The following is a 44,652-nucleotide window of genomic DNA, read 5'->3' on the forward strand; positions in this document are numbered from 1 at the left end:
AAACAAGAGAATCGTAAGAAGGTTCATTTAGTTAAAATCTACTTCGAGAACGCACTATTTTGTAGAAAAATTCCCAATTTTTCCAAGAACGATTAATTTATTCAAGAAACCAGCTTAAATTATAGAGCTATGAATTATTCAGGTTAATTATATAAATATATTACACTCTCAACAAAAAATATAGCCTATATAATATTATACCTTATGGAGGAACTGAAATGTACACTGTCATTTTTTGTATATATTTTTTAGAAAGTTAGTAGTCCCCTTCCTTGCAAATTGATATCAACTTGGTTGTACTCTTCTACTTTCTAAATAGTATTTTCTAGTGTAATTTTTCACACTCTCTTCCGGGACATAATGTTCGACGTCTATAACTAACTTATTTAAATTAGCCACTGTTTTGTTTATGGCTAAAGCATTATGTTTATCTAGTGAGGCATTCCCTTCATCGATTAAGAGTATTGGTTTATCAAACAGAATTGCTCTTGCAATTTCTACTCTTTTCAATTGTCCTCCTGATAATCTTTCTCCATCTTCTCCGATTAGATAATTTAAACCTACTTGCTGTATTAATTCTTCTAACCCTGCTTTTTTAATTGCTTCACTTAACTTTTCTTCGCTTACTTCTTTTCCTAATGTAATATTGTTTCTCAGTGTGTCATTAAATATAGCAACCGTTTGGGGAATTAAGCTCACATAATTGTATAATTCATTTTTGCTAATGCTTTTCATATCTTCGCCATTAATGAAAATTTCACCATTAGTTGGGGTTAATTTTTTTGTCAGTAATTTTAAAAATGTCGATTTACCACTACCTGAAGCTCCTTCTAAAAGTACATTATCGTTTGAATTTAATGTTAAATCTAAATGCTCAAAAATTTTCTTGTCCTCATAATTGAATGAAACATTTTGAAAAACAACCGAATCAATCTTCTGGTTCCTTAATACATTGGTATCATCTGGCTGTTTGAATTCCAGTGTATTAATTATCGTCTTCTTGATTTCTCCTATACTGTTTAACTTGTTTATACACTGCAATAATCCTAAAAAATTATTTATGATCCAACTACTGGAGTATTGAACGGCTACAAAAGACGCTAACGAAATTCGCCCTTGAATAGTAAAGTAGATACCAATGCCAATCGGAAGATACAGAAATAAATATGATAAAGCGATGACCAATGCATTCGATAATGAGATGGCATTATTCATGTCTTTAGTACTCTCTTCTAAACCTTTTACTTTCAGATAAAAATTTTTAATGAAATAATTTTCGGATTTATATGAAGCTATTGTTTCAGCCCCACTTAAGATATCCTTTAGTATAGAAGAAAAAGATTTATTCTCTTTTGTCCAATGACTATTACTTTCTTCTATTTTTTCTTTATAAATGTTTGTAAACAGTGGTGTTACTGATGTAAATACTAAAAAGATAACGGTCAATAAAAAACTGTTGCTCATAGAAAAAGTCAAAATAACAACTAGAGTAACTAAATAGCTGACGACATTGAATAGTTGCTTTACGTAATTTTCTTCAAGTAACTTGAGATCGTTCATAAAAAATGATGTATTACTTGATACTCCTTCGGTTTTACTTAAAGAAGTCTCTTTTTCTAAAATTTTCCTTATTAATTCAGTCTTTAAAGACGTGTTAAAAAAAGCAATATTCTTATTTGTCCAAAAATCTTTTAAATAAGTAATAATAGAAAACAATATGTAACCCAAGACAACAAGAATAATGTACTTTAATAATAGAGAGGTGTCTTTTTCCTCAATAACCTTAAAAATATACGCATAAGTAGCGGCATTAAAAGTAGTCTCTACTGCTGCAAGTCCAATGAAAATAAAAGCTGCAACTAGGTACTGTTTATTATAAAATTTAATCATTTGTATCCCTCCGTATCCGTTTGTACTGTTATTTTATCATTTTTCGAGCACTCTTTATGTTATGATATGGGTCATAAACTACCCAAAAAATACGGAGGTACATCAGTTGATAGGATTAACGTTTAGAAAAATACGTATGCAGAAAAACATTTCACAAAAAGAAGTTTACACAGGCATTGTTTCTAGATCTTTCTTTCAAAAATTTGAGAAAGGACTACACTCTATTTCTGTAGAAAAATTTCAAGAATTGTTAAATAGGATAAATGTATCTTACGATGAATTTATGTATAAACATCATGGGAAACTCTTTACCACAGATGATTTTTTAGTGACTATTTTTAACGCTTACTGGAATCAAGATCCACATTCTTTAACCAACCTCCATAACAAATTACGCTTTTCGTCCAATCAAACAGAAGTCTTTTTGAGCAGAGTTGCACTATTATTCAAACTTATTTTATCAAAAGAGTCAGATGGTGATTTAAGTTTCGACTTTATCTTTAACTATCTAGACAGAATAAGCAGCTGGACCTTTTTTGAAACAAAATTATTTAATAATATTATGTCTATAGTCCCTTCTAAGAAAAGAAACCAATATTTCAAAAAAGCACAATTTTTTTTCGACAACAGCAAAGGACTAGCAGCCGTTAATAGTGAATTTGCAAACTGGCATTCTCATCTTTATGTCAATTTTATCCATTTAACTTTGGAAGAAAAAGAACTCAATAGAGCAAAAATAGCTATTGAAGACATGCGGATAAGTCGACAAAATTTATATACCAGTGAGCGGAATGAACTGGCTTATTTATTTTTAAAAAACTTAATCCGTCTTTATGACAAGGAAGAAAGAGACCAAGCAATAGAAGCACTAAAAAAAATAACCGATTTGTCACAAATAGTAAATAAGTTGAATAATGAAACCTATTCAAAATTGGTCACTACTCACCAAGAAAAGACTGAACCATTGCATGCTAAAAGCGAAAACTAATTAACCCTATTAAAAAACTACATAATCTCTGGCTTGTTACGCTCTTAATCAAATCTATGCCTTATGCGAGAAGGCAAACTTATAGATAATTGGATATTTTCCTGCTGGAGCGATTGATTTTGAAAAAAGTTTATAGAGAGATAACATCACTAGAGGAATGTCTGCCTTATCGTATTAAATCAAAAAGAAATAACTAAGAAAAAAATAGAACCTCTTCTGGGTCGTAAAATCAGAAGAGGTTCTATTTTTCTATTTATTATTCTTGTATCAAAAACAATCGTTTTTGAGAGAAAGCAAGAGAGATATAAGGAGAAATACATAGTTACAATCAAGTAAACACTACTCGCAGGCATTGAAGCCTTAAATGGATTCAATGAATGAAAAAACAGTATCTTATTTATTACGGTTTTTAAAACTATTGATTATACTATTTAAGTCTTTTATGTCAAAAGAACCTTCTTCAGCTTTACTAATAACAGAATTTAAATTTTTCTGTCATTTGAAGTGGAAAGATATTGATGAAGTAAACCAAACATTAACTGTGCGAAGAGTCCTTGCTCAAGGGGAACATGGTACTATCTTTCAATCACCCAAAACTAAAGCAAGTCATCGCACAATATCTATCGACAATATAACCATGGATTTATTAGTTAACTGGCGTAATATTCAAAGAAAAGATTTATTATCCTTTGGGATTAATGCTAATGGTCCTGAACAATTAGTTTTTACAAACCAAAAAAATAATCCTTTAAATCTATACTATATTGGAACTGCTCTTCAACGAATAACAAAATTGCATAAACTAAAACATATTAATGTTCATGGTTTTAGGCATACTCATTGTGCATTACTCTTTGAAGCAAAATTAGAAATGAAGGAAGTTCAAGAGAGACTCGGTCATGCCAATATTGAAACTACAATGAATATATATGACCATGTAACTCAGAACAGAAGAGATGAAGCAGCAGAAAAGTTTGCTCAATTTATGTCTTTTTAACAAACCGTACAACATCTCGTACAAGATTCTTATTTTCAAGCAATAAACAAATAATCATTTGAATTTTAAAAAGAGAAAAAATATATTTATTTAGATAGATTATTCAATAAATATGAACACAAAAATACATCGTTACCTAAGTAGGGATGTCTTGTAAATAGTGCCGGCTAAAGGAGTTGAACCCTCGACCCTCTGATTACAAATCAGATGCTCTACCAACTGAGCTAAGCCGGCTTGTTAATTATTAACTAATCACTATTATGATGAGATTAGTATGACCCGCGCAGGAATCGAACCTGCGACCCACTGATTAAAAGTCCGTTAATTAGCATTTCTATGTATTTTCAATCGTTAATAACGCCGATAAATAAGGATTTTAAAATTAGTTTAGCTACTAATCGATTCAGTTTAATTTTAAAAAAAGGACAAGAAATAGGACAAGAAATCGTGCCAGTGTGAGTAACTTCGTAAAATAATATTGAATTATAAAAAATATAATTTATTCTCACCCATCTATTATAACAGGTAATGGGTGAGATCGTTTAATTTAATAGATAAGTAAACGTTCATTTAAAGATTCTATTAATCACTCTTAAGATATTGTTTTCGTATCTATAAGAAACAATATTCGTATTACCGTTAAATCCATTAAAACTAATCGGATATTCCCCTTTTAAACCTTTGCCCATATTCCACTCTATTTTAATAAAAGGTATAGTATCAGGTACTATTGTATTTATTACCACTCCTCTATTATTTGTAATATCTTTGTAAGTTTTTAATACTTTTTTGTTGACTAACCTTCTTCCATTATATTCAACTTCAATAATTCTTAATTCTTTTATATCTGCATTAACAGGGTATATAACAAAATATTGTCCTTCCATACAAGGATTAACTTTAAAGACTTCAAAAAAGTGTAAATCTAAGTTCACAGCTTCATCAATGCTTTGTATTTCTTTAATTACGATATTATCAATATACTCATTATTTGGAAAAAAACTTTTTATAATATGCCAGCATATTGAAATAGCACCTGTTACTCGCAATGTCCAATCAAGCAAAAATCCTATAGTTTCCCACATATTTTTCTCCCTTTAATTATTCACTAGAAAAGAAAATTATTTCCCTTTAAATTGAACTAAATTTTTAGTCCTTTAGCTTTTACACTTTCTTCTAGCACTACAATAGTTTTAGCCATGATTACACTCCTATTTTTATCTTTTAATTCAATATTATAATAATTGTAATTATTATAATTATCAACCCCAAAAAAGGCTCTTACTATCTTTCAACCATAACTTTTTTTCATTTGAACTTATATATTCATACTCATCATTTGGAACTTATGAGTTGTTTAATAGCTTAGCTCTATCAAAATGATAAGCTAAAATATCAGTTATTTGCAGACCACTATAACATTATTTCTTTATAACACTTCCAAAAACACTCTAAACCAATAAACCTCACAACAATCCTACGCAACGGATGGCTTGTTTTCGTCTGGCTAGAGCCCGAGTAGGGAGAAAGTAGACACGAAAACGAGACGGTTAGTGTAGTTGGATTGTTATAAGGTTTAACCTTCTATAATAGCTTCTTAATTTATTTTATTGTCGCTCTAGTCGTTACTTTCGACGATTGCGACGTTTAATATCCTCATTGAATAACGAGGTCTTTCGACTTCGTTATTTATAAGACATACGCGCTCTTTGCGTGTGTCGTTGACCTATTATATTTAATACAGCACTTCAAAATTGATTGTTCGTAGAACATTCAATTGGTACATAAGCCTCCTTGACTAACCGAACATTCGTTCTTATACTAATTAAAGGAGTTCTTAGGGAGGAGGTATATGATGTTAGATTTAAAAAAATTACATCCAAGTAGTGTTCAGTTTGATTATTTCAGTGAAAAATTCAGCCGATTTGAAGCTGATTACTATCGTTATTCAAATATGAATATCCCCTTATCATTTTTGACCGACGACATCCTATTTGCTATGAGCGAATCTCAAGTTAATTATTTTTATCTCCCATCCTTCAAAGCGAAAGATAATCGTGACCATTTTTATATATTTAAAGTACGTATGCAGCCAGATAATCATCAAGTTAGAACGTATGAGTATATCCGTCATGTGTTTGCTTTAAAGTAATGGATACACTGTTACTCTATATTATAGATTATTATTAATGCCTAAAAAAAAGACAATCCTAACTAATGGATTGTCTTTTTTTATAATAGTTGAATTAGTATGTCCATCTTTTAATAACGTACATGATATATTAATTATGTTTGTTCATGAATTCTTCTACTACAGATAGCGCTGAATTTTGGGCTTCAAGTTCATTACCACTTTCATCATGTATAATAAGCTTTGAATCCTGGTTCCAGTAGTTGTAGTGCGCTCTCATCTTCAATCCATCCCAGTCAAAATTAATACCATTATTGAAATCACCTGTATACTGAGATACGTAAACATCAGACGGAGCATCAGATGTAAAGATTGATATTGTACTATCATCTTCATCAATTAAATAATATATTTCATAGTCATTGAAAGATACTGTAAAAGAATTCTCATACTTACTATCTTCAGAATCTGTTTTAATCAATCCTACCTGTTCATCATTATCCACTTCAAACCCCATTGATGCTAGCAGATCAGAATACTCCTCTGAATAATCTTCAGATGAATTAACTGGTAGCATATAAGATACTATCATAACACCTTCTGTAGTATCAAAGTGCATTAAATTACCAGAATAATCTTGAGAATTGACTTCATATTCCAATTCATACAAATACGCATCATTATAACTTGCATTATTAGTTAAAATCTTCTCATTATCTAGTTTGCCACCACTTTGATTTAGTCCAACTTCGAAGTCTTTTCTACTCTCTTCAGTCTCAAGTGATATATCGTCTATATACTGAAACATAAACACTCCTTCTTCAGGATAAAAATATACAGTCTTTCTATCATCCGTTTCAACAACACGCCAATTCGAAGGAATATCAAAATTAACTTCAAAAAAATTATAGTTAGTAGTTTCATAATTTTCAAAAGTTGATTCTGGATTCGAACTAGCATATGCCGTGGTGCTTAAAGAAAAATAAAGCATTGGTAACAATAATATTAACAAATATTTTTTCATTTGAGTAAAAGTACCTATTAAAGTCTCTAAATATTTTATATTTCGCATACCTTCTTTGGATTTTGCAAAGCATCTTGAAATACGAATGCCCATACAAACCCACATAAATAGAGTGTATCCCACTCTTCAGCCACAAGCCGCTTTTCCTATCTCCTATCAATTATGGTATCTCCAATCTTACATCCAAGGAAATATCAAAAGAACATCCTCATTAAAACCCTCAAGGTGAAATGGTCAAGTGGTACCCCCAGCGGAACCTTCTACTCCCAATAAAATGATGATTCCTAAATTAACTTGTTGTTCTAAGCTGCGATTTAACTTTCGAAGAGGCTGAATCACACGAAGCGATTGAAGAAATCGTCCAAAATGTGCATGCAGAAACCGTCGACTACTATGAAGACTATGAACGAATGGAGTGACATGAAGAAGATGCGGATGCCGCTTATTTTCTCTATGAATCATTCATCTTAAAAAATAAAAAACCCGTTGGCCTCTTATCATCTTAAGAGGACTAACGAATTTTTTATTCTATCCTTTATCTTTGTCGCCCCGGGAATTGCCAGATGCCTGATGTACGTAAGGCATCTCTATGCGTGGACATATCTTCTTCGGTCGTAATGTCATACGCTTCTTCTTCACTGTCATAATCCATATAGACGATGTTGGTAAATTCTCTTTCAGTTTCCTCATCTGCCATTTCAAGCAACAGTCGATTGGCTTCGTTAAATGTCACTAACGCTCTTCGCATATGGCTGGCGCTTGTAATCAACGTGATATCTTCAAACCCTTCATTTTGAACAATATCCATAGAAAACAATGCGTTCTCTACTGTATCAGTAGCTAGTGGATCTTGAGAAATTCTCTCTTCATCAATGCCATTTTCCACTAACCAATCGGCCATTAATTCGGCCTCTGTGTTCCCAGCTTTGGGTACGCCACCCGTTACAATTAAATGTGAATTTGGATAAGCTTCTGCCGCTTCCAGGGTCACATTCAGTCGCTCAATTAAAGTCTCTTCCATTTCACCTTCGTCCGATAAGGCATAGCCAAGCGTGATGAACGTATGGTTTTCCTCTGGCAATGTTTCCGGAGCTTCGGTATTAAAGTCCGTGTCTTTAATCTCTTCAATCGAACCAATTAATGCCTGATAGTCCTCTGCTCGTTCCTCGTCTATTTCAGCTAATCGATCGAAGCCTTCATCAAAAGTTTCATCGTCTCCAGAAACTTTCGAGTAAACGGCATGAAGTAAAGTGGCTTCAAAATTTTCTTCATCGGTATTTTGAATTTCTTCTAAGGTATTTAAAGCCTCGGGTAAATCATTTTGTAAGACTTGCGCAGCCGCTAAAGACCTTCTCAAGTCCGTATCTAGTGGATCAATAATCGTCGCTTGTCTAAAGGATTCTTCCACCACGTCATAATCCCCATGCAACGTAATGCCTTGGAAAAACTCTTCTTCCGCAACATTGAGGTCACCACCATACCAGTAGTAATGCATGGCAATGTCGACTAAAGCATCCAGTCGCTCTTGTGTAGGCGCATTATTTTGGACTTGTTCAAACAATTCTTCAGGCGTTTCTTCTTCAACTGTGTTCTCATCCATCTGTTCCATAGGAGGGGCTTCCACTGCTTCTTCTGCTGGTGCATTCTCCACCTGTGCACAACCCGCAAGCCCCATACTGACTGTTGAAAATAAGAGTAAATATTTTTTTATCATATCTTTGCCTCCTTATGAATTCTGATAAGATTTTTGCCATCTTCTGCATCATTTTAACAGGTCTATCTTATACCTACATATACAGTCTTCTCTTATTTGATAGCCTCCTTCCTCTCTATATATCTTTGCTTTCGCATTTGTAATCGCTTTTATTTTAACATTCAAGACTCTCTTTTTCAATGTCCTCGGCTCGAATATATTCCGTTCGTTGGTTTTCCATCAATTGATTGAAAACTGTCGTCAAAATATTTTTAGATACATCATCTTTTACCGAGTGTTCAATAATACTTTGAACCTCATCATTATTCAGTGTAAAATGTACTTGGGTCATGTAAAGTCCTCCTAGGTATGTTTTTGTGGTTAAAAACATTGTACCGTAAAAGGGCTGTTACATGGCCTTTTATCTTTTACACAATTATATGGACTTTATCTTCATTTGTAATAATCCTTCCTAGATTAAATTATTTAACTAATATGATTATATATCTATATTCTATATGAAATAATTGTATTCACAAGTTATATTTTATACTTTATTTTAAATTTATATAGATTTGCAAGAATTCAATGCACTGATAGTAATCTTTTACATAATCATCAAGTTAGAACGGATGAATATATCTGTCATACATTCATTTTAAATAAAAATTATTAAATTAAACAACAAAAAAACAGCCCTGACATAGGCTGTTCTTAAATGAATATACGGAGATTATAATATGTTCAATCTATACGTTCTGTTGAAAGGACATCTATAATAGACTATACCATTATTAATTCTACGTAAATTTAATGTAAATTATTTGTAAACTTTAATATAAAAATCCCCCAACCCACTAGCTCCACTCGGTGTTTCATTTTCGTGACCGCTTCCCGCCCTAATCGGGCTCCAGCAGGACTCGAATGAACCATTCGCTACACTAGTGGGTTGGGGGATTTGCTTAATAAACGAGATGGCTTTTTACGCAATTAGCATGTATTTAAAAGACTTAAGCAACATCTAACTTAATTATCCAACCAATCGTAATACCTTCGTTACCTAGAAGATAGCCCTTATAAGTGACCTCTTTTTCTTCAATGAGTTCAAACTCTTTAACCCCGTCTGGAATTACCTCTCCTGTATACCAGTGAGTAGCATTTTGAGCCACTTTCAGTTTCTTACTACCAGATTCATCAACTACTTCACTAAAAAGTGCTTGATCCAACCTATCTAGTACATCTGGATTCTGCTTATCAATACCATACTTACTTGCTTCTATACGCTCCATATAACCAGAATACCCTAAAGCAGCATAATCATATTTTGCACCACCTGCTCTAAAGAACCCTTTAACAGCAGCTTTAAAGTTCTTAACTCCACTTACTTTATAAGTTCCACCTGGACGTAGTAGATACACCCAATCTTCAACGATCGAGTAACGGATATAGTGGCCACCTTCATTATTAGGTCTTTTACTTCCTTTAGTCTTAGCTATTTTAGGATTCCCTACATCAGAATCCGACCAAGTCAAACCACGCTTAGCAGAATTAGTGAATCGGTACTTGTCTTTAACAAGCGGGTCGTCGTCCAAATTCTCCGCTATCTTTATAAGTTTGATACGTAACTCTTGCAGGTAATCTTCATACTGATTATCTGATGGATGAATATATAAACTCTACATGACACGATGGATTAAAGGGTTGTATTGGTCTAGTAACTGCTCAAAATCTAGATTCGTTTTCAAAGTCTATCTCACTCTCCCTTTACCATTAATAATAGCGTTATCATAGTGTTTTAACAGCGCAATCGGTTCAACAAACTGTTAGATGTATCCAGCTTTAGACAAATAAAATAACCGTAACTTGGCTAAGATTTAGCCCAATTACGGTTATGTGTTTTTAACGCTCATCCTGAGGATAAGCACTATAAAATCCCCATCCAGAAAATAGTGAACGAATGGGTTCGATCGAGTCCAGCTGGAGCCCAACGGGCGGGAAGCGGTCACGAGAGCGAAACAAGGAGAGAGCTATTTTCTGGATGGGGATGTGAATAAAAAATTCTAAATAACAATTAACCCTTTACATCAATTTGATTAAATGATATGTTTCGTTAAACAAGTGAATCAGTGATTCACTAAATTAAAAAAGAGGTGTAGTTAATGGAAAAGGTATTAGTAATTAAAATTAATGTATTACCTGAGTCAAAAGAAGAATTATTAGAAAGATCAAGAAAAGCTTGGAAGCTAAATCCTAAACGATTAGATAATGTTGAAAGAGTTATAGTACTTTACAATCAAGTAGTTCAAGATGAATATGCTCTAGGTGATTCACTTCTATATTTTCTTGATGGTGAATTAAAAGGACGAGTAGAATTACAACTTATTGATTATCCTCATGAGAAGACACTAAAAGGTAAATCTATCAAATATCAAACATCAAATCCTGCAACGATTAAAACTTATAAAGATCTAGAGGCGCTAATAGTAGAATAGATTTCATATGATACAAATTACCCTAGCCGGATTATACTGGCTAGGTTTTTTGATCTATTAAATAAGATACTTTAGTTTTTGGAACCAAGGGCTCAATAGTTTTTAGCTAAAATCACCATCAAGCGAATATCTCTCTTCTTGTTTCGCTCTCGTGTCCGCTTCCCGCCCTACGGGCTCCAGCTGGACTCGATCGAACCAATCCGTTCACTATTCGCTTGATGGTGTAGTAGTTATAATATACTCGCCTTGCAATCTTAAGCTAACTAATCCGTCAAATAGCATTTCTATGTATTTTCAACCGTTAATAATACTTCATAAATTTTAAGCTTGTCAAAGTCTATTAAAAAGTAGACTTAACAATTGTTATCGGGTTTACCTTTGTATTTCCTTTAAGGTCTACTCATGATATACTATGACAAGCAGTTGGATGAAAGGGGATGTTTTTATGCGTTTTATAGGGTCTAAGAACCTATTACTTAACGAGATCCATAGCATGTTAGAGGAAAAATTAGATGGATCAGAACGAGTTTTTTTCGACCTCTTCGCAGGTGCCAATGTGGTTGGAGAACATTTTAAAAAAACATTTGAAATTAAATCAAACGATATTTTATACTTTAGTTTTTGCTATGCTAAAGCAGTAATTGAAAATAATAAAGCTTTTTCTTTTAATGGCTTAGAATTCAATCCATTTGATTATTTAAATGATGAAAATCAGCTAAAAGCGTATTCCGGTGATTTTTATTACACAAATGCTTATACTCCTGTTAGTGATGATTCCGGTATGTATTTTACTATTGAAAATGGTCAGAGAATTGATTTTATCAGAGAAACAATTGAAGCCTGGTATCTTTTAAATAAAATCACTGACTACGAACGTTTTTATCTCATTGCATGTCTAATTGAAGCTGTTTCTTTAGTGAGTAATACGACCGGAACATATGGTGCTTACTTAAAACATTGGGATAAACGAGCTCTTAAAACTTTAAAATTGAAGCCACTTCCAGTTCTCAATAACAATTTGAATAATACAGCTTTTAATGTAGATTCTAATGAATTAGTTAAGAAGGAAAAAGCAGACATTGTTTATATTGATACTCCTTATAACAATAGACAGTACGCTTCGAATTATCACGTACTTGAAAATATAGCTACCCACAATAAACCAAAGTTAACTGGAAAAACAAAAATATTTGACTGGTCAGATAAAAGAAGTAATTATGCGATGAGAAGTAAAGCTTTGAAAGCAATGGAAGACCTGTTAAAAAATATTAATACTAAACATATCATATTGAGTTATAACGATGAAGGTATTATTCCAATTGATGACTTGAAGGAGATATTAGCCAAGAACGCTTATGACGGATTGGTCGACGTTAGAGTGATCCCTTACAAAAAGTACAAATCAAAGATTCCATCAAAGAAAGCTGCTTTAAATGAATATCTATTTTATATTCGCAAAGTACCTGTGAAAAATATAATAAGTAAGCCCCAACAATTAAAATTGACTAAATGGGAACCTAAACAACAAGGTTATATTAAAAGTCCGCTTAATTATATTGGTGGAAAATACCGTCTTTTAAAACAAATTATACCATTATTCCCAACGAATATTGATACCTTTTTAGACCTATTTTCAGGTGGAGCAAATGTAGGCATTAATGCAAATGCAAATCGATATATTTTCAATGATATGAATACACGTATAAATGAGATGTTTCGTTACTTTTCAAAGCAAAATACCGAGGAGCTTATTGTAAGAATTAAAGAAATTATCTCAGAAAAAGGTTTGAGTAAGACTAATGAAGAGGCTTATTTATCTTTTCGACGTCAATATAACGAAAACCCTCATCCATTAATGTTGTATATCCTTGTGTCCTATAGCTATAATTATCAAATTCGTTTTAATAACTCAATGGAGTTTAATAATCCTTTCGGTAGGAATAGAAGCCATTTTAGTAAGAATATGGAAAATAACCTAAGACGATTTAATAACCGTTTACAGGAAATTAGCTTTGAATTTACCGATAATTATTTTGAAAATATAAATTTTACTAAGTTGACTGAAAAAGATTTTGTTTACCTAGATCCACCTTATCTTATAACCACCGGGAGTTATAACGATGGTAATAGAGGTTTCCAAAATTGGCGGAAAGAACAGGAATTGTTAATGTATGAGATTATGGATAATTTAACGACTAGGAATATTCGATATGCCCTTAGCAATGTCCTCACTCATAAGGGGGAAACAAACGAATTTTTATTGAACTACATTAAAAATCGTAATGTCAGTGTTCATTATTTAGACTATAACTATAATAATGCTTCGTATAACTCTAAAAACAAGGGAAGTTCAGAAGTATTGATTACGAATTATGATCCTATAACCCAAACTATTAATAAAGATAAAAAAATAAGCCTGAGCATTTAATACGCCAGGCTTATTTTTTCGTCGAAAATAATTAATTCATTTTTAATATATTTTGGTATGTCTTCTAAAACAAGCTCTCCCTTTTGAATTTTAGAAGCACCGATTAATAATTGATGAACATCTAAAGCACCAATTTTTGCTTTGTTAGTTGCATTTGATACATATTCAATATCGTCATCAATATTGGTTTTGAAATAGCTTGAAATCCAAACAGAATAATAAGCATTTTCAGGGATTATATTAGGAAATGGTTTCCACCATTCTGTTTTATTACGATTTATATCTCTTAGTTGATTGTCAATAGTGTAGCGTATCATTTTATCTTTTTCACCAATACTAGGTAAGTAACCTTTAGCATAAGACTTAGTATCGTAGATTATTCCATAACCGGAAGTAAATGCTATTCCATCTGGTTTAAGACCTCCTCCGAGGTGAAGTGCATTAAATCCATAAATATCTCTTAGTAGTTCTGTAGTTATTAATTCAAAATCTCGATTAGCATGCCCATTGTGAGCAATCGGGATAAGTTCAACAAATTTATCAGGTATATTGGTATGATTAAGAAAGAATGCCTTCTCTTTATCAAATCGATGATCTTTTTCTTCTTGAGTAATATCTAGTTGAGGGATATCAAAATTTAAAATATTATCTTGTAAAGTTACTCGGGACCAATCTTCAGTAATTTTTATTCTTAAACCAAAATTTATTAATCCTCTAATGTCTTTTTTTATGATAGATATATCATCTTTGAATCCTCTTTGAGTAAGTTCGAGTATCAGAGCCCTGAACGATTCAGATTTCATTAATTGTTGAATGATTACTGCCCTTCTTGTTCGGACATAATCTTTACTGGATATATTAGTTGCTAGGAACTCCCACATTAAAAATTTGGGTTTTTTTCGGTGTTTTGATTTTCCTTTTGATCGATTAAGATAAATTTTTCCTAGAGCAGTTATAGAATAACCTTGAAACATTGTTATATCGCCTTCTTTTTGAGTATGCTTCTCAACGAATTTAACTTTATAAAGCCAGTTGGCTATCATACGTGCATATTTATCACTAGTACCTTCAATATCACTTCTAATCTTATTTTCGTCTTTTTTTGGAGCTTCTCTCAATAAATCTTTCATTAATTCACTATCATATGAAGTAAATCCTTTTTCTCCGGTAAAACCTAAGCTTTGTCCGATTTCGAATTTATTCACTGGGTTTTTTGCTCTATCAAGAATGTCTAGGACTCTAGTAGCTGGGGGATAAGATAAAAATGCAGCACGCAAAATTTCATTTTCCTCTTCGGAATCATTTTCTGATTTTGAAAATTTAAGACCCGATTCAGTGATTTTAAAAGTATCTGTTTTTCGATTATGTTCAAGAAAATTAAGCGTGGTTGCCCACCTTAAAAAACCATCTGCTGTCCAGTTATCGGTATATTTTTTTCCTGTCGTTGTATTTTTTTGCGGTAAAATTGAAATTTGAATAAGTGAATCTGCTACAGCTTTACTCCTTTTTTCAGCAGACGTTCCGTCTGATTTTACATTTCTTCCAACTAGTTCTATGTAAGTAAATTTATTTTCATCACGGTCCAATTTTGACTGAAGGGAATCTTTTATATCTTTAATGAATATTACTTCATCAACAAGTTTATTTTTCAACTCAAGATAGTGCTCTGATTTATTATCAAAAATTTGAACAGTCTTCTTTAAATTTGAAAAACTAGATGGGTTTTGAACCCAACCGAAAGTTCTAATGCTCAAAGACATACTCTCACCTCTTTTTTATATTCCTTTTGATTATATCACATTAAAGATAGTAGTAAGAAGCCTATTTATAGGACTTAAAGAAAGAGAATATATTAATTTACTAGATTTAAAAATTTACTAATTAGAATCGAAACTCCCCCAACCCACTAGTGTAGCGAATGGTTCATTCGAGTCCAGCTGGAGACCGATTAGGTCGGAAGTGGCCACGAGAATGAAACACCGAGCGGAGCTAGTGGGTTGGGGGAGTTTAGTTTGCGTTTCATCACCTTATTTTACGTTTTAAACGCACTTATAAGAGAATTAAGTAACATCTGACTTATCTATCCAACCTATTGAAATACCGTCGTTACCAAGCAAATAAATCGTTTGCATGACCTCTTTTTCTTCGATGAGTTCGAATTCTAAGTCTTTGACCCAATCGGGTATCTTCTCACCAGTAAACCATCTATACGCTTCTTCTTTCACTTTCAATTTCTTTGTGATATTACTAAACGTTGAATCCAATTGATCCAGAATACCTGAATTTTCCTTATCAATCGCTAACTTACGAGCTACCATACGCTCTAAATACTTTGCGTAGCCTAAGGCAGCATAATTATACTTTGCTCCACCTTCTCGAAACAGACCTTTAACAGCCTGTTTAAAATTACTAATTCCACTCACTCTATAATTGCCACCTGGTCTCAGTAAATAAACCCAATCTTCAAGGAAATCTTTGACACTTGAATACTTAATATAATGGCCACCCTCATTTGTAGGGCGTTTGCTACCTTTGTTTTTATTAATCTTAGGATTACCTACATATGAATCAGACCAGGTCATACCACCCCAATTATTATCGATTTCGGCAACGTTCGATTCACCCCATACTCCTTCAAAATGCAACATCACAATAAGAAGACTAGGTAGTATATTGTATTCCTTAGCCAATTCGACTATCTTTTTGATATGCTTTTCGGAGAGTGTAGCCCCATTATATGTCATCACAGGCAACGCTCCATTATCCACACCCTTATCAACAGATGTTAAGACTTCATTTACTTTTTTTTGAACCAAACTCGCATCATAACCAGCAGCTAATAACTCATTGATCCTTTCCTGGCCAGAACTCCATTTTCCAGAAATAACTTCTTTGGCTACTTCCTCAATCGTCTTTTTAATTTCTCCTATGATTTTATACTTCGGTCGTGCATAGCCTTTAATCCGTTTATCGTTCCATAGGAAGGTATTTCGCTCAACGCGTCCATTACTATTACCTTCAATCGTTGTAATCTGATTATTCTCAACCTTCTCAACAAAACCGATGTGATCCGCCCAACCATTACTATCCCAATCAAATGTGACAACATCGCCCATTTTAGGAAATTCTTTTCCACGCCATATCCCTAATTTTTCAAAAATGTTAATATGACGCTGAACGCCGCATTCACGACCTATCAACTCACTTGTTTGGGTCTTATCAGCAATGAAACTGACAAATGCATCGCACCAATCATCACTATACTTAACCATGTAGCCAACGGGAACGGGTCTAACTTGGTTGTAGGCATCTATGATGCGATGATGTGCCACCGTACCTTCTTTAACCCCCAAGTATTCTCTTGCTTTATTAATGACTGCTTGCGCTGTCGCCATCATTATTCCCCCGATCATAATAATTTTTCGATGAAATCTGTAAAATAGTACCAACAAAAACAGTGAATAAATTAATCGTTGAAACATATACCTCAGAACTCGAGTAACCATATAAATCACCTAGCCCTTGCACTAGCACTGATACAGCTGGTAAAACAATCAATACAAACCATTTCAGCATGTCATATGACTTGTTATTTAAAGACATCATTCAATTTCTCCTTTAATATTTTTTGAATATCATTTAATTTTGTTTCAATAATAAAAATTTTAGACTCATGTGTATTGACTTGCTTTGTGACTTCACTAATCTTGGACTTGTTATATTCCAAATCTCGTTGCATCACATCAAGGCGGTTTATAAGGTTTTGAATCGAAGTTATTAAACTGATAATCTTTGTTGTCAATGTAATAACTGCAACCATCGCTCCAGCTAAACTACCTAATTCAATAAATGCCATGGTAATTTCCTCCTTTCTAAAAAAATAAGCCCCGCAAAAAGCGAGGCTGTGAAACTGATCAAGACTAAGCAGTATAGACATCTTCAATTGTACGACGTACATAACGTGCTCCAGTACCAGATGCATAAGAATCTCCGTTTGTGCCAACGAATATCTCTGCAGCTGCGATAGCTTCTAATGCTGATTGAGCAACTTGAGCTGGCAAACCTTCTTTTGGATTAGTAATCGTAATTTTTTTGTTTGCTCCACCTTCATCTTTGAATAGCAATTCTAGGTTATAAATTTCCTCCATGAATATTACCTCCTTCCGAATTTAGTTTAGTAAATGACTTATCCATAGAAATACGTTTCAACTGATGTTGTTTTGCCAATAGGTTCATCAGTAACGCTTTGTAATGCATCACGAACTGCTTCAACTTCTGCTGCTGGTGCGTCTTGTGTTAAGTCTCGTAATGTTACCGTTGTTTTCTTTTCAGTAACCGGATTGATTGACTGAAACTTTAAACTTGCAGATAAGAACTCTTTCATATCATTTCCTCCTCGCTCTGTATTTGTAAGTTGCCCTACACTAATAAGAACGTCATGAAACTTAAGAGTGTCACTCTACTGATTTAAAATGATTTTTAAAGATTGGAGTTTATCTCTAATTTGTTTCTTTCTTTTACTAATTGTTTTACGACTAACCCCATACTCCATTGCTAACTGTTGTGATGTGTAGTTCCCACTGAGAAGGGCCCAAAATAACGTAATTTCCGTACTATTAAGCCTCTTTTTTACTTCTTCGTAAAAGGATGTGATTGCTAATCGACTGTCTTCTAATAGGCCTAATCCGTCTTCTTCTATAATTGTAATATCTAAGAGCGACACTTCATCCTTTTCTTTTTTGTCTGACCGGAATAGATCGATTAGATACCAAGTCAAACCACGCTTAGCAAAATTAGTGAATCGGTACTTGTCTTTAACAAGCGGGTCGCCGTCAAAATTCTCTGCTATCTTTATAAGTTTGATACGTAACTCTTGCAGGTAATCTTCATACTGATTGTCTGATGGATAAATATATAAACTCTTCATAACACGATGGATTAGTGGGTTGTATTGGTCTAGTAACTGCTCAAAATCTTCATTCGTTTTCAAAGTCTATCTCACTCTCCTTTTACTATTAATGATAGCGTCATTATAGGGTTTTAACAGCGCAATCGGTTCAACAAACTGTTAGATGTATCCAGCTTTAGACAAATAAAATAACCGTAAATAGGCTAAGATTTTGTAGTGACCCCCTAAATCCGGACATGGATTTAGGGGGTTTTTAGATGGAAAAAGAATATAATAAAGAGCTAAGATTGACGATAGTTAAAGAAAATGAAGCGGGTGTTTCACACAAGAGCTTATCTAAACAATATGGTGTGGCACGTAGTACAATTAAAAATTGGTGTTATCAATATCAAATGTATGGTGAGGCTGGGATTGAAAAAAGTTTATCTAAATCGAAATATAGTGGCGAATTCAAGTTACCTGTTTTAAACTATAGAGACATACATCAGGTGTCCTATAGAGAAGCGGCTGAACACTTTGGTATCAAGCAAGGATCAACGATAGCTAATTGGCAGAGAGCATATGATACTCAAGGATTCGAAGGCTTAAATGGGCCACCAGGACGTCAAAAAAATAAAGGAGACCGTGCTATGACTCATCAAGATAAGCAACCTCGAAACCTATCACAATCTGAACTAGAAGAACTCATTGAATTAAGGGAAAAAACGATGTATTTAGAAGCGGAGAACGCGTATCTAAAAAAGTTGAAGGCCTTGATCCAGAAACAATCAAACACAAAGAAAAAACAAAAATAATTCTGGAGTTAAGGCATGACTTCCCAGTGATTAAGCTTAGAACTTGGCTTGAGTTGATGGCCATTCCTAAAAGTTCATTCTATGAATGGAAAGCAAAATTAAATCAACCCGAGGACGATACTGAAGAGAATACACTCATCGAGGAAATTAAAGCGATTATTGAAGCGTCAAACCAAAGTTATGGTTATCGCAGAGTCACCTTAGCTCTAAATCAGCGAGGACGTAAAATAAATCATAAGCGTGTCTTAAGAATTATTTGAGAAGATCAACTCTTGTGTGTGAAATTCCGCCGTAAAAGTCGTCGATATCGTTCATTCAAAGTGGAAGTTGGAACCATCGCTGATAATCAACTGGATCGCCAATTTGTTACGAAAGAATCAAATCAGGTTTGGGTGAGTGATGTGACTGAATTTAAAGTAGCCCATTCAGAAAGCAAAATGTATTTATCGCTGATTATGGATCTCTAAAATAGTGAAATGACCGCGTATAGTCTCAGTCAATCTCCGACGGTTCAATTTATCAATCAATCACTTGAAGATGCATTAACAAAACTCCCTGAGCAACACGGCTTAATGTTACACACCGAACAAGGATTTCATAATCACCATGGGTCAACTTACTTGAAGAAAACAACATTTGTCAGAGTATGTCCCGACGAGGGAACTGTCTAGATAATGCACCGATGGAAAACTTTTTTGGTTTATTGAAGCAAAAAATGTATTACGGTGAAACATTTGAAAGTGTCGGGGAGTTAGAAGCACGAATCAGATCATATATTTACTGATACAATCACGAACGTATCAAAACAAAACTAAACGGCCTGTCACCTATTCAATATAGATGACAAGCCGCTTAGTAAAAATATTCAATTAAAGTCCGTTTTTAAGGGTGCACTACATATGCAAAAATACACAATCCAAACTTTAAAGAGGGGCGCCCAAAGCGTAAATTAAGCGTTAGATATTTAAAAGCAATTGATATAATGCAAACCAATAGTATCGCAGAGTCAGCTACAATCACAGGTATAAGCGTAGCAACGTTAAAACGTATTAGAAAGCAATATAAAGACGAAGTTTCTAGAGGAGAACGTAAAGCGGAATTCCAGATATAGTAGTGTGATTCACTAGTATAATACTCTAACCAGAGACCAATTCATCGTGTAATTTTGTTACTAATAGTTTTTAGTTATTACTCTATTTATTCAATATATTTTGAACAAACTCTTTAACGATATCTGCTAAACTTCTATCAAATAAAACTTGAAAAAACACATCTAGTATATACTTTATGAATACAGTTAAAACCCCAATGTAAATTAGATTTAATATTTCTTTTTATCGCATACTAACATCTCCCTTAGCAATATATTGCATAATATTTGAATTATATTTCGATATACTTTATCCTAATCTTAACATTAATAGTTAGGAGATGAAAATATGAAGAATGCAAAAGCTAGGCGCATTTTAGCAACAACTGCGTCAGCATTAGGAATGTTATTTTCATTAACGGGTACTTCGTTATTATTCGATTCAGTAAGCTTCTTTGCTTCTTGAACAACAGTGTGATCTTTTAATAGATTACTACTGCCGCTATAATCAATAAGCATACTATCATACGTTTCAACTGTACCATCGTTTAAAAACGCTAATTTGCCTTTGGCTAGTTTTAAATCTCCACCGTTGATTAGCTCGGTAACATAATTAACGTCACCATTAATACGATTTAATATTTTTTCAAGTTTAACTTCTTCGCTATCTGGTAAAGCAAAGGGAATCTCTTTTTGCTTTGCAATATCAGCAATACGTCTTAACACTAGCGGACTATTCAAATGTTTTTCTGCATACTCTAATAATTCATCGTGATCCACATCAATTTGACTTAGTAAACTCAATTCATTCATTACTTCTTGAGTGACTGTTTGGCGGTTGCCCTCAATACGCTTTAATTCTGATTCTCTAACTTGATTCAGCATTTTTTCAATAGAATCGGTAGCAGAATCTCGTTTTTCGGTTATTTTCGCTTTAAGCTCGGCTTTCATTTCGTCTGCTCTTTTAGGTGTAATATCTTGTTTTTGTAATTTATCATGTATTTCTGAAATTTCATTGTTATAAAGTATAATTTCTCACATACCAACCTTGTATCGAATTTGTCGGTTATCCGATTAATTCGGTATTTTTTTATTACCATAGTTAGGTGACTCACGCGCTTTTTGCGTGTGTCGATATTACATATCAATTTCACTTCGCTAATCCAAGATTGATTGTTCGCAGAACATTCAATGGAAAAACCTCCTTGACGATGCGAACATTTGTTCTTATAATTAACGAACATTGCTTCATTAAGGAGGTATTTTATGGACTTTACAAAATTAAATAGAAGCAGCGTGCAGTTTGATTACTTTAGTGACAACTACAACCGATTTAAAACTGATTTTAACAAGTATTCAAATATGGTCATCCCTTTACCATTTTTAACAGAAAACATACTACTTACTATGAGCGAAGCTCAAGTTAATTACTTCCGCTTACCATTTCCCTATTCGAAGGACAATCGCGATCACTTCTTTATATTCAAAGTAAGTATGCAATCTGATAACCAACAAGTTAGAACTTATGAGTACTTACGTCATGCACTATCATTAAATAAAAAGTAAACAGAATTATCAGTATGCAATATAAAAATCACGCAACTCATTAGCTCCGCTCGGTGTTTCATTCTCGTGACCGCTTCCCGCCCTTACGGGCTCCAGCCGGACTCGAATGAACCATTCGCTACGCTAATGAGTTGCGTGATTTGCTTAATAATTAAGATAGCTTATTTACCAAAAATTCATACATTTAACAGGCTTATACTACATCCTCATCAAGTAACCAACCAATTGGAACACCGTCGTTCCCGAGTAGATATGCTTGATTTACAACTTCTTTTTCTTCAATCAGTTCAAACTCTAAATCTTTCGCAAATGATGCGATAGCTTCGCCTGTTAACCATTTGGTCGCAGATGGAGCAATCTTATACTTTCTAGATGCTTCCTTATGAGTACCTCCACCGTTAAACAAATTATCTAACTTACCTAAGACACTAGGATTCTGCTTTTCAATCGCATCTTTACGGGCTTCCATCCGACTTAAGTAATCTGTATACCCTAATGCAGCATAATCATACTTCGCACCACCAATTTTAAATAGTCCTTTTACAGCTTCTTTAAAATTGCCTATACCACTTACTTTATAGATTCCATTTGGACGGAGTAAATACACCCAGTCTTCAAGAAAATCCTCTACGGTAGAGTAATGGATATAATTTCCACCCTCATTACTTGGTCTTTTACTGCCTTTAGTCTTATTTACTTTAGGATTACCTACATATGACGTAGACCAAGTCATTCCACCCCAATTATTATCAATCTTTGCTACATTGGAATTGCCCCATAACCCTTCAAAATGTAACATGACAATTAAAAGACTAGGTAATATTTTATATTCATTGGCTAAAGACAGGATCTTCTCTACATACTTTTTAGATAAAATAGCTCCATTGTATGATAGAGAAATCACTTCACTTGAGTTAATAGGCTTGTCTACAGTCGGTATTAGCAACTCATTTACCTTAGACTGAACAGCATTCGCATCATAACCTGCTTCTAGCAATGCACTGATTCTAGCTTGTCCGGTACTCCATTTTCCAGCTATCACTTCTTTTGCTACTTCATCAATAGTTTTCTTTAATTCACCTATAATCTTGTACTTCGGACGTGCATACCCTTTTATCCGCTTATCATTCCATGCGAAAGTATTGCGCTCTACTCGTCCATTACTATTCCCTTCAATCGTTGTGATGCGATTATTCTCTACTTTCTCAACAAAGCCAATATGGTCCGCCCATCCATTAGAATCCCAGTCAAATGTGACAACATCGCCCATTTTAGGAAACTTCTTTCCAATCCAAATCCCTAGTTCATTGAAAATAGCAATATGCCTCTGCACCCCACACTCACGACCAATCAATTGACTTGCTCCTGCTCTATCAGCAATAAAGCTTATAAACGTGTCACACCAATCATCACTATATTTTACTAGATAACCAACGGGTACAGGCTTAACTTGATTATAAGCATCTATGATGCGGTGGTGTGCTTGTGTGCCTTCTTGAACTCCTAGATACTCACGTGCCTTAGCTATAACTGATTGTGCTGTTACCATTATTTGTACCTCCATCATAATAATTTTTTGATGAAATCTGTAAAATAGTTCCAATAAATACAGTGAATAAATTAACTGTAGATACAACTACATCAGAACTTGAGTAACCATATAAGTCGCCTAATCCTTGGATCAGAACAGAAACTGCCGGTAAAACGATTAAAACAAACCACTTCAGTGAGTCATATACTCTATTATTTAAAGATATCATTTAGGTTCTCCTTTAAAGTTCTTTGGATATCATTCAATTTTGATTCAACTACAAAAAATTTTGATTCATGTGAATTCACTTGCTTAGTTACTTCACGAATTTTTAACGTGTTGTACTCTAAATCTCGTTGCATCACATCTAGGCGAGTAATAAGATTTTGAATAGACGTTATTAAACTAATAATCTTTGTTGTTAATGTAATAACAGCAACCATCGCTCCCGCTAAACTACCTAACTCAATTAAAGACATATAAGCCCTCCTTTCTAAAAAAATAAGCCCCGCATTAAGCGAGGCCAATATGGTTTAATACTAAGCAACATAGATTTCTTCAACTGCACGACGTACATAACGTGCTGCAGTACCTACTGCATATGAATCTCCGTTTACTCCAACGAAAATTTCCGCTCCCGCAATAGTATCAAGTGCAGATTGAACTTCTTGACTAGATAATCCTTCTTTTGGATTTTTAATTGAAATTTTCTTTGAAGCTCCACCTTCATCTTTAAATAGTAATTCTAGATTTAAAGTTTCTTCCATGACTATCCCTCCTTTCTAACTTAATATGCTAAATGGCTTAACTATAGAAGTAAGTTTCAACCGCTGTTGTTTGTGCAATTGGCTCTTGCATAACACTTTGAAGTGCATTACGAACTGATTGAACTTCAGCTGCTGGTGCATCCTGTGTTAAATCTCTTAACGTCACTGTTGTTTTTTCTTCAGTAACTGGATTAATCGCTTGAAGTTTTAAGCTTGCAGATAAGAACTCTTTCATGCTATCCCTCCTTTACTTAATATTTAAAGCGCTTCACTATTAATAACGAAAATTTTCTATTTATTGTCACCCCATGGCTTTTCTGGGGATTTAGATTGACTGACTCTAATAATGAGGTTTCAAATCACCTATAAAATGCATCTGAATAGGATTTGTGAGTCAAATTAACTTATGTCTTTATACTATTAATATTATCTTTCTACTGGCAATTTACCAGACCAATCGGCTCGTCAACTTGGTTAATCGACCTAATTATTGGCAAATAAAATAACCGTAAATAGGCATCTTTTTAGCCTAAATACGGTTACTTTTAAATTTATGTTTTTTTGCTCATCCTGAGGACAAGTCTTTTAAAATCCACATCAGAAAATTGCTCTCTCCTTGTTTCGTACTCGTTGCCGCTTCCCGCCCTCGCGGGCTCCAGCCGGACTCGTCCGAACCAATCCGTTCACAATTTTCTGATGTGGATGTGAATAAAGAACACATCATAGATATTTAATCGCTTACAATTCTCTCGCTTGTTCTATTAAACTTTGATATATTGATTTTCAAGGAGGGGACTTAAATGGCAAATTTTGATTTAAATAACTCTTTTCATGAGTTAAAAAAACATTTTTACTGGAGAGGTGATTCTTGTCCAGCAATTAATGCTTTTCATTGCGGTCATTGCGGTAGACATACTTCATCAGAACGTGGTTTGATAATGTATAGTACTACCAATACTGAAAAGCAGATTGAAAATTATGGTGTTTATATTTGTAGTTATTGCAACTTACCTACTTTTCTAATTGAAGAAGGTCAAATTCCAGGTTTAAGATATGGTGAAGATGTTAAGAATCTTCCAGAAATGCTAAACAAAGTATACACAGAAGCACGAGATTCATTTTCAGCTAGATCCTATACTGGAGTGGTTTTATTATGTAGAAAATTATTAATGCATATTGCTGTAGAACTTGGTGCTGAAAGCAATAAACGATTTATAGAATACGTAAACTATCTTGAAGAAGAAAATTATATTACCGCAAGAAGCAGAGTATGGGTTGATTCGATTAGAATTCAAGGTAATAGTTCCACACATGAGATAGAAATAGCTACAAAAGAAGAGGCTGAGAAAATGATAAAGTTCTCTGAAATGATTCTAAAAACAAACTTTGAATATCCATCTGAATTTGAAGTTTTAGATGATGAAGCATAATTTATGAACAAGCTTTAAGCATAGAAATATCACCACCAAGCGAACAGCTCTCTTCTTGTTTCGCTTGGTGGTGAAGCTTAATCACTATACTGGACTAATCGTCTTTAGATGGCTTGTTTATAGAACTCGCCTCTATCCTTAACTCCATCTGAAATACATTTAACAAAATCAATATCAAAGTTGATCTCCGTTAGCCCCCAAATATAATAAATAAGCAGGTTTAGTGAAAATGATATGTCATAACCAGATAACATTCCTCTTGCGATCAGCCCTAATTGCTCAAATGTATCTAAATCCGGATAGTATTGATATTCTAAAACGTCATCTTTAATATTTAGAATATCTTTAATTCGTATAATGGATATATATGTATCTACAATCAGCATTGTTGCACGCTTCGTACATACTACTCTTTGTAAATTCTCTAAATTTGATACGATGCGTAAATAATATTCAGTCACCGTTATTGCTTCAATAAACTCAGTGTTAATTGTGTCATTACTAATACTCAACACACCCTTTATGATATAGGTATCACGTGATAATCTCGCTATTTGCCATAAATCTGCTGTGCGGATATAGCTAATCGCATCATTTCCGTCAATCTGGTAAATACTAAAGCTATACATATCTCCGATGCGACTATTAAAATAAGACTCTGCATCGACACCAAAAACCTCTTTTGTTTTATTCGACTTATCATCAAAAAATTCAAGAATCGTAACTGTTGCTGCCTCTAATACTTCATCGATTGAATTATATAAGTTTCCTATCTTCAACTTGTTAATTTGCTCATATGCTGCAAAATATTTCACTATGCTGATTTCCCTTCTTTATCTTTATGCCAATTTGAAAGTATCTTTGATGCATACTTCAGAGGATAAGTTGCTGTTTTAGATAGTGCAAGTGCACCTACAACCTTTTCCACTGAAAGTAATTCAGTCCAGTACTCTATTTGCTCTATAACTTCTAGTGTTGGTTTACCAAAGTGGTGCTCATAGTAAATAATACCTTTATTAATATAATTTGATGATGTCTCTGATTCGCCTATCGATTCGGGGGGCGATTCATAGCCACGAATATGATTATGGTTATTATTATCATTATCATTATTATTTTGGTTGTAGTTATTATTTTGGTTCTCATTCTCATTACTCGTAAAAGTCATAGAAAATGGAATATTCCTTTTCTGTAGCTCTAACTCAAAGAGTCTTTTAATTGTTTGGTCGAATACTCTTACAGACGTTTCAAAAAAGCTTTGCAAACTCATATAAGTTTGAAGTATCAAGTCTGGGTTAAGGACCATTGACAGCTCACTTTTTAATAACTGTGCAACTGGATCCCCGCCCTTCATAATGCTGTAAGTTAATGATTTAAGTAGTGTTATCTCTTGTGTTTCAGAACTATAGATAATTAGATTGTATTTGTTTTCGAATCGGTCTAAAAGCACGTTAATTACGTCAGTAGTATAGCCGGTTTCAAAGCTCATGACTTTTTTTGATAAGCGATAAATTCCTACCTGGGTCGTTGCCGGATTCGTCATAAGATATAAGATGAAATACTTATCTTCAACCGAATAGTTTTCTACTGCATATGGGTCAGTCCAAAATGAAATTGGTATCACTCTTTTTGGGGGCGCCATTAATGTCCATTCCTCCTACTTCACTTTATTTGCTTCAAGGATTTGTTTTCGTAAGCTCTCAGACGGAAGCCATCCAGTCCAAAAGTTTAATGCACTTTCTTGGTCTTCACGTTTTAACAGGTCGTATCTTGGTATTTTAAAATGCTTTTTAAACGCACTAGCAGCTTCTCTATATACTGCCCCACTTATCTTACGATTTTTATAAGCTGGTGAGCTTTTACCGCCTAAAAGCTCAATAACAATCTGTTTACGTTGCTGTTGTAAAAAGCTTGCGATAACCGGATTAATGGGTTGTTTATTCTCTATATAATCTAATCGATCATCAATTTGTTTTATTTGAGTTGTTTGCGATTTAATTAATTGTAAGGTCTCACTATAATGCTCCATCATTTGACTGAAAGACTTCGGAAATTGATTTGTTGCTACCATCTCATTATTCATAATAAGGTCCTCCTAGTAATCGTATTCTTCAAAATCTGCTTCTATAATGTTTGATTTATGTAATAACCCGTACATATCCTCACACCACTGACTAACTGAAGTAACTATCTCTTCAAACTTCTGATGTAAATCCATATTATTGCTACTTGCTTTAAATGTTGAATGGTACTTCATAGGTGATATTGTTATGAGTAATGTGTCTACAGTTCGTTTTAAGTCATGCAAATCAAGTGTACTCGCAATTTGTGATTCAATTTTTCCAAGTTCAGTTTTATTTTGATTAAGTTCTCTTTTCAAAGTATCAAGTTGATCCGCTTTTTCTTTAGACTCCTCCTCACGTTGTAGAACATCTTCATATTGTTGATTCACTTGAGCAAATCTCATCTTCATTGACTCGAGCTCATACTCTAGTGTCTCTATATGCAGTCTGTCTTGTTCTCTTTGTCTAGGTGGTTGGATTACTTCTTGGGTAGGTTTACCGGGCTCACTTTCCGTATTTAAGCCACTTCTCATCTCTTTAAGTTCTCTTACTGTCATATCTATTGGTGGTTTTATAGCACCACTTCTCGTCATTGCAGGAGTATGTCTGCTTTCTTCTGGTAATGATGCGATAAGATCAAGGGCACTGAGTCCTAAATGGGACAACGTTGTCTCATTTTCTGGTAGCTCCTTGGCTATTCGCATCATCCGACTGGCTTTTCTCCGCTCTATCCCTACTGTATTCAACCAATCAATGAATTCACCATGCATAAGGTCTTGTTCTTTTACATGGTTTAAACGACGTCCAATCTCCCAAATAGATCTACCCATCGATTCTTTAAACATTTTTATTTCAGACTCAATGACATTAAGATTGCTAGATAACATTAATTGATTCATATGATATCTTTAATTCCTTTCACGCTGGCACGTTTCTTATATTTTATGCTGATTCATATAACGTTCTATATCTTTTCTGTCATAGTAGACTCTGCTTTCTATCCATATCTCTTCCAGTCCACAAGCTACCCAATTCTTTAGTGTTGCGTGTCCTATACCGAATTCAGCACACACATCCTTCTGTCTAAGGTAGGCTTTCCTCTTCTCCCTTTCTAGTTCTTCAATCCGCGACTCTATTTTCTGAATGTAGTTAAAGATATTCACCGAGTGTCTTTCAAACATGCTGTTTGCTATATACTCAAATGCTTTTTCAGTCGTCATTGTCTCCATTAGCAAGCTTCCGCCGTTTTGTTGTCGTACTCAAAACCAATTGTATTAACTGAAAAAAATATTTTAAAACAATCCTCTGAGGTGAGATTTAGAGTGAAAATCATGCCATTGATGACGTCATAACTGGGTTTCGTTTTACCGTTCAAAATATTGCTTATCGTTCCGCGATTAACGCCTATTAGTTGAGCTAACACACCATTATTTAAACCACACTCCGCAATTTTTGCTTTCAATAAGTTCTTGTTAATAATTTCCATGAATCCTCCTAAAATATGCATGAATTAAGATTATTGAGTAATTGAATTAATAATCTATTCATAATTTACATAATTTCTATAAATGAATCAAGCAATTATTTCATTTTGTGGAACGATTCATCACTTATATGTTGCTAAATATGAGAGAGTTCATTATAATGATTAATAGATTAACAAATAGGAGGTGAATAATTGGAACAAGTGAATCGAATAAAAAAGGCTAGGGAAGAAAAAGGCTTATCGCTATCAGAGTTAGCTACTTTAATAGGGAAAGGTCGTAGTAGTGTTTTCAGATATGAGGCAGGCCAAGTACCAATTGATGTGGTGCATGACTTAGCTACTGTACTTGAAGTGTCTCCTGCCTACCTGCTAGGTTGGTCAGATTCAAAGATACTCGATGTAATTGCTGTACCACTTATAGATAAAGTAGTTAACGGGCAATTTATTAGTAAAGAATCTATCGAAATTCCGGTCAAGAGTGTCGTAACAAGTAACTTATCATTTTATAAAGTGGAGGATACAGCAATGAGACCGCATATTATTGAAGATGCACTCGTTCTAGCTAAAAATGAAACGAATGCTGAAGATGGGAGTTTAGTCGTTATACTACCCGATGGAGAAACTACACCATTAGTGCGTATCATAAAGTATGAAGGCGATAATGTGTTGTTTATTGCGGGGAATCGCTACAGTAAAATTTATACGATCGCTGACGCAGCGGTTCTTGGAGATGTTGTGTCAATTACTTATACGTATAATAATATTTAGAGTTTAAAATCTTCTATCACGCTGGCACGCTATTAGATAGGAGAAGTAAACATGATAGAACAATATAAACTGAAAAATGGATCAGTAAGATATAAAGTGGATTATTACCTAGGTATCAATGAATATACTGGAAAAAAAGACCGGATTAGACAAAGTAGTTTTAGATCATATAACGAAGCAGAAATATTTTTAGCACGTGAAAAAATAAAATATGAAGAAAATGGTAGACACGTTAAACTTGCTCCTAAAAAAGTTAAGTTTGATGATGTCTATAGACTATGGTTTAAGCAATACAAGTTAACGGTTAAAGAAGTAACCTATGTCACTTTATTACGTTCTGCAAACATACATATTTTACCAAACTTTGAGGGTATATTTATCAATATGATCGATGTCGAAAAATGTCAAGATGTTATAAACGATTGGTATTCATCATATACAAAAGCTACTATGTTAGTAAGCTGCGTTAATAGAATTTTTAAACTCGCAATTAGTTTAAATTACTGTAATGAGAATCCAATGGATAAAGTGATTCGTCCTAGAAACACACATAAAGAGGATTACAAGGCGCCATTTTACACAAAAAATGAATTAAAATACTTTTTTGAATGCATAAAAAAAACGGAGAATAATAAAAAGTTAGTTATGTTTCGTCTATTAGCCTTTGCTGGATTAAGGCGAGGAGAGTTAATGGCATTAAAATGGAAAGATATCGATGAAGTGAATAACACATTAAAGATTGAAAGAGTATTAGCTGAAGGAATCAATGGTTCTGTTTTTCAATCGCCTAAAAATAATACGAGTAAGAGGACCATATCATTAGATAAGACAACAATGGAAACTTTGAAAGATTGGCGAATAACCCAGCAACGTGAGCTATTAAAACTCGGTTATAATACCAACAAACCAGAACAATTCGTCTTTGCAAACGATGAGAATAAACATCTTAACTTATACTATATTGGAACTGCTCTTACTAGAGTACTTAAAAAGCATGATTTGCCACATATCACCACCCACGGCTTTCGCCATACTCATTGCTCACTCTTATTTGAAGCAGGGTTAGATATGCAAGAAGTAAAAGATCGATTAGGGCATTCAAACATCCAAACTACAATGAATGTTTATGCTCACGTAACTCAAAATCGACGCGATGAAGTAGCAGATAAATTTGAAGCATTCTTAGGATTCTAGAGCATTACTTGCTACGATTATATGGTGGCAGATGTGTGAGTGACAAAATTGGTGACAAAAATGATGTTTCTCATTCAAAAATGAACATCCGTTCTATTTTGTTTTTTGAAAGTTTTTCAAAAAAATATATTTATTTAATAGGTTACTTAATAAATATAAACACAAAAAAACATCCCTACCGAAGTAAGGATGTAATTTATGTAATGCCGGCTAAAGGAGTTGAACCCTCGACCCTCTGATTACAAATCAGATGCTCTACCAACTGAGCTAAGCCGGCGTGTTACATATTGACTAATCATTATAATAATAAGATTAGTATGACCCGCGCAGGAATCGAACCTGCGACCCACTGATTAAAAGTCAGTTGCTCTACCGACTGAGCTAGCGAGTCGTTTTGACGACCTATATATAATACGATATTTCCATACCTTTTGTCAACACTTTTTAAAAAGTTTTTTTATTATTTATCAAAAACGCGCTGGTTACTGTTATGTCGGGCTTTTGATATATGGTAAACTGAATATACAAACAAAAGGATGTGAAAAAATATGAGACGTATTCTATTTACTCTCAGTATTATACTCGCTACTGCCCTCACCTTGCAAGGGGAAAAAGTATTTGCCGATAATAAAATTCATTCCATTGATATTTCAGTGGAACTTCAAGAAGATGGATCAGCAATTGTTGAAGAAACTCGTAACATGACGGCTGATGATGGGACTGAATTATATATTGAGTTGAACAACTTACAAGATTCAGAAGTATCGAATTTTTCAGTGGAAGGTTATAACTTTAATCCTGTTTGGGATTCAGATCAATCTTTAGAAGAAAAAGAAGGATACTACGGTATCATTCGCGATGACGATGATGCAGAGCTCGTATGGGGTATGGGTGAGCACGGGGATAAAACTTACCAGCTAACTTATACGTTGTCGAATGTCGTCCGGAATTTAAATGACGGGCAAGGCTTACTATGGAACTTTGATACATTCCTAGGTATTCCAACAGAGGATTTAACTTTAACGATTGATTCTCCAGTCGGCTTATCTCAGGATAATACAAACTTCTGGGGCTACGGCTTTGATGGTGATATCCAGATGCAAGGGGAGAAAATTGTTTGGACTTCAGAAGAATCACTTGATGATAGAAACAATGTCACGGTCTTGCTGCAGTTTCCTTCGGATTTATTTAATACTAGCGCAAGTGTAGATATGACGCTTGAAGAACAAAGAGAGATGGCCAACGAAGGATCCTCTTACAATGAATCTTCATCATTGTCAGATAGTAGTTGGATTTTTTGGCTCATATTTGGAATCACGTTTATTCCAGGTTTAGGTATATTCACTGCAAGCATGGTATATTTCTTCAAAGTTCGAAAAATAAAACGCGAGAACAATGCGATGGTTACCGGAGCAGAACGAATAAAAATGAATAAAGGCAAAACAACCGATGTAGTTCCTGAATACGGTGATGACATTGCTAATATCGCATTCTTACTCCAAGAACTGCAAGCAGGTTTCTTTGAAGATTATTTTGCAGCTTACTTAACTAAATGGCTAAGTGAAGACCTCATTGAAATTGAAACTTTTAAGAGCGATAAATTTTTTGGTGATAAATACACAACCTATATTCATGTTAAAGATTTCGATCAACAACAACCGGCGATGGCTTTTGACGAATGGATTGAGAAGAACCCTGAAGATTCTACAATCGAGGAAGGCATGTGGATCATGTTACTCGATGCTTCGGATTCTCATGGTGAAATTGATTCCACAGTTATGATGGAATGGGCAAAAGAACATGCGGACGAAGTAACAAAATTCGAGCTCATTCTTAAAGCGCGTTCAATAGAATATCTAGAAGATGCTGGGTATCTCAATGTTGTTGAAGACAAAGTTTGGAAGCAAACAATCGCAATTCCTCAATCAACACCCAAAGGTGAAGAGTTATTCAATCATATTACACAATATGTCGCTTATTTAGATGATGTTGAGGTAGATCATGTTCAAGAAGATACACAATTATCTAGTATTTTAGTCTGGGCGCTGATTGGTGGCGCAGCAACAAGGATTGCGAAGCAATACGAAGATATTCTTCCAATGAAAAAAGCTTATGATGACAGTAGCACGACTTATACACCGACTCATTACTGGCATAGTACGATGCATTTCAGACGAAATTGGTCAACTGGCCTTTCTAGTGGTGGTTTTAATTCAGTTGTCGCTGGTGGAGGCAGTGGCGGTTCTGGTGGTGCGACATCTTCAGGTGGAGGTGGCGGTGCCGGCGGAGGTGGCGGCGGTGGTGCAAGATAGCATGAATCTTAGCAAACACTCCCAACTGACTTCTTTACAACAAGGATATTCAATAATTCTGGTAAATTAACCAGAATATTGAATATCTTTTTTATTTTAGCATTTTCCTGAGGGGTTCTTTTGTCTTGAAAGGCCCCTTTCCTTGTATTAAGTATCAATTCCAGATAAAATATGCTAATAGTATAATAAATTTTACAATGGAGGATTGTATGACTTTTAAATTAATCGAAACCAAAGAATTAAACGATATTCATTCAATTGGTAAGTTATATGAGCATGAAGAAACTGGTGCTCAAGTATTACACTTAGATAATGATGACACAAATAAAGCATTCACAATTGCTTTCAAAACACCCCCTTACGATGATAATGGGATTGCCCACATCTTAGAACACTCGGTCTTAAACGGCTCAAAGAAATTCCCATCGAAAGAGCCTTTTGTTGAACTAATCAAAGGTTCTTTAAACACCTTTGTTAATGCGATGACTTTCTCGGATAAGACAATTTATCCCGTCGCATCAACTAATCAAAAAGATTTTTCGAATTTGATGAGCGTTTATTTAGATGCGGTCTTCCAACCACTGATTTACTCAAATCCACAAATTCTTGAACAAGAGGGTTGGCATTATCATTTAGAAAATGCTGAAGATGATTTAATCTACAAGGGTGTTGTTTATAATGAGATGAAAGGTGCGACAGCCTCACCTGACAGCCAATTGTATACAGCTATTCAAAAGTATTTATACAAAGGAACACCGTATGAATTCGAATCAGGTGGATTACCATCTACCATTCCGTCTTTAACACAAGAAGCTTTTCTTGATTTCCATGAGAAACACTACCATCCAAGTAGCTCATTAACGATTCTGTACGGAGATTTAGATACGGATCACGCTTTTAGCTTACTTGCTTCTTACTTTGATGGCAAAGGTCAATTGGATGAGCCAGCCGTTGATTTAACTTTTGAAGCAACTCAACCTGAGGAAGAAGATGTTGAATTAACCTATTCAATTACAGACGGCGATGACCCCGATAAAAAAGATTACTTGGCGATTGCTTGGCATACCGCAACAGCTTCAGATTCCTTAGAGCAACACGGTTTACGTGTGTTAGCTGAGATTTTATTTGGTAATAATCAAGCGCCTTTAAAGAAAGCCTTACTCGAAGCTGAAATTGGCGGGGACATTAATGGTGATTTCTTCCAAGTCGGCTATCCTGCAGTCTTCTCAATCGATGCAAAATATAGTGACAAAAACAATATGGACCGCTTTAAAGAAGTGGTTGAGTCCACTTTAACAGACATCGTTAAAGATGGTATCTCAAAAGAATTAATTCAAGCAGCCTTAAACAAAATCACTTTCCGCTTAAAAGAATCTGCCATCTCGGAAAGTAATCCACGCGGCGTTCTTTATGCGATTAGTTCATTAAACACATGGTTATATGATTTATCTCCTTTCGTTTCACTGGAATTCTCAGATAAACTTGATTTATTAGCAAAATTATCTGAAGAAGGTTACTTTGAACAATTGATTCAAGATAAATTATTGAATAATACTAGACGTGTGAACATCGTATTAAAAGCTGAACCTGGAAAAAATGATGCTTTTGAAAAAGAAACATTCAAAGCTTTACAAGAGTACAAAGCAAGCCTTTCTGACCAAGAAATTGATACATTAGTTGAGCAAACACAAGCGCTCATCGCTCGTCAAGAGGCTCCAGATAAAGCAGAGGATTTAGCGGCAATTCCGACATTAGATAAAGAAGATTTATCCACTGAAACAGAAGATTATCCTTTAACTGAAAGTACTTTATTCGAAGGAACAACACTGTATCACGCGGACCAATTTACTTCTGGAATTGATTACCTTGATCTATACTTTGATGTGTCTGACTTTGAAGGGGAAGATTACTTATTATTAAGTTATTTAAGCCAATTATTAGGTGACTTACCGACTGAAAATTATTCTGTTGCAGAATTGCAAACGCAAATTGACTTACACACGGGTGGTATTCACGGGGGCGTCGTAGTTTATGAAACAGTGACTGGCGAAGCAAAACCTTACTTTACATTACGAGGTAAATCACTGGAAACATCATTTACTAAATTAGTTGAGTTAATTAATGAAATTATGACAGGAACTCAGTTTACTGACCGAACTGAATTATTAAATATCACTCAACGTCATGTGTCTGATTTTGAAGATGATATTAACTCCACTGCTCATGTGATCGCTGCTTCACGTGCCTTAAGCCAAGTGAAACCTGTCAGCAAATTAGGGGAATTAATTAACGGGATTGATCAATTTAATTTCACGAAAGAGCTTTTAAAACAAATTAAAGCCAATGATATGAGTGACTTAAGTGAAAAACTTCAAAATATGTTAGAACGTTTATTAAATAAACAACGTATTCATGCACTTTATATTGGTGAAGAAAATCGCTTAGAAGATGTGAAAACAACCTTTACCGAAGCTTTTGCTTCTTTAAGAAGTGACGCTTTAGGCGCTGCTGTGACGTATGAAGCCGGCGAGAAAAAGAATGAAGCCTTTATTACTGCTCAAGATGTAAACTATGTTGGTTTCGCCTCAGACGCGACGAATGAATTGACTTATTCTGGATCTTCACTCGTCTTATCTACTTTCTTACGTTACGATTACTTATGGAATAATATTCGAGTTAAAGGTGGCGCATACGGTTCGATGTTCCGTCACAACTTAAATGGAGATTTCCAATTAAGTTCATACCGCGACCCTAATATTAAGAAGACAATCCAAACGTATCAAGGGATTCCAGATTTTATTGAAACCTTGCAACTTGATGACGCCAGCTTACTAAAAGCAATCATTGGTACATTAAGTAATTTAGACCAACCATTGTCTGCCTATCACAAAGGAAAGCGTGCATTCTCTCGTCACCAAGTGGGCCGTACGACAGCTGATGTGATTCAACTTAAGGAAGAAGTTTTAGCTACAACTGAAGCAAGCTTAACTGTCTTAAGTGAAGGATTCCGCTCAGTGATTGATAAAGGGACCATTGCCGTGATTGGTAATAAAGCCCAAATTGAACAAGAACGCGAAAACTTCGATGACATTCACGAACTCTATTAATACTTGGTACAACAAAAAATCCACTACTGATATTTTGGTCAGTAGTGGATCTTTTTTATTTTACATAGTCAAATTCTACTTCGTCTTTCAAGATACCCATAAAGTAAGCATCCCGATATTGTCCATTTGTATAGAAGTGGTCTTTCATTGTTCCTTCTTGTCTAAAGCCTAATTTTTTATAGATATGGACCGCTGGATGATTATTTGCATCCACAATTAAATATACTTTATGCATATTTAAAATTGAAAAAGCATACTCAATTCCTTTTCGTAAAGCCTTTTGTGCTAAGCCTTGTCCACGGAATCGTTTAATGACAATAATTTGTATTTCGCAATTACGATGAATATAATCGATTTCCATTAATTCAACAACCCCAACAAACTCACCGGCGACTTCAATGACAAAGCGTCTTTCAGAAGAATCGAAGAGGTGCTTATCATATAATCGTTCTAATTCATCAAGGGATTCATAGGGCTCTTCGAACCAATAGGCCATCATCTCGCGCTCATTATTGATGATATGAATCGAAGGTAAGTCATTCTTTTCTAATGCTCTAATTATCATACTCATCGCTTCCTTTAGTAATTATTTGGTTTTCACTAAGCTTATTATAGCATTTACCCAACTAACCACAAAAAAGTTTCCAACAAAATTAATTTGTTAGAAACTTCATTGACGTACTCTATTCATTATTGTTTATGTTTTTCAACAAACGCTGCTCGTCCTGACCCAATAGTATAACGATTATAGTGTTCAGGATTTTTCTTATAATAATCTTGATGATAATCTTCTGCTTCATAGAATGGTTTTGCGTCTTCAACCGGTACAACGACAGGTTTACCAAATCGTCCACTCTTATCCAAGGCTTCTCTTGATTCTTTAGCTAACTGACGTTGCTCTTCTGAATTAACGAATATCACAGGACGATAAGATGTTCCACGGTCATAAAATTGACCCGTCGCATCTGTTGGGTCCATACTTGACCAATAAATATCAAGCAATTGTTGGTACGTTATCTTTTCTGGATCAAAGGTAATTTCAACCGCTTCTGTATGATTCGTTTCACCACTTGTTACTTGTACATAGGTCGGATTTTCAGTCTGGCCTCCAGTATAACCTGAAACAACCGCTTCAACTCCATCCATTTCATCAAATGGATGAACCATACACCAGAAACACCCTCCAGCAAATATTGCTTTTTCAAATTGACTCATTATATCCAATCCTTTCTTAATTCACTGACTAATTAAACAAATCAACGAAGAATCGTCGTGTGGACTCCCACGTATTACTCACGCCGTTTGAGAAGGAATGCCAGCCATTCACATACCAGGCTGCTTCTTCAATGGGCTCTGCTTGAACGACTGGAACGTGGTTCCCTTTCGTCGAAGGTAAATACGTAAATTCAGTGTCAGCACCGTAGATAGTCATCTCTCCAACGACTTCTCCTTGTTCAACCGGTGCCACTAAATAGCTTCTATCTTCAAATAAAGCGTCATTACTTGAGAATTCGTACTCCAAACGCGGAGCGGTATCAATAATTGGAACAACTAAGGACATATTTTCGCCGTAGATAAGCTCCGCTTCACTTTCGGAACTACCTTCTACTTTGATGGTATTCACCTGTGTCGTCGGTTGCCCTTCGCTTACAACAAGTTCTTTCATATAAGCACTATAGCTGTAGTCCATGAGACGATCTGTCTCTTCATAGCGAGTATCTTCATCTTCAGTTCCTAATACAACTGTAATTATACCAAACTCATCTTCATTCGAATAACCGACAAAGCTATTGCCGTCTTGTTCGGAAGATCCTGGCATTAAACCTAGGACGTTTTCACGTTCATAAGGCTTTCCTTTTAGCATTTGGTTATAATTATTCATATCAATCGCATCATCCGTATTCGGTTTAAACACTGCTTTTGCTTGATCACTATAATCTAAATAATCCGGAAAGTCATTGACCAGATGATAGGCAATGATTGCTGCAACTTCTGCAGAAAAGGTATTGGTTTCACCATTGTCTTCTAACCCTGTTGAATTAATGAGGTTAAATTCTTCAACGCCCCATTCTAACAACTGCGTTTCCATCATTTTAACAAAATCCGCTTCCGTCTCTCCCACCATTTCAGCTAAAGCAAGTGTGGCACCATTTGCTAAATTAATTGAAACAGCTTCGACTAATTCATTGACTGTATAATTATAATCCTGTCTTAAAGGCACATTACCAATATTATAATCTTGACTCAATTGATATGCTTCATCTGAGATGGGAACAATAGATTCGCGTGTCCACTCATCTTGTGCTTCAATTGTTTTTAAAGCAACATAAACGGATAATAATTTACTTATTGAACCAACTTGAAGTATTTCGTCTGCATTTTGGCTCATTAAGACTTGTCCATTCTCACTATCAATTGAAATGGCAGAAACTGCATCAATCGTTGGCGCGGTTGATTGTGCCTGGCTACTTTGTTGCGGTAATAAAAACGAGGTGATTAACAAAATGACAAATAAATATCTTAACTTCATTCGCCACCACTCTCTTCTATATTTTTTAATTTAATACGAAAGACAGTTTCATTATCTTCCACAGTCGCAAAAACCAAACCGTCATGTAGATCAACGATATTTTTTACGATTGAAAGTCCTAAACCACTTCCAGGAATCTCAGATGTTCTTGATTTCTCAGTTCGGTAACTCCGCTCAAAGATATTCTTATACTCAGATTCCGCAAGTATTTCACCGTTATTTCGCGTTTCCAGATAGACACTCGCATCATCACTCGATTTATAAGCGCGCAAGCGAATGACATCTCCAAAACCGTATTTAAATGCATTAGAAATCAGATTACTGAACACTCTTGCCATCTTATCGACATCAATCTGTACGAATAAATCCTCTGGGTAAACTTCTACAACAATGTCTACGCCTTGCTCGTCACCTGTTAACTCAAATTCAGCTGCCAATTGTTCAAAGAAAAACTTGATAGGAATGGATTGAGCTTCAAGCGAATACGTTGCTTGTCCTGATTCAATATATAAGAATAAATCATTCACTAACGTTCGCATCATCTTCGCCTTCTCGTACGCTATCCCAATATAGCTATCTTTCTCTTCCTCACTTTGATACTGCTTATGAATCACAGCATCTAAGTAACCAATCGTTGACGTGAGTGGTGTCCGAATATCATGACTGACATTTGCGATTAACTCATCTTTCGTCTCTTCCGCTCGTCGTTCCTCTTCAAGTGAATGTTCTGTACTTTCAACCAGTTGATTAATACTATCAATAATATCTGTCAATTCACCAATTTGCGTACTCTCGATTCGGTAATTGTATTTATTATTTTCAGATATGTAGTTTAAATGCTCTAAAGCACGACCAATCTTCATCATTTTACGCTGTCTGTCCATACGGCGATATGTAATGAGTCCTCCGATACTTAATACGATAAGCGTAATAATTTGGTTATATGGAATGCGCCACAACTGGAAAAACTGGAAAAAATTCCCCCCACGTAGAAAATCTAAACGGGTATTAATTACAATATCAAAGCCAAGTATAATCCCTAAATATACAAAGAATACAATGAAGAGAACACTTGAGGTATAACGAATTAAATCAATCTTTTGTGAAGGTGTTAATTGGGTAGATAAGATTTGTTTATTATCATCGTTCAACCTTATAGCCTACTCCCCATACAGTCTGAACGACTTTGTCTCCTCCAGTTGCCTGAGCAATTTTATCACGCAAATGACTCACATGAACCATGACGGTTTTGGCACTCACAACACTTTCTTGATTCCAAACCTCTTCGAAGATTTCATCCGCACTAAAGACACGGTTTGGGTTACTTGATAAAAGAAATAAAATTCCAAACTCTAGAGCTGTCAATTGAATTTCAGTACCGCTATTTGTTCTCACTTCATGAGAATCCCGGCGTATAACTAAAGGTCCAACCTCAATTGTATCTCCTGGTGTCTCCATTCCTGAATAACTATGTTGACGGCGTAGAATTGATTTCACACGTGCCATCACCTCTAAAGGATTAAAGGGTTTGGTTACATAATCATCCGCTCCAGCAAATAGGCCTTCGATTTTCTCGTGATCCGCTGATTTGGCACTCACCATAATTACTGGAATGCTCATATCCTTTTCACGCATCACTTCAACCACTTCTAATCCCGTTACTTTTGGCATCATCACATCTAAGATAACCAAATCAAATTCTTGACTTTCTTCTAACTGATTTAAAGCTTCTTCACCATTAAATGCTTTTACAACTTCATAACCCTCATTTTTTAGATAAATATTTAAAAGATCTACGATTTCGCGATCATCGTCTGCTACTAATATACGCATCATAATCCTCCTTCTTTACAATTAAATGTACTCAATAACTATTATACCTTTTTTAAACACAAAAAATAGTAGTTACGATTAATGATGTCAAAATGACATAAGTTTTTCACAATTTAAGCCCATAATTCAGTATAACTAAAACCACCAGTGAAGATGACTTAGTTAGCCCTCTCCACTAGTGGTTCATATTATTTATTTACTTCTTTAGTATGAGCAATTATTGTCTAATAATTAATTGGTCTCCAACTTGCAAGGCATCACTTTCTAGATTATTCCAGTCAATAATATCTTGAACGGTTACCCCAAATTCAGCAGCGATTCGGTATAAGTAATCTCCCGCTTCAACCACATAAATAATGTCTTCAGGGTCGCCTGGGTCTGGTTCTTCCGCTCCATTATCTGGGTCAACAACGATTAATTCTTGACCAACAAATAAGCTATTACTTTCTAGGTTATTCCAATCAATCAGATTATCGACTGTAATACCAAATTCATTCGCGATTCGGTATAAATAGTCACCGGATTGAACAACGTAAATGTTATCATCTGGTTCTTCCGGATCTGGGTCAGGCTCTTCAGGTTCTTCACCATTACTAGGATCTACTACAATTAATTCTTGTCCGACTTGTAAGAAATCACTTTCTAAGTCGTTCCAGTCAATAATATCTTGGACGCTAATACCGAATTGATTAGCAATTCCATATAAATAGTCACCTGATTGAACAACATAAATGTTATCATCTGGTTCCTCTGGATCGGGTTCGAGTTCTTCGGGGTCTTCGCCGTTACCAGGATCTACTACGATTAATTCTTGTCCGATTTGTAAGAAATCATTGTCTAAGTTATTCCAGTCAATAATATCTTGGACGCTAACATCATATTCATTGGCAATACTATATAATGAATCGCCTGATTGAACAACATAAGTACCTTCTTCTGGTTCTTCAGGGTCAGGTGCAGGTTCCTCAGGTTCTTCAACGTCCTCTAAAAGTTCATAATAAACGTAAGCACCGTTTTCATCCATAGTGACATAAAAGTCAGCATGAATATCAATATTGAAATTTGCATTCGCATATTCAACGGCTGCATCTACACTTGGGAAATATTGCTCCACGAGTGAGTAGTTTGGTAGATAGGCTTCGTCTCCTGGTTCAGGTCTAACAAAGTCTTGTGCGTTGGTTTGAACTTGTCCAAAACCAAGTGCCATCAACGATGCTAATAAAGTGGCTGTTAATTTTAAGTTCCGACTGTTTCTGCGAATCATTTGTATCGCATCCTTTCATTATTGTGCGTCGGGTTTCTTTTTTCTTAACTACAACCTCATTGTAACACCCTCGAAATTCTTGTCATGTCATAACCCCCATGTTCATATAAAGGTCAAACAATGTTCATAGTCTCATAATCAAAGATTCATATTAGGTCGAATACGGTGGTTTTAGTGCTCTGACTTTTTCTCAAGGCACTTTTTTCGAGTTTTGTATCCCTGAAAAATTCTCAGGGATGGTTTGGTGCTCTGACTTTTTCTCAAGGCACTTTTTTCGTGTTTTGTATCCCTGAAAAGTTCTCAGGGATGCTTTGGTGCTCTGACTTTTTCTCAAGGCACTTTTTTCGCGTTTTGTATCCCTGAAAAATTCTCAGGGATGGTTTGATGCCCTGAGATTTTCTCAAGGCACTTTTTTCGCGTTTTGTATCCCTGAAAAGTTCTCAGGGATGGTTTGGTGCTCTGAGATTTTCTCAAGGCACCCTTTTAACGTTTTGTATCCTTGAAAAATTCTCAAAGCACCTTCTATATAATTCCCTGTCCTAAGCTCCCAAGAACACAAAAAAACTCAACAATATAGCTAATTAATCACTACATTGTTGAGTATTTTCGTTAACCAAATCACTTCAGCAAATTAAGCGCGTGAGTAGTTTGGTGCTTCTTTTGTAATATTAACATCATGTGGGTGAGACTCAATAAGTCCAGCGCCACTCATACGGATGAATTGTGCTTCTTCGCGTAAAGCTTTTAAGTTTGCTGATCCAGTATAACCCATACCTGCACGAATACCACCTAGCATTTGGAAGACGATATCTTGAGCGCTACCTTTATAAGCAACACGACCTTCAATTCCTTCTGGAACTAGTTTGTTTGCTTCGTTTTTAGATTGGAAGTAACGGTCACTTGACCCTTTTTCCATAGCCGCTAAACTACCCATACCGCGGTAAGTTTTGAAACGACGTCCTTGGTAAATTTCAAAGTTACCTGGCGACTCATCAGTACCAGCTAACATACTACCTAACATAACAGCATTTCCACCAGCAGCAATCGCTTTGACGATATCGCCTGAGTATTTAATTCCACCGTCAGCAATAATTGCTTTTCCGTATTCACGGGCTGCAGTAGCTGCTTCATAAATTGCTGTTAACTGAGGTACACCAACACCTGCAACAACACGCGTTGTACAGATAGAACCTGGTCCGATACCTACTTTTACAACGTCAACACCGACATCGAATAACGCACGTGTACCTTCAGCAGTCGCAACATTCCCAGCAATAATTGTAACGTCTGGGTATGTGTCACGAATTTCTTTAATTTTACGAATAACACCCGCACTATGTCCGTGGGCAGTATCGACAACTAAAGCATCCACTTGTTGGTCAATTAATGCTTGTGCACGTTCAAATGTATCACTTGTCACACCAATCGCTGCCGCAACTAATAAGCGTCCATGGCTATCTTTAGCTGCATTTGGGTATTGGATTACTTTCTCAATATCTTTAATCGTAATTAAACCTGATAAGTGACCTTGTTCGTTAACTAAGGGTAATTTTTCGATACGGTGATCGAATAAGATACGTTCAGCTTCTTCTAAAGATGTACCAATTGGCGCTGTAACTAACGCTTCTCTAGTCATCACTGAAGAAATTAGAGCTTGATTATCATTAATGAAACGTGTATCACGGTTTGTGATAATTCCAATTAAAGTTAAGTCTGTTTCAGATTCAACAATTGGAACGCCACTAATACGGTAACGAGACATTAAATCTTCAGCATCTTGAACAGTGTGTTGAGGAGTTAAGTAAAATGGATCTAAGATGACGCCATTTTCTGAACGTTTAACACGTCGAACTTCTTCAGCTTGTGCTTCAATTGACATGTTCTTATGAATGACACCTAGTCCTCCTTGGCGTGCCATTGCTATCGCCATATCTGATTCGGTAACTGTATCCATACTTGCCGATAAAATTGGGATATTTAACTTTAAGTTAGGGGCTAATTCTACTGATAAATCAACATCATTAGGTAAAATATGACTTTCTGCTGGTACGAGGATCACATCGTCAAATGTATATCCTTCGCGTTGAAATTTAGTGTTCCATGCGTTCATTTAAATCCTCCTATATATTTGTCTTTTCTATATTTTTACTAAGTTACCACGTAGCGCTTTTATTATCAACCGAATACTTAACATTCACTTCATAAAAAATTGGAATGTTCGTGAATTTCAACATCTATAATCGAGTAGGAGACTAGCCATTATTTGACTAGTCGACCTCTCACACCACCGTGCGTACGGTTCCGTACACGGCGGTTCAATACCTTGCGTAAGCAGACTCTACCAATTCGCTTAGTGGAACTAAGC

The 44,652-nt window shown here is 34.9% G+C and carries 47 protein-coding genes, 3 tRNA genes and 2 pseudogenes; 17 read left to right on the forward strand and 35 right to left on the reverse strand.

All coding sequences use genetic code 11. The features are described 5' to 3' along the window. Window positions 1-285 precede the first annotated feature (285 nt). Window positions 286-1,890, reverse strand: coding sequence for an ATP-binding cassette domain-containing protein (locus ACEN3Z_RS05360; RefSeq protein WP_407089951.1), 1,605 nt, complete (start codon window positions 1,888-1,890; stop codon window positions 286-288). Between the two features lie 136 nt (window positions 1,891-2,026). On the opposite strand from ACEN3Z_RS05360, the gene ACEN3Z_RS05365 reads away from it, so the two are divergent. Both ACEN3Z_RS05365 and ACEN3Z_RS05370 read left to right on the forward strand, forming a co-directional pair. Beyond that, window positions 2,027-2,878: a hypothetical protein gene (locus ACEN3Z_RS05365; protein ID WP_407089952.1), complete on the forward strand. Its 852-nt coding sequence runs from the start codon at window positions 2,027-2,029 to the stop codon at window positions 2,876-2,878. Between the two features lie 373 nt (window positions 2,879-3,251). Further along, a complete protein-coding gene (locus ACEN3Z_RS05370) occupies window positions 3,252-3,875 on the forward strand; it encodes a site-specific integrase (protein WP_407089954.1) in 624 nt (207 codons plus the stop codon). Between the two features lie 161 nt (window positions 3,876-4,036). On the opposite strand, the gene ACEN3Z_RS05375 is transcribed toward ACEN3Z_RS05370, so the two are convergent. Both ACEN3Z_RS05375 and ACEN3Z_RS05380 read right to left on the reverse strand, forming a co-directional pair. Continuing rightward, a tRNA-Thr gene (locus ACEN3Z_RS05375) sits at window positions 4,037-4,109 on the reverse strand. Window positions 4,110-4,441: 332 nt separating this feature from the next. Further along, window positions 4,442-4,960 (reverse strand): hypothetical protein, encoded by a 519-nt coding sequence (locus ACEN3Z_RS05380; RefSeq protein WP_407089956.1) that lies wholly within the window; start codon window positions 4,958-4,960, stop codon window positions 4,442-4,444. A 767-nt stretch (window positions 4,961-5,727) separates the two neighbouring features. Between ACEN3Z_RS05380 and ACEN3Z_RS05385 the strand changes: the two genes are divergently transcribed. After that, on the forward strand, window positions 5,728-6,027 hold the full coding sequence (locus ACEN3Z_RS05385; RefSeq protein ID WP_407089958.1) for a DUF5960 family protein: 300 nt from the start codon (window positions 5,728-5,730) through the stop codon (window positions 6,025-6,027). Between the two features lie 130 nt (window positions 6,028-6,157). On the opposite strand, the gene ACEN3Z_RS05390 is transcribed toward ACEN3Z_RS05385, so the two are convergent. The 4 genes and pseudogenes from ACEN3Z_RS05390 to ACEN3Z_RS05405 form a co-directional block, all read right to left on the reverse strand. Continuing rightward, window positions 6,158-7,018: a hypothetical protein gene (locus ACEN3Z_RS05390; protein WP_407089959.1), complete on the reverse strand. Its 861-nt coding sequence runs from the start codon at window positions 7,016-7,018 to the stop codon at window positions 6,158-6,160. Window positions 7,019-7,565: 547 nt separating this feature from the next. Beyond that, window positions 7,566-8,744 carry an ElyC/SanA/YdcF family protein gene (locus tag ACEN3Z_RS05395; RefSeq protein ID WP_407089960.1) on the reverse strand — a complete coding sequence of 393 codons (1,179 nt, stop codon included), beginning with the start codon at window positions 8,742-8,744 and terminating at the stop codon, window positions 7,566-7,568. Between the two features lie 172 nt (window positions 8,745-8,916). Then, window positions 8,917-9,075 (reverse strand): annotated as a pseudogene (locus ACEN3Z_RS05400) (transposase); the annotation flags it as partial. Window positions 9,076-9,733: 658 nt separating this feature from the next. Beyond that, window positions 9,734-10,315 (reverse strand): hypothetical protein, encoded by a 582-nt coding sequence (locus ACEN3Z_RS05405; protein ID WP_407089961.1) that lies wholly within the window; start codon window positions 10,313-10,315, stop codon window positions 9,734-9,736. Between the two features lie 567 nt (window positions 10,316-10,882). Between ACEN3Z_RS05405 and ACEN3Z_RS05410 the strand changes: the two genes are divergently transcribed. Together ACEN3Z_RS05410 and ACEN3Z_RS05415 are read left to right on the forward strand one after the other, a co-directional pair. After that, window positions 10,883-11,215, forward strand: a complete 333-nt coding sequence (locus ACEN3Z_RS05410; RefSeq protein WP_407089962.1) for a hypothetical protein — start codon at window positions 10,883-10,885, stop codon at window positions 11,213-11,215. 445 nt (window positions 11,216-11,660) lie between these two features. Continuing rightward, on the forward strand, window positions 11,661-13,643 hold the full coding sequence (locus ACEN3Z_RS05415; protein ID WP_407089999.1) for a Dam family site-specific DNA-(adenine-N6)-methyltransferase: 1,983 nt from the start codon (window positions 11,661-11,663) through the stop codon (window positions 13,641-13,643). Here the strand turns inward: ACEN3Z_RS05415 and ACEN3Z_RS05420 are convergent. The 7 genes from ACEN3Z_RS05420 to ACEN3Z_RS05450 form a co-directional block, all read right to left on the reverse strand. Further along, entirely contained in the window at window positions 13,640-15,403 is a 1,764-nt protein-coding gene (locus tag ACEN3Z_RS05420; protein ID WP_407089963.1) for a restriction endonuclease FokI C-terminal domain-containing protein, read from the reverse strand. The two genes, ACEN3Z_RS05415 and ACEN3Z_RS05420, sit on opposite strands and share 4 nt — an antisense overlap. A 300-nt stretch (window positions 15,404-15,703) precedes the next feature. Further along, entirely contained in the window at window positions 15,704-17,041 is a 1,338-nt protein-coding gene (locus tag ACEN3Z_RS05425; RefSeq protein WP_407089964.1) for a CHAP domain-containing protein, read from the reverse strand. Beyond that, window positions 17,013-17,249, reverse strand: a complete 237-nt coding sequence (locus ACEN3Z_RS05430; RefSeq protein ID WP_407089965.1) for a phage holin — start codon at window positions 17,247-17,249, stop codon at window positions 17,013-17,015. The genes ACEN3Z_RS05425 and ACEN3Z_RS05430 overlap by 29 nt, the downstream gene beginning before the upstream one ends. Further along, window positions 17,233-17,499 (reverse strand): hypothetical protein, encoded by a 267-nt coding sequence (locus ACEN3Z_RS05435; RefSeq protein ID WP_407089967.1) that lies wholly within the window; start codon window positions 17,497-17,499, stop codon window positions 17,233-17,235. The genes ACEN3Z_RS05430 and ACEN3Z_RS05435 overlap by 17 nt, the downstream gene beginning before the upstream one ends. Window positions 17,500-17,563: 64 nt before the next feature. Next, window positions 17,564-17,791, reverse strand: a complete 228-nt coding sequence (locus ACEN3Z_RS05440; protein WP_407089968.1) for a DUF2922 domain-containing protein — start codon at window positions 17,789-17,791, stop codon at window positions 17,564-17,566. A gap of 38 nt (window positions 17,792-17,829) precedes the next feature. Further along, window positions 17,830-18,027: a hypothetical protein gene (locus ACEN3Z_RS05445; RefSeq protein ID WP_407089969.1), complete on the reverse strand. Its 198-nt coding sequence runs from the start codon at window positions 18,025-18,027 to the stop codon at window positions 17,830-17,832. A 75-nt stretch (window positions 18,028-18,102) separates the two neighbouring features. Then, entirely contained in the window at window positions 18,103-18,633 is a 531-nt protein-coding gene (locus ACEN3Z_RS05450; protein ID WP_407089970.1) for a sigma-70 family RNA polymerase sigma factor, read from the reverse strand. Between the two features lie 176 nt (window positions 18,634-18,809). On the opposite strand from ACEN3Z_RS05450, the gene ACEN3Z_RS05455 reads away from it, so the two are divergent. The 6 genes and pseudogenes from ACEN3Z_RS05455 (at window position 18,810) to ACEN3Z_RS05480 (ending at window position 20,457) form a co-directional block, all read left to right on the forward strand. Further along, complete coding sequence (locus tag ACEN3Z_RS05455; RefSeq protein ID WP_407089971.1) at window positions 18,810-19,346, forward strand: helix-turn-helix domain-containing protein; 537 nt, start codon at window positions 18,810-18,812, stop codon at window positions 19,344-19,346. A 26-nt stretch (window positions 19,347-19,372) separates the two neighbouring features. Beyond that, entirely contained in the window at window positions 19,373-19,606 is a 234-nt protein-coding gene (locus ACEN3Z_RS05460) for an IS3 family transposase (protein ID WP_407089973.1), read from the forward strand. A gap of 18 nt (window positions 19,607-19,624) precedes the next feature. Further along, window positions 19,625-19,813: a hypothetical protein gene (locus ACEN3Z_RS05465; protein ID WP_407089974.1), complete on the forward strand. Its 189-nt coding sequence runs from the start codon at window positions 19,625-19,627 to the stop codon at window positions 19,811-19,813. Window positions 19,814-19,822: 9 nt separating this feature from the next. Then, the gene (locus ACEN3Z_RS05470; protein WP_407089975.1) at window positions 19,823-20,017 is read left to right on the forward strand and encodes a hypothetical protein; all 195 of its coding nucleotides are present in this window, start codon (window positions 19,823-19,825) and stop codon (window positions 20,015-20,017) included. Between the two features lie 11 nt (window positions 20,018-20,028). Further along, window positions 20,029-20,190 (forward strand): annotated as a pseudogene (locus tag ACEN3Z_RS05475) (IS3 family transposase). 138 nt (window positions 20,191-20,328) lie between these two features. Beyond that, window positions 20,329-20,457: a hypothetical protein gene (locus ACEN3Z_RS05480; protein WP_407089976.1), complete on the forward strand. Its 129-nt coding sequence runs from the start codon at window positions 20,329-20,331 to the stop codon at window positions 20,455-20,457. A gap of 306 nt (window positions 20,458-20,763) precedes the next feature. On the opposite strand, the gene ACEN3Z_RS05485 is transcribed toward ACEN3Z_RS05480, so the two are convergent. Next, window positions 20,764-21,387, reverse strand: a complete 624-nt coding sequence (locus ACEN3Z_RS05485) for a hypothetical protein (protein WP_407089977.1) — start codon at window positions 21,385-21,387, stop codon at window positions 20,764-20,766. A gap of 315 nt (window positions 21,388-21,702) precedes the next feature. On the opposite strand from ACEN3Z_RS05485, the gene ACEN3Z_RS05490 reads away from it, so the two are divergent. Beyond that, on the forward strand, window positions 21,703-22,002 hold the full coding sequence (locus ACEN3Z_RS05490; protein ID WP_407089978.1) for a DUF5960 family protein: 300 nt from the start codon (window positions 21,703-21,705) through the stop codon (window positions 22,000-22,002). Window positions 22,003-22,195: 193 nt separating this feature from the next. Here ACEN3Z_RS05490 and ACEN3Z_RS05495 read toward each other — a convergent pair whose 3' ends face one another. From ACEN3Z_RS05495 to ACEN3Z_RS05515, 5 genes are read right to left on the reverse strand one after another with little or no spacing between them, the layout of a single operon-like run. Next, window positions 22,196-23,551, reverse strand: a complete 1,356-nt coding sequence (locus ACEN3Z_RS05495; RefSeq protein ID WP_407089979.1) for a CHAP domain-containing protein — start codon at window positions 23,549-23,551, stop codon at window positions 22,196-22,198. Continuing rightward, window positions 23,523-23,762: a phage holin gene (locus tag ACEN3Z_RS05500; protein ID WP_407089980.1), complete on the reverse strand. Its 240-nt coding sequence runs from the start codon at window positions 23,760-23,762 to the stop codon at window positions 23,523-23,525. Before ACEN3Z_RS05500 ends, ACEN3Z_RS05495 begins: the two co-directional genes overlap by 29 nt. Then, on the reverse strand, window positions 23,746-24,012 hold the full coding sequence (locus tag ACEN3Z_RS05505; protein ID WP_407089981.1) for a hypothetical protein: 267 nt from the start codon (window positions 24,010-24,012) through the stop codon (window positions 23,746-23,748). Before ACEN3Z_RS05505 ends, ACEN3Z_RS05500 begins: the two co-directional genes overlap by 17 nt. Before the next feature lie 60 nt (window positions 24,013-24,072). Beyond that, window positions 24,073-24,300 (reverse strand): DUF2922 domain-containing protein, encoded by a 228-nt coding sequence (locus tag ACEN3Z_RS05510; RefSeq protein WP_407089982.1) that lies wholly within the window; start codon window positions 24,298-24,300, stop codon window positions 24,073-24,075. Window positions 24,301-24,337: 37 nt separating this feature from the next. Continuing rightward, complete coding sequence (locus ACEN3Z_RS05515) at window positions 24,338-24,535, reverse strand: hypothetical protein (RefSeq protein ID WP_407089983.1); 198 nt, start codon at window positions 24,533-24,535, stop codon at window positions 24,338-24,340. A 565-nt stretch (window positions 24,536-25,100) separates the two neighbouring features. On the opposite strand from ACEN3Z_RS05515, the gene ACEN3Z_RS05520 reads away from it, so the two are divergent. Continuing rightward, window positions 25,101-25,730 (forward strand): DUF4145 domain-containing protein, encoded by a 630-nt coding sequence (locus ACEN3Z_RS05520; protein ID WP_407089984.1) that lies wholly within the window; start codon window positions 25,101-25,103, stop codon window positions 25,728-25,730. A 104-nt stretch (window positions 25,731-25,834) separates the two neighbouring features. On the opposite strand, the gene ACEN3Z_RS05525 is transcribed toward ACEN3Z_RS05520, so the two are convergent. From ACEN3Z_RS05525 to ACEN3Z_RS05550, 6 genes are read right to left on the reverse strand one after another with little or no spacing between them, the layout of a single operon-like run. After that, window positions 25,835-26,545: a hypothetical protein gene (locus ACEN3Z_RS05525; protein WP_407089985.1), complete on the reverse strand. Its 711-nt coding sequence runs from the start codon at window positions 26,543-26,545 to the stop codon at window positions 25,835-25,837. Beyond that, entirely contained in the window at window positions 26,545-27,372 is an 828-nt protein-coding gene (locus ACEN3Z_RS05530; RefSeq protein ID WP_407089986.1) for a hypothetical protein, read from the reverse strand. The genes ACEN3Z_RS05525 and ACEN3Z_RS05530 overlap by 1 nt, the downstream gene beginning before the upstream one ends. A gap of 15 nt (window positions 27,373-27,387) precedes the next feature. Beyond that, window positions 27,388-27,813, reverse strand: a complete 426-nt coding sequence (locus tag ACEN3Z_RS05535) for an ORF6C domain-containing protein (RefSeq protein ID WP_407089987.1) — start codon at window positions 27,811-27,813, stop codon at window positions 27,388-27,390. Between the two features lie 12 nt (window positions 27,814-27,825). Beyond that, on the reverse strand, window positions 27,826-28,692 hold the full coding sequence (locus ACEN3Z_RS05540; RefSeq protein ID WP_407089988.1) for a DUF3102 domain-containing protein: 867 nt from the start codon (window positions 28,690-28,692) through the stop codon (window positions 27,826-27,828). A gap of 36 nt (window positions 28,693-28,728) precedes the next feature. Then, entirely contained in the window at window positions 28,729-29,022 is a 294-nt protein-coding gene (locus tag ACEN3Z_RS05545) for a hypothetical protein (protein WP_407089989.1), read from the reverse strand. Then, on the reverse strand, window positions 29,022-29,279 hold the full coding sequence (locus tag ACEN3Z_RS05550; protein ID WP_407089990.1) for a helix-turn-helix transcriptional regulator: 258 nt from the start codon (window positions 29,277-29,279) through the stop codon (window positions 29,022-29,024). The genes ACEN3Z_RS05545 and ACEN3Z_RS05550 overlap by 1 nt, the downstream gene beginning before the upstream one ends. 201 nt (window positions 29,280-29,480) lie before the next feature. Between ACEN3Z_RS05550 and ACEN3Z_RS05555 the strand changes: the two genes are divergently transcribed. After that, complete coding sequence (locus tag ACEN3Z_RS05555; protein ID WP_407090000.1) at window positions 29,481-30,047, forward strand: helix-turn-helix domain-containing protein; 567 nt, start codon at window positions 29,481-29,483, stop codon at window positions 30,045-30,047. 51 nt (window positions 30,048-30,098) lie between these two features. After that, window positions 30,099-31,241: a tyrosine-type recombinase/integrase gene (locus ACEN3Z_RS05560; RefSeq protein WP_407089991.1), complete on the forward strand. Its 1,143-nt coding sequence runs from the start codon at window positions 30,099-30,101 to the stop codon at window positions 31,239-31,241. Window positions 31,242-31,445: 204 nt separating this feature from the next. Here ACEN3Z_RS05560 and ACEN3Z_RS05565 read toward each other — a convergent pair. Together ACEN3Z_RS05565 and ACEN3Z_RS05570 are read right to left on the reverse strand one after the other, a co-directional pair. Beyond that, window positions 31,446-31,518 (reverse strand) — tRNA-Thr (locus tag ACEN3Z_RS05565). 41 nt (window positions 31,519-31,559) lie between these two features. Beyond that, window positions 31,560-31,632: transfer RNA gene (locus tag ACEN3Z_RS05570), tRNA-Lys, on the reverse strand. Window positions 31,633-31,789: 157 nt separating this feature from the next. Between ACEN3Z_RS05570 and ACEN3Z_RS05575 the strand changes: the two genes are divergently transcribed. Both ACEN3Z_RS05575 and ACEN3Z_RS05580 read left to right on the forward strand, forming a co-directional pair. Further along, window positions 31,790-33,553, forward strand: a complete 1,764-nt coding sequence (locus ACEN3Z_RS05575) for a DUF2207 domain-containing protein (protein ID WP_407089992.1) — start codon at window positions 31,790-31,792, stop codon at window positions 33,551-33,553. Between the two features lie 209 nt (window positions 33,554-33,762). Then, the gene (locus ACEN3Z_RS05580; protein WP_407089993.1) at window positions 33,763-36,660 is read left to right on the forward strand and encodes an insulinase family protein; all 2,898 of its coding nucleotides are present in this window, start codon (window positions 33,763-33,765) and stop codon (window positions 36,658-36,660) included. Window positions 36,661-36,715: 55 nt separating this feature from the next. Here ACEN3Z_RS05580 and ACEN3Z_RS05585 read toward each other — a convergent pair whose 3' ends face one another. The 7 genes from ACEN3Z_RS05585 to guaB all read right to left on the reverse strand — a co-directional run bounded on the left by ACEN3Z_RS05585 (window position 36,716) and on the right by guaB (window position 44,397). Then, on the reverse strand, window positions 36,716-37,225 hold the full coding sequence (locus ACEN3Z_RS05585) for a GNAT family N-acetyltransferase (RefSeq protein ID WP_138404953.1): 510 nt from the start codon (window positions 37,223-37,225) through the stop codon (window positions 36,716-36,718). Between the two features lie 125 nt (window positions 37,226-37,350). Beyond that, the gene (gene msrA / locus ACEN3Z_RS05590) at window positions 37,351-37,875 is read right to left on the reverse strand and encodes a peptide-methionine (S)-S-oxide reductase MsrA (RefSeq protein WP_171031335.1); all 525 of its coding nucleotides are present in this window, start codon (window positions 37,873-37,875) and stop codon (window positions 37,351-37,353) included. A gap of 28 nt (window positions 37,876-37,903) precedes the next feature. Further along, a complete protein-coding gene (locus tag ACEN3Z_RS05595) occupies window positions 37,904-39,190 on the reverse strand; it encodes a D-alanyl-D-alanine carboxypeptidase family protein (protein WP_407089995.1) in 1,287 nt (428 codons plus the stop codon). Continuing rightward, a complete protein-coding gene (locus ACEN3Z_RS05600; protein ID WP_407089996.1) occupies window positions 39,187-40,341 on the reverse strand; it encodes a sensor histidine kinase in 1,155 nt (384 codons plus the stop codon). Before ACEN3Z_RS05600 ends, ACEN3Z_RS05595 begins: the two co-directional genes overlap by 4 nt. Beyond that, window positions 40,331-41,023 (reverse strand): response regulator transcription factor, encoded by a 693-nt coding sequence (locus ACEN3Z_RS05605; RefSeq protein WP_138404966.1) that lies wholly within the window; start codon window positions 41,021-41,023, stop codon window positions 40,331-40,333. The genes ACEN3Z_RS05600 and ACEN3Z_RS05605 overlap by 11 nt, the downstream gene beginning before the upstream one ends. 217 nt (window positions 41,024-41,240) lie before the next feature. Beyond that, window positions 41,241-42,287 carry a LysM peptidoglycan-binding domain-containing protein gene (locus tag ACEN3Z_RS05610; RefSeq protein ID WP_407089997.1) on the reverse strand — a complete coding sequence of 349 codons (1,047 nt, stop codon included), beginning with the start codon at window positions 42,285-42,287 and terminating at the stop codon, window positions 41,241-41,243. 631 nt (window positions 42,288-42,918) lie between these two features. Beyond that, window positions 42,919-44,397, reverse strand: a complete 1,479-nt coding sequence (gene guaB / locus ACEN3Z_RS05615; RefSeq protein ID WP_407089998.1) for an IMP dehydrogenase — start codon at window positions 44,395-44,397, stop codon at window positions 42,919-42,921. Window positions 44,398-44,652: the final 255 nt, after the last annotated feature.

It is taken from the genome of Ruoffia sp. FAM 26254 (genome assembly GCF_045528545.1).
GTDB lineage: Bacteria > Bacillota > Bacilli > Lactobacillales > Aerococcaceae > Ruoffia > Ruoffia halotolerans.

What these genes read in the sequence shown, in the direction of transcription:
- msrA (WP_171031335.1), bottom strand. Translation starts at nt 37,875, where the DNA reads ATGAGTCAATTTGAAAAAGCAATATTTGCTGGAGGGTGTTTCTGGTGT.
- ACEN3Z_RS05510 (WP_407089982.1), bottom strand. Translation starts at nt 24,300, where the DNA reads ATGGAAGAAACTTTAAATCTAGAATTACTATTTAAAGATGAAGGTGGA.
- ACEN3Z_RS05535 (WP_407089987.1), bottom strand. Translation starts at nt 27,813, where the DNA reads ATGAATAATGAGATGGTAGCAACAAATCAATTTCCGAAGTCTTTCAGT.
- ACEN3Z_RS05505 (WP_407089981.1), bottom strand. Translation starts at nt 24,012, where the DNA reads ATGTCTTTAATTGAGTTAGGTAGTTTAGCGGGAGCGATGGTTGCTGTT.
- ACEN3Z_RS05380 (WP_407089956.1), bottom strand. Translation starts at nt 4,960, where the DNA reads ATGTGGGAAACTATAGGATTTTTGCTTGATTGGACATTGCGAGTAACA.
- ACEN3Z_RS05440 (WP_407089968.1), bottom strand. Translation starts at nt 17,791, where the DNA reads ATGGAGGAAATTTATAACCTAGAATTGCTATTCAAAGATGAAGGTGGA.
- ACEN3Z_RS05420 (WP_407089963.1), bottom strand. Translation starts at nt 15,403, where the DNA reads ATGTCTTTGAGCATTAGAACTTTCGGTTGGGTTCAAAACCCATCTAGT.
- ACEN3Z_RS05365 (WP_407089952.1), top strand. Translation starts at nt 2,027, where the DNA reads ATGCAGAAAAACATTTCACAAAAAGAAGTTTACACAGGCATTGTTTCT.
- ACEN3Z_RS05455 (WP_407089971.1), top strand. Translation starts at nt 18,810, where the DNA reads ATGGAAAAAGAATATAATAAAGAGCTAAGATTGACGATAGTTAAAGAA.
- ACEN3Z_RS05595 (WP_407089995.1), bottom strand. Translation starts at nt 39,190, where the DNA reads ATGAAGTTAAGATATTTATTTGTCATTTTGTTAATCACCTCGTTTTTA.
- ACEN3Z_RS05470 (WP_407089975.1), top strand. Translation starts at nt 19,823, where the DNA reads ATGACCGCGTATAGTCTCAGTCAATCTCCGACGGTTCAATTTATCAAT.
- ACEN3Z_RS05580 (WP_407089993.1), top strand. Translation starts at nt 33,763, where the DNA reads ATGACTTTTAAATTAATCGAAACCAAAGAATTAAACGATATTCATTCA.
- ACEN3Z_RS05495 (WP_407089979.1), bottom strand. Translation starts at nt 23,551, where the DNA reads ATGGTAACAGCACAATCAGTTATAGCTAAGGCACGTGAGTATCTAGGA.
- ACEN3Z_RS05540 (WP_407089988.1), bottom strand. Translation starts at nt 28,692, where the DNA reads ATGAATCAATTAATGTTATCTAGCAATCTTAATGTCATTGAGTCTGAA.
- ACEN3Z_RS05545 (WP_407089989.1), bottom strand. Translation starts at nt 29,022, where the DNA reads ATGGAGACAATGACGACTGAAAAAGCATTTGAGTATATAGCAAACAGC.
- ACEN3Z_RS05430 (WP_407089965.1), bottom strand. Translation starts at nt 17,249, where the DNA reads ATGATGTCTTTAAATAACAAGTCATATGACATGCTGAAATGGTTTGTA.
- ACEN3Z_RS05360 (WP_407089951.1), bottom strand. Translation starts at nt 1,890, where the DNA reads ATGATTAAATTTTATAATAAACAGTACCTAGTTGCAGCTTTTATTTTC.
- ACEN3Z_RS05575 (WP_407089992.1), top strand. Translation starts at nt 31,790, where the DNA reads ATGAGACGTATTCTATTTACTCTCAGTATTATACTCGCTACTGCCCTC.
- ACEN3Z_RS05480 (WP_407089976.1), top strand. Translation starts at nt 20,329, where the DNA reads ATGCAAACCAATAGTATCGCAGAGTCAGCTACAATCACAGGTATAAGC.
- guaB (WP_407089998.1), bottom strand. Translation starts at nt 44,397, where the DNA reads ATGAACGCATGGAACACTAAATTTCAACGCGAAGGATATACATTTGAC.
- ACEN3Z_RS05395 (WP_407089960.1), bottom strand. Translation starts at nt 8,744, where the DNA reads ATGATAAAAAAATATTTACTCTTATTTTCAACAGTCAGTATGGGGCTT.
- ACEN3Z_RS05605 (WP_138404966.1), bottom strand. Translation starts at nt 41,023, where the DNA reads ATGCGTATATTAGTAGCAGACGATGATCGCGAAATCGTAGATCTTTTA.
- ACEN3Z_RS05425 (WP_407089964.1), bottom strand. Translation starts at nt 17,041, where the DNA reads ATGATGGCGACAGCGCAAGCAGTCATTAATAAAGCAAGAGAATACTTG.
- ACEN3Z_RS05370 (WP_407089954.1), top strand. Translation starts at nt 3,252, where the DNA reads ATGAATGAAAAAACAGTATCTTATTTATTACGGTTTTTAAAACTATTG.
- ACEN3Z_RS05415 (WP_407089999.1), top strand. Translation starts at nt 11,661, where the DNA reads ATGCGTTTTATAGGGTCTAAGAACCTATTACTTAACGAGATCCATAGC.
- ACEN3Z_RS05410 (WP_407089962.1), top strand. Translation starts at nt 10,883, where the DNA reads ATGGAAAAGGTATTAGTAATTAAAATTAATGTATTACCTGAGTCAAAA.
- ACEN3Z_RS05515 (WP_407089983.1), bottom strand. Translation starts at nt 24,535, where the DNA reads ATGAAAGAGTTCTTATCTGCAAGCTTAAAACTTCAAGCGATTAATCCA.
- ACEN3Z_RS05385 (WP_407089958.1), top strand. Translation starts at nt 5,728, where the DNA reads ATGATGTTAGATTTAAAAAAATTACATCCAAGTAGTGTTCAGTTTGAT.
- ACEN3Z_RS05435 (WP_407089967.1), bottom strand. Translation starts at nt 17,499, where the DNA reads ATGGCATTTATTGAATTAGGTAGTTTAGCTGGAGCGATGGTTGCAGTT.
- ACEN3Z_RS05445 (WP_407089969.1), bottom strand. Translation starts at nt 18,027, where the DNA reads ATGAAAGAGTTCTTATCTGCAAGTTTAAAGTTTCAGTCAATCAATCCG.
- ACEN3Z_RS05485 (WP_407089977.1), bottom strand. Translation starts at nt 21,387, where the DNA reads ATGAAAGCCGAGCTTAAAGCGAAAATAACCGAAAAACGAGATTCTGCT.
- ACEN3Z_RS05585 (WP_138404953.1), bottom strand. Translation starts at nt 37,225, where the DNA reads ATGATAATTAGAGCATTAGAAAAGAATGACTTACCTTCGATTCATATC.
- ACEN3Z_RS05610 (WP_407089997.1), bottom strand. Translation starts at nt 42,287, where the DNA reads ATGATTCGCAGAAACAGTCGGAACTTAAAATTAACAGCCACTTTATTA.
- ACEN3Z_RS05560 (WP_407089991.1), top strand. Translation starts at nt 30,099, where the DNA reads ATGATAGAACAATATAAACTGAAAAATGGATCAGTAAGATATAAAGTG.
- ACEN3Z_RS05530 (WP_407089986.1), bottom strand. Translation starts at nt 27,372, where the DNA reads ATGGCGCCCCCAAAAAGAGTGATACCAATTTCATTTTGGACTGACCCA.
- ACEN3Z_RS05500 (WP_407089980.1), bottom strand. Translation starts at nt 23,762, where the DNA reads ATGATATCTTTAAATAATAGAGTATATGACTCACTGAAGTGGTTTGTT.
- ACEN3Z_RS05550 (WP_407089990.1), bottom strand. Translation starts at nt 29,279, where the DNA reads ATGGAAATTATTAACAAGAACTTATTGAAAGCAAAAATTGCGGAGTGT.
- ACEN3Z_RS05490 (WP_407089978.1), top strand. Translation starts at nt 21,703, where the DNA reads ATGGACTTTACAAAATTAAATAGAAGCAGCGTGCAGTTTGATTACTTT.
- ACEN3Z_RS05520 (WP_407089984.1), top strand. Translation starts at nt 25,101, where the DNA reads ATGGCAAATTTTGATTTAAATAACTCTTTTCATGAGTTAAAAAAACAT.